The following is a 56,383-nucleotide window of genomic DNA, read 5'->3' as shown; positions in this document are numbered from 1 at the left end:
CTGGGCGCGGCCAGCTGGGATTACCTGTTCTACAGCGGCTACGTCGCCGTCGCCTACTGGTGGGCACGCTCGGTGGTCGCCGCGCAGGCTTCCAGCCACCCGGAAGCCTTCAAGCAGGCCAAGCTGGAAACCGCCCGTTTCTACTACGCCCGCATCCTGCCGCGCACCCTGAGCCACGCCGCCGGCATCGCCGCTGGTGCCGACTCGCTGATGGACATGGATTCGGTCCGCTTCGGCGACTGATCCAATAGCAAAAGCAGGGCAAAGCTCCCCTCATCCGCCCCTTCGGGGCACCTTCTCCCGCAAGCGGGAGAAGGGAGCGATCAAGCTGCCTGCGATCTGCAAGCCCTTCTCCCGCACGCGGAAGAAGGGAACCATCAGGAATGCCTGCGACCCTGAAGCCCCTCTCCCGCCCGCGGGAGAGGGGTTGGGCTGAGGGCAGCTCTTGCTTCGAGCCCCCTCCCTTGCGCCGAAGGCGGAGGGGAGGGCTGGGGAGGGGTAAGCTCTCAGGCGTCCGAGACACCCCTAGCTTCGCGGCTGACGCCGCTCCCACAAAACCGCCGGCCGCCACCCGCCTTTACACAAACTGTCACGCATCGTGTATAAGCTGTTAACCCGATGGAGACAGACACTACACCGCGTAGTCTGATCGATACCGGAGCCGGGACTTCCGCTCCGACAGACGGGTTTTCACTTCCGCCCTCCCTGCACCGCCTCGGTTCCGTGCGACTGCTGTCGCTGGATGCGCATGGCCGCGTGCTGGACTGGATCAACTGGCAGGACGCTGCCTGCCTGTATGCCCGCGGCGCCGTTGCCTGGACCATGGGTGATCCCTGCCTGCACGTACACGGCGCAATATCGCGGCTGACCGGCCTGCGCAGCGGCATGGACCTGCACCCGATCATCGCTTCGCGCGGCCACGCCCGCTCGCGCGCGATCGACCCCACGCCCAACCTCACCAATCCCGCGCTGTTCGCCCGCGATGCCCAGCTCTGCCTGTATTGCGGCCAGCACTTCAGCCGCCCGCAGCTGACCCGCGACCACGTCCTGCCGGTCTCCAAGGGCGGCAAGGACACCTGGGAGAACGTGGTCAGCGCCTGCTTCCACTGCAACTCGCGCAAGAGCAACCGCACCCCGGCGCAGGCCAACATGCCGCTGCTGGCAGTGCCGTACCGGCCCAGTTGGATCGAGCACCTGATCCTGTCCAACCGCAACATCCTCGCCGACCAGATGGCCTTCCTGAAGTCGCAGCTGCCGCGCAAAGCCCTGCAGCGCGGGCTTTGAGCTCCGCACCGCTGCCACGCGTATTCATGCGAAACTGCCATCCAGACTGAACACGGCCTTCAGCTTGGTGCCAAACCACCTCATCCGGCACTCATTGATGATGTGCTTTGCTTGCCCCACCCTCTCCGGACGGGGAAAATACCGTTTCGAGTGAAACGCGAAGACCATGATCGACTCTGCCAGCTATCCGCGCCTGTCGCGCATCAAGACTCCCGATGACCTGCGTCTGTTCGACGAGAGCGAACTGGGGGCCATCGCCGGCGAGTTGCGCGCCTACCTGATCGAATCGGTGGGCAAGAGCGGCGGTCACTTCGCAGCTGGCCTTGGTGTGATCGAGCTTACCGTCGCCCTGCACTATCTGTATGACACACCGGTCGACCAGCTGGTGTGGGACGTGGGCCACCAGACCTACCCGCACAAGATCCTCACCGGTCGTCGCGACAGCATCCACACCGTCAAGCAGAAGGACGGCGTTGCGCCGTTCCCCAAGCGCGAGGAAAGCGAGTTCGACACCTTCGGCGTCGGCCACTCCTCGACCTCGATCTCCGCCGCACTGGGCATGGCCATCGCGCGCCAGCGCCAGGGCGATGACCGCAAGGTGATCGCGGTGATCGGCGACGGCGCGATGACTGCCGGCATGGCCTTCGAAGCGCTGGCCCACGCCGGTGGCATGGACGACGAGCCGAACGTGCTGGTCATCCTCAACGACAACAACATGTCCATCTCCGAAGCCGTCGGTGGACTGACCAAGATGCTGGGCCGGGCAACCGCCAGCCGCACGCTCAACGCCCTGCGCGAGAGCGGCAAGAAGATCCTCGGCGACAAGCGCCACAGCCCGCCTGCGCGCTTCGTGAAGCGCTGGGAAGAACAGTGGAAAGGCATGTTCGTGCCCTCCACCGCCTTCGAGCAGATGGGCTTCCATTACACCGGCCCGATCGATGGCCATGACCTGCCGCTGCTGGTGTCGACCCTCAAGCACCTGAAGGATGCCAAGGGCCCGCACCTGCTGCACATCATGACCACCAAGGGCAAGGGCTACGAGCCGGCCGAGGACGACCAGATCGGCTACCACGCCGTCGGCCCGTTCGATCCCAGCAAGGGCCTGCCGGAAAAGGGCGCGCCCAAGAAGCCGACCTACACCGACATCTTCGGCAACTGGCTGTGTGATGCCGCCGCCGCCGAGCCGCAGTTGCTGGCGATCACCCCGGCCATGCGCGAAGGCTCCGGGCTGGTGCGTTTCAGCAAGGAATACCCGGAACGTTACTTCGACGTCGCCATCGCCGAACAACATGCGGTGACGCTGGCTGCCGGCATGGCCACGCAGGGCGCCAAGCCCGTGGTCGCCATCTACTCCACCTTCCTGCAGCGCGCTTATGACCAGCTGGTGCATGACGTCGCCACCCAGGATCTGGACGTGCTGTTCGCCATCGACCGTGCCGGCGTTGTCGGCCCGGACGGTGCCACCCACGCCGGCAACCTCGACCTGAGCTACCTGCGCTGTGTGCCGAACATGGTGGTGATGGCACCGGGCGATGAAGCCGAGTGCCGGCAGATGCTCAGCACCGGCCTGCAGTACAAGGGCCCGGCAGCGGTGCGCTACCCGCGCGGCACTGGCCCCGGCGCTGCCGTTGGCACCGATCTGTCCACGCTGGAAATCGGCAAGGCACAGCTGCGCTTGCAGGGCAGCCGCCTGGCCATCCTGGCCTTCGGCGCGGCCGTACCGGCGGCAGAGCAGGTTGGCCGCGAGCTGGGCCTGAGCGTGGTCAACATGCGTTTCATCAAGCCGCTGGACAAGGCGATGCTGCTGGAATTGGCACGCAGCCACGACGGCTTCGTTACCGTCGAGGACAACGTGGTTGCCGGCGGTGCCGGTTCCGGCGTGTCCGAACTGCTCAACGCCGAAGCCGTGGTGATGCCGATGCTGCACCTGGGCTTGCCGGACAGCTACCAGCACCATGCCAGCCGAGAAGACCTGCTGGCCGAAGCAGGGATTGACGCCGCCGGCATCCGCGCAGCGATCCTGAAGCGCTGGCCGAAGCTGCAGGACAGCACGGCACCGTTGAGTGCGGCTAGCTGAGCTGGATCCCAATTTGTGAGTATCCCGAAATCCGATGCCAGCCCCCTGGCATCGGATTTTTCTTTTGTGGGAGCGGCGTAAGCCGCGAAGCAAAAGCACCATCCGGCGATACGAAAACTGGCTGCTCGAACTATCCCAGCTTCGCGGCTTACGCCGCCCCCTTAAACCAGCAACATGGTAGCCCGGGTAAGCGCAGCGCACCCGGGAAAGTCATTCTCCAGCGGCCGCTTAGATCACCGCGAGCAGCCCCGGGTGCGCTCCCGCTTACCCGGGCTACTTGGTGCTCGCCGCCCTTGCATCAGCTCCGCACTGCCATTGCAGCACTGCTCCTCAGGGCGACTCAATCTCATACCCACGCGCCTGCAGTGCCGCCAGATAGCCATCCGCTTCCAGCAAGCGATCCACCGGCAGCATCGCGAACGTCTCTTCGTTGCGCTGCACGGCAGCCTCCGCAATCGACAGCCAATGCTGGCGCACTCCCGCCTTCAGATCACCGAAGCCGCGATTGCGCACGAAGCCCGACTGCGTGATCGCCTGCATGCAGGCCGCACCCGCGTCCTCATAGGGTGAGCGTCGCAACGCCTCCACATCACCCATTGCCCAGGCATTCGCACGCTCGACCAAGGTCGGCAGATCGTTCTCAACCAAGTCCACGGTCCGTTCGAGGCACACCGCATCATCCATGCCGCCCTCGCGGAACTCGCGGACCGCGGCCTTCGGGTCCTCGATCTTGATCTTCCAACTCGTTGGCGTCGGCGTGATTCCCGCCGCCTTCGCAGCAGCTTCCACCACCGGCCAGACCACAGGTTTCTGACCGAGGCCGATGGATTTCATCGCGGCCGCCTGCAGCTCAGCAGCGGCGAACATCGGCCGCTTGCGCTCGATCCCGCCGTCGCGCGGCAGGTAACGCTGCTTCATCGCATGCCAGCGCGCATACAGCGGCGGCGCCAGCACATCGACCAGCTCCGCGCCGTCTTCGTTACGCATCACCTTCCAGACCGATGGCGCCAACGCCAGCTTGCCGAAGAATCCCACGTCGGCGTCAAACACCACACCGGGTGACAGCAACACCTGCCCCGAGCGCGCAATCACCGCACGTACTTCCTCGGCGCGCCAATCAATCTGGTTGGGCAAGGGCGACACCGTGCCCAGGATCCAAAGCACATGCCCGTCCTTGCTGACCCGCCACAAGCCCGGTCCGTGCTGCACGCCATGGACGACGACCGCCTCCATATCGCGGATCGGCGCCGCTGCCGTGCCTGCTGGCGTTTCCACTTCCTGCGCCGAAACCCCTCCTGCAAGCAAGCACATCAACAGACAGCAACCACGCAAGCTGCGCACCAACGACATACCTGTCTTCCTTGGGACGATCTGGTTGGCGACATTAGCCATTTCGTTGCATCGATGCGTTAGAACATCGTTCTTCAAGTGCATTGAATTGCCAGCCAACCACGTAGTGCCGAGCCATGCTCGGCAGAGGCTTTACCGGGAACGCTCCCTGCCGAGCTTGGCTCGGCACTACCAATCCCTGGAATTCGAGTACCTCACCATCAGTTGGAACCCGCAGGCGCTCCGCCAGCCCCGCCTCCCTTGCAGCCAGCAGCAACGCCTGCCGGCTCACCGGGCAATGGCTCAGCGCCTCCAGATGGTTGGCAACAACAACGCCGTCGGCAATGCGCGCAAACGCCAACGCTTCTTCCAAGCCCATGATGATCTCGCCGCCAAGATCAAACCGCGCGCCGCCGGCGGGGATCACGCAGACATCCGGCTGCTGCGTGCGCACGAAGTCTTCGATGGCGGGTGTAAGCACGGTGTCGCCAGACAGATACAGACGAGGCTCGCCAGGCATCTCGATCAGATAACCGACGCCGTGCTCCATGAAACGTCCGATCACACCGCGACCATGCATGCAGGGCATAGTGCGAATGCTTCCACCCAGGAAAGGACTGGTGAGTTCATGCGCCTCCGGCAAGGGCTGCACGTTCAAGCCGCGCGCCGCCAGATGTACGGCATCATGCGACGTGCAGATCACCGGAATGCGCCGCTCACGTAGCCAGCGCTTGCCCGCACGGTCCAGATGATCGAAATGACCTTTCTGGCAGTGGGTGATCAGGCAATGGGTGACCGACTGCAGCGCCGGCTCGGCTTCCGCTGGCAGATCCACCAGCGGGTTGCGCCGCAGACCGGCGAGCACCCGCAGCGGCGGCAACACCGCCCTGCCCGCCAGCATCGGATCGACCAGGATCCGATGCGGACCGATTTCGACAATGATCGTGGCATTGCGGAGCTGCTGGATTTTCATGGCTTGGCCGTTGGAAGGAGGCCCCCATGGTGAGCCGACGACGCCTGATCGATAATGGCAAGAATCGCCATGTTCCACTCAATTCCGGCCATGCCAAGAACCTGCCAGATCGGCCTCCTGCTCTATCCCGGCTGCATGCCTGCCGGCCTGCTTGGCTTTGCCGATCTGCTGCACGCAGCCAATCGCCGCACAGGACAGCCACTGTTCCAAACCCGCTTCGTCGGCTTGAAAGCCGGGCCGGTCATCTGCAGCCAAGGTCTGGAAATGCAGGCCCATGGCAGCGTCGATGACCCGCTTCTCGATGCCGTGCTCGTCCCCGGGTTCTGGGCCGAATCCGCCAGCGAGGTGGAAGCCACGCTGCACAACAACGCTGCACTGATACGGGCGCTTGCGCGACTTCCCAAGCGCTCGCAGCTGTGGAGCTACTGCGTAGGCGTCAGCCTCGCTGCAGCCAGTGGGCGCCTGGACGGACAAGCCGCCACCGCCACCTGGTGGCTGCTCGACACGTTGCGCCAGCGCCATCCGAAGATACGCTGGCGGGCAGAGAGCACCTGCATCCATGCAACGCGACACGCCACCGCAAGCGGCGTCAGCGGCTACCTGCCTATTGCACAGCATCTGATCGAACAGACAGTCAGCCCCGCCATCGTGCAGGATCTGGTCAAGCTGATGGTGCTGCCAAGGCCTGCACAAACGCACGATGCATTCCAGTCGCTGAGCCTCATCCAGCAACCCAGCACCTTGCTGCGCAAACTGCATGCGTCGGTTGATGCATTGCCTGCGGACCAGTTGACCGTGGACAAGCTCGCAGACCTGCTGGACATCTCCGGCCGCACACTTGCGCGCAAGGTGAAGGACGAAACCGGCTGGGCCGCAGCAGCATATTTGCGCCGCATCAAACTGGCGCAGGTAGCCGAGCGCCTGACGCTGACCTCGGCACCGCTTTCAACAATCAGCCACGAACTTGGATTCAGCAGCGACTCGAACCTGCAGCGGATGTTCAAGGCACTGACCCAACTGACACCCCTGCAGTACCGGCAGCAGTTCTCTCGCTAGCCTTGCCTGCAGATCGGGTACGCCCCTTCCAGGCATGAGATTCACACAGCGGCTTACTGCAGGCCTAGCGCTGCGCGCTGCTGCCTATCCCTTCTGACGCCAGGCAGGCTGCCACGCGTTCACCGAGCAGTGTTACCAACACAGGATCCATGAATCGATAGTCGTCAGGAATATCCAGGCAATGCAGACGTTTATGTTCCAACAGGCGCGTGAACGTTGCGCGCATGCGGTCGCGATGCTTGGCTTCCATCACGAGAATGACATCAGCCCAGCGGATATCCGCCGGACTGATGGTTCTGCGTGCATGCGGGCTGGTGCCTGCGGAGCGCGCTTCATATCCCGCCCGCACCTTCCACACCGCTTCGGCTGTGGGACTGCGCAGCTGGTTGCGACTACAAACAAACAGCAGGCGCATCATGACTCATCCAAAAGCAGTTGCCGCCACGTCCGTACCGGATACGGAAAACCGAGCTGCTTCGCCCGCAGGCATTTCACACTGCGGATGTACATCAGCTTCCAATTCTTTTCGAACTTGAATTTTGGCGTCTGGGCGAGGCGATCGCCGCCATGATTGCGCGCCTGGAAACGCCTCCAGCCGCGTGTTCTATCAGTGTCCATCATCATCTCTCGTAAGTACCGGGTTCAGCAGCCGCGGCGGTACGAGTTGCGCGCATGATAATGAAAATTGCCGATGACAGCGATAATCCCAATAAAACATCGGACCATCGTCTGGCAGCAAGACTTGCTTCCGTACGCGGATGTCGCTGAAAAAATGATCCCGACTTGGGCTTTCTACAGGTAGCGCACCACCATCGTGCCGAACAGGCGGCACAACAGCATCGTCATGGCAAACGCAGCGGCGAAGGAAAACAGCCAGTTGGTCTCCGCCGTCAGCACAAGTTTCGCTCCAGCATCCAATAGTCCCGCATCCCGGCGCCGCATCTGTCGTGACAGCAACAGCATCGACAGCAGGCTCAACGACAGCAGCGGCAACCATGCAAACAACAACATGGACAGGCTTCCGGCCGACGCCCTGCCCGCACTGTTGCGCGCAAGAAAGCCACTGATCGCCAGCTGATTGTCGTAAGGCAGAAAGATGAACAACAGCGTTGCCATACCCGTGAGCAGGAAGCCCGCATGCCGCGCACGCAATTGCCACGGCCAGCGTATAACGGGCGGCGCATCGGTTCGCACCGCTCCGAACCTCATCATCCTGTCGTCCAAGCCAACGCCCCCATGACCGCGCCTGCGCTCGATGTGCCAGAACCAGCGATAAAGCCCGCGCTGCAGCAGCAGCAACATGACCGAAGCCATGAACACCACCAGCACGATATTGAAGGCAACGGCTCCCGCATTCCGTTCGGTCGAGCCGCGCAACAGCGCGATGCCGATCCAGCCACCAAACAGCACCGTCCAACCAACCAGGAACAAGCCAACGATCATCAGCCAACGGCGCCAGCGCGGACCACGCAACCATGCGGGCGCCTGCTGCTCGACCGCGCTGGACGAACCATTCTCTACGCTGATGGGCTGATCCGGGCGGGGTGGTAGCTTCGACATTGCCGCATCCTCGTACATGCCAGCCTGAGCTGCAAATCCAGATTGCAAGGAAGGGCAATTCTCTCGCCTGACCCGATGAGCATCGGGGTTGCGGAATGCTCTCACAGCAGCGCTAGCGGCAATCCGCCCCACGCTCGGGAACTCACGTTCGTCAGCCAGGGCGCGACCCAAGCACAAGGAAAGCACCGACGGTGGCCTGCACCTCGGGAAAGCACCGCTCCGAAAGCCCCACCAGGGTGGGGCTATCTGAAGCGGAAATCAGCCCTTGGCCGACAACGGCAATGTCGGCAGCGCAAGCGTCTGCAGAACAGGGCTCATGGCAGGCTTGGGAAGCACGGGCAAGGGCTGCATTGCCGCATTTCCCACGCACCATTGCAGGCATACGGCATAACGGACTTCACAGTCAGCGGCACCGCTTTCCACGCACCGATAGTAGCCAGGCAGGCATGTCGGGCAGTTGGGCTGCGCTTCGGCCTTCGCCGGAATCAAAGCAAGTGCCAGCATGGAAGCCGCCAGCCCGGTACCAGCCAACACAGAAGTGAACTTCATCATTCGTGTCTCCTGATCACGCTTCATCAATGAAGCCCGGCCATGGTAGGAGGGCCTCGCGACACAAAACGAGCAGTCAATGGCAGTTCCCAACGGATCACGCTTCCTCACAGCAACCCAAACCGGGGTCAGAGTGAGGTTTCCCTTGCCTCGCCTCCATCGCCACGCCGAGGCAGGCGATACGCGGCAACGCCCTGTGCATCGATCCAGTGCCGGCATTCACCCGAGTGTCGTATCGCTTCCTATACCCAACTGCCCTGCACCCGCAGCCACGCCGCGTCGTCGCTTTCTGGCGCCATCAACTCAAAGCCCGACCACACAAAGCCCGGCGCGACCATGCAACTGACCAGTGCATGCGAACCCAGCGGTCGCGCGGCCTGCCATACGCCCTTGGGTACGATCGCCAGCGACTGCCGCCCATTGCCAACAGCGCCCAGTTCGATCTGCTGCATCGGCGAGCTGCCCCCTTCCCAGAGCAACAGCTGTAGCGGCTCTCCTGCCTGCCATTGCCACACCTCCTCCGCATCGATGCGATGCCAGGCACTACCCAGCCCTGCACCGAGCAGATAGTGGATGGCCGTCAACGCCGGGCGCGCCAAACCATCAACAAGGATATGTTGCGGCGATTCATGAAAACGGCGGAAGTACCCGCCCTCCGGATGAGGCAATAGCTGCAACTGCGCCACCAATGTATCGACTTCGCTCATCACCCGCTGCCTCCTGGTCAGATGTGTTTGCGCAACACCGCAACCCCACTGCATTACCCGAACCCCAACATCATTACTTCCCCTGTGGTGGGTTGTCGCGACGAAACAGCTCCCATTCCTCGACCTGTGAGCCATCTGGCAAGTGGCACATGCCGTACTCACCACCTTCTACATTCTTTTTGATTTCAACTTTCCCGCCCTTCTTCAAACAATGCTCGGACGCCGGATTGGCCATGCCCACACGGTGCGGGGCAACCTCGTTCTTTGAGCCATCCTTCGAGGTGCAGGCAGCCAAACCTAACAAGGACACAATTGCGATGCAGCGGATCAAGGAAAAGGACATACAAGACTCCCGGGCGACTGCCCATCGTGGCGATCATCAACAGGCTAGCAAGAGGACCCGAAACCCGCGTGCATGAGCGAAACGACGCACTGACGCACTACCTATGTATGGGTTATGCAAGCCGACTTTGGCCTGTAGGCACCTGCTAGCGAGAGCGCATGGGCCAGGTTCTCCATGCGCAGTGCCACCGATTTCTTCGGGGTGCTACGATCCGCCCCATCCAATACCGATGCCATGTATGTCTGCTCTACCGCTTCTCCCAAGCCTCGCGCCTGGACGCTACCGCCATTTCAAAGGCGGCGAATACGAAGTTGTCGGCCTCGCCCGGAGCAGCGAAACATTGGAAGCAGTGGTGCTATACAAGCCCCTGTATGGCGACCAGGGCCTGTGGGTCAGGCCGTATGCCATGTTCGTTGAACAGGTCACCGTCGAAGGAGTGTCCCAGCCAAGGTTCGCTTACCAAGGCTGACGGCTCCATGCGCCACGGCGCAGGAAGCAAACCACGTGCACAACGAACAAGGGCCTGCGCAACGAAGCGCAAGCCCTTGTTCGTATTGCAGTAGTCGGCGGGACGGCCGGATTTGAACCGACGACCCTCTGCCCCCAGGCATTGGCACTGACCGAGCCAAACCTTTGGAAACACTAGCAAAATGGGGGTAGTTATCTTGCGCGAAATTGGCTAGAGCAGGCCTATGTGTATCAATGGGTTGCGCAACGATAGGGTGCAGCCTGCACAACCTCTTCAGCGTCCGATCGAGCGGCCCCGGCCTCGGACTTGGCCCTCGCCCCATCACCAAGCCGCAATGCTGGAGCGGAGCCGGGAAATGATGCTTGCGCTAAATTCAGCGAGTGCTGAAAGAAGACGTGCCTCTCCAGCACCCGCCTCACGAAAACACTTTCTCAGCGAGGCGACTAAACAGCCACCTCCGGACGCTCTTAGCACACCGTAATAGAATCTTCCGCAGGGGTCATGCCGTAAACTGGCTCATACCCGACAAGCACAGTCTGTGACGTAGATACGCCTCCTGGCATGGACACTGTCGCCGTTTTGTAAACAGGCTTATAGCCAAGCACTCCCTGCTCCAAGCCCCCTCCCATTCCCTCGCCGCACATGCCGCCACCGCCAATACCGCCGCCTACAACACTAGCCGAATGCGGCCACCTTTCGTTGGCCTCTTCTTGGAATGTCTTACCACAAGGCTTTATAAAGGGAACGCTGTACAAACCGCCAGCTAGACCAATAATCGGGAGTTTGGCCGTATATCTGACCACCCCCGAGACCTCAACATCCCTGCCATACCTACTTCCGAAATCATCTTGCAGCGCTCCACCGACATCACCTGCGACGTCCCTAATATCAATCCCCGGGTACGTTACATCGAAGTAAACCCCTTAAATTATGTTACACGCAATAGCCATTCCCGAGACCAGCCCCAGAGAAAGCAAAAGCGATTTTTTCAAGGATCTTCCAGCTCTCATCATCAACCTCCATTGTTGTTTGAAGATGCGGCTGTGGTGACGAACTTTTCGTAACCTGGGCGTACATGAGCGCTCTGAACGAGCAATTGAGTTCCGGCAAAGCTCTTCCACATTTGCTCGGCCATGAGATTTGCGACAAGCACCTGCTCGGGCTTTATCTGTTGCTGCGCGATGTAGCTCTGCACAAAACCGGCATGATCACCAGCACGAGCCTGCAACTGGTAATAGACCAGCGACATCACCGGATCACGATAATTCGGATAAGCAGAGAAAATATCGCCCCCCATCTTCAGCGAGTAGACAGACCCTGTAGCCGCACCCTGATGCAGAAGCTCTAGGATCTGCGCTCGGTTGCCTGGTTGTTTGGCCAACGTCTGAGCGTAAACACTCATGGCTGTGACATTTCCGGAATCCGCAAGTCGCCTCAGCTCCACCGGGGGAATCGAATGCAGATATTCATACACGTCAGGTCCGGGATAGCCGCGAGAATTGAACCAAGCTGCATCCTCTTCGTTCGCGGCGTCTCCGGGCCTCGCCGAATTCCATTCGTAGCCCTTTTCCAGCTTAGCTCTTACGCCGCCGGCCCCAGGAGACAAGGGGGCAGAATTTCTTCTACTAGCCGCACTCGAATCGATAGCGGCTATCTCTGCTGCTCCCGGATCTACACCTTTCCTTGCCACATCATCCTGGATTGATTCCCCTACTGACGTGCCGCCTCGATTGACGAAAAACGCTATCCCCGCGCCTACTGCGATTACCACCACAAGAAAGAACCACTTACCTACGCCACTCATTGGCCATCACCTCCCTAGAAAGTAAGTGCTGCTCCAGAATCTATATAAAACTCAACGCAAATGTCAAAACCCAAAACTCTCCCGCTTCGTAACAAATAAGTATCCATAGCATGCCGCGGTCATGTGTTCGTAGTACGGGTGCCGCTTGTCATCGACGATGGCGTACCGCGCCGGCGGGTCGCCCAGGGCCGGGTTGAGTCAAGCATGCACGTGCTAGGACTTGATGTTAATGATCGCCAAGACGCGGTCAGCAGCGGCAATCGAAGGCTGTTGGGCGTACGCGAAGGCCCAGGGCGCGGATATCTGCACGCCTAAATGGGTGCCACTCAGTTGATTCAAATCCACATCCAACAAACGCTTGCCCTCAGAAGGAGCGGACAAGGCAGAATGTGTGAAACAACTTGGAAGCGATCAATGTAACTATCGGCCCCTGCAAAGTTTGCTCAACGCCTGGCACTGTCATTGGGGGCGATCGTAACTCATACATTCCTACTGCCCGCGATGCCAGACATTACGAATGTAGCGGGATGGCAGAAATGCTGTTGGACGGCGTCAATCGGTCTTCCCGGAGAACGTTATCCGGACGTCTTCGTCGATACTGGAACGAGACGGGCCGCCCCCTTACCATTACCAAAGAGTTGATCTCCACACTGGAGAACCCAACAATGCTCAGCGTACCCGACAAGCAAAATGCACTGCTTCAGGACGTCGCTAAGAGGTCGACTTATCCTGGCGAATCTGTGGAGCTAACGGAACGTGATGGCGTAGTCTTCGATGCATCGCATCGTGACGAGCTCCGCTATCACCTAGAAACGTTGATTGAACGCGAGTTATTGAAAGCCACGCGCGGAAAGTACAATGCGTCGGCGAAAGGCTGGGACTACATGGAGCACCTAACCAATCCCACTAACGGAAATCGCTCTGACTTTTTTGTTGCCATGGCATTCAAGGACGAGCTCGCAGCCGCATGGAAGGATGGCATTCAGCCCGGTGCGATGGATGCAGGTTATGTCGCAAAGCGCGTGGACACTGACCCCCACAACGGGAGAATAGATGACCGCATCCTGGCTGGAATTCGCTCAAGCTATGGAGTGATTGCGGATGTGACAACTCAGAACGCGGGCGCTTATTTTGAAGCTGGTTTTGCCATTGGTCTCGGCCGACCAGTTGTGTGGACGGTACGCAAAGATGAGGTGACAAAACTTCACTTCGATACTAGGCAGTTCATCCATCTCGTTTGGGAAGACGAACCTGATTTACGCAACAAATTGTCGCTACATTTTCAGGCAGTCTTCGGCCGCGGCCCGGCATCGAGCACGTAACTACCCCAAACCATCGTAGCGGATCGAGCTATGCAGCGACCAGATGCTCGTCGAAGGGGTGCCTCTTGTCATCGAAGATCGCGTATAGCGCCTGCAGGTTCTCCGGGTCTGGGTTTAGCCAGGCCTCGATGTGCTCGGGCTTGATGTTGATGATCGTCCGGTCATGGCCTGCGGCAGCGACCCAGGTTCGGGCTCGCCGGTGATGGCCGCAAAGCTTAGGAGATCCGGCTCCTTCCCCTTCGGATCGGTCCAGTGCGACCACAAGCACGCCACCAGCATCAGCTCTCCGTTGCGCGGGGTGAATTGGATCACCCGGTTATGCCCGTTTTCGTTGCCGCGATAATGGACGAATAGTGGACACTTAGTGACCACAACGAAAAAGGGCTCACGACGAATGCCGTAAGCCCTTGTTCTTAAATCAGTAATTGGTCGGGACGGCCGGATTTGAACCGACGACCCTCTGCCCCCCAGGCAGATGCGCTACCAGGCTGCGCTACGCCCCGATCGTTACTGCTTTCGCCTTGCGGCGAGCCGGTGATTATACCGGTTTTCACACAAAAAAGTTCAGCGACGGAGCAGTTGCAGTACTTCTTCCAGCTCCATGCGCACCTGCTTGATGATCTGGTTGCTCAGCGCCGACTCTTCGCGGGCGCCCTCGCCTTCCAGTCGCAGGCGGGCGCCACCGATGGTGTAGCCCTGTTCGTACAGCAGGCCGCGGATCTGCCGGACCATCAGCACGTCATGGCGCTGATAGTAACGACGGTTGCCACGGCGCTTGGCCGGCTCAAGGCTGGGAAACTCGGTTTCCCAGTAGCGCAGCACGTGCGGCTTGACGTCGCACAGCTCGCTCACCTCACCAATGGTGAAGTAGCGCTTGGCCGGAATCGGCGGAAGTTCGCGGTTACTGCCCGGATCCAGCATATGCCTCCACCCGCTCCTTGAGCTTCTGGCCCGGACGGAAGGTGACTACCGTACGGGCGGAAATCGGAATTTCCTCGCCGGTCTTGGGGTTGCGACCCGGGCGCTGGTTCTTGCGCCGCAGATCGAAATTGCCGAAGCCCGACAGCTTCACCTGACGTCCCTGTTGCAATGCATCGCGCAACACATCGAAAAACGCGTCGACAAACTCCTTGGCCTCACGCTTGTTCAGACCGACTTCGTCAAACAAACGATCCGCCATCTCCGCCTTGGTCAATGCCATGCCTGCTCCCTGTATCCCGCCTCAGCCACGGATCTTTGCGCCGTGCCCGTGATCAATCGCCGCCACCACATTGGTGACTACGGCTTCCACGTCACGGTCCGTCAGGGTGCGCGACTTGTCCTGCAAAATCAAGCCCATAGCCAAACTCTTGAAGCCTGGCTCGACGCCCTGGCCGACATACCGGTCGAACAGTGCGACATCGCGCAGCAGCTCGCCGCCGGCGCCGCGGATGGTGGCGGACAGCTCGGCCCAGCTGACTGATTCAGCTACGACCACGGCCAGGTCACGGCGCACGGCCGGGAAGCGCGACAGTTCGTTGGAACGCGGCAGCGAACGCGCCGCCAGCGGTGCCAGGTCCAGCTCGAAGCCGTACACGTCCACGTCCACTTCCATGGCCTTGGTCAGGCGCGGATGCAACTGGCCGATCCAGCCGATGCACTGGCCGTCGCGCCAGATATCGGCCGAACGCGCCGGATGCGCGTAAGGACGCTGCGAGGCGCGGAACTCCAGCACCGCACCGGAGGCGGCAGCCAGCGATTCCAGGTCACCCTTGAGGTCGTGGAAATCAACCTTGCGCGCTTTTTCGCCCCACTGCAGGGTGGCGGCATCGCCACACACCGCAGCGGCAACACGCACGGTTTCCTTGGGTGCGGGCTTGCCCTCCCCGGCCTGCGCCTCGAACACGCGGCCAAGTTCGAACAGGCGCACGCGACCAGCCTGACGGGCAACGTTGCGGCCCAGCGTGGCCACCAGACCCGGCAGCAGCAACGGGCGCATCACTGCCAGCTCGGCCGACAGCGGGTTGGCCAGCGCAACCAGTCCCTCGTCCTGCTGCCACTGCTTCAACAGCTCGGCATCGACGAAGGCGAAGTTGATGGTCTCCAGCATTTCGCGGGCCACCAGCTGGCGGCGCACACTGAGGTCATCCAGACGGGTTTCGCTGGGCATGGCGATGCGTGCAGCGCCGCCCGGCAAGGTGGTCGGGATCGACTCGTAGCCATGGATACGGGCCAGTTCCTCGATCAGGTCTTCTTCGATGGCGATGTCGAAACGACGGCTCGGACCGGTAACGGTCCAGCCATCGGCAACCGCCTCGACCTGCATGCCGAGCGCGCGCAGGATGCGCTCCACTTCGGCGTCTTCAATCTGGATGCCCAGCACGCGCAGGATGCGGGCGCGGCGCAGCTGGATGTTGGCGGCGACCGGCAGGTCGGCCTCGCGCACGGCCTCGGTGACCGGCGCCGGCGTGCCGCCGGCCAGGTCCAGCACCAACTGGGTGGCGTATTCGATGGCAACGTGCGGCAGCTGCGGATCAACGCCACGCTCGAAGCGGTGGCCGGCGTCGGTGTGCAGGCCGAGCTTGCGGCCGCGGCCCATGATCGCCGCCGGGGCGAAGTGCGCGGCCTCCAGGAAGACCTTGCTGGTGGCGTCGGTAACGCGGGTATCGAAGCCGCCCATCAGGCCGGCCAGGCCGACCGGACGGTCGGCATCGGTGACCACCAGGAAGCTGTCGTCCAGCGCGGCGTCGCGGCCGTCCAGCAGCTTGAGGGCTTCACCGGCGCGCGAGCGGCGCACGGCAATCGGGCCCTTCAGCGTATCCAGGTCGTAGGCATGCATCGGCTGGCCGAGTTCCAGCATCACGTACTGGGTGATATCCACCAGCAGCGATACCGGACGCACGCCGCTGCGGCGCAGGCGCTCGGCCATCCACAGCGGCGTGGTCGCGGCGGCATTGACGCCTTCGATCACGCGGCCGAGGTAACGCGGCGCTTCGGCACCGGCGTCGAGCTGGATGGTGAGCTCGCGCGTACCCACCGCCGGCACGGCGTCGGCGGCAAACGGCTTCACTTCGCTGCGGGTAGCGGCCGCCACGTCGAAGGCGATGCCACGCACACTGAAGCAGTCGGCACGGTTCGGGGTCAGCTTGATCTCGATGCTGGCATCCGGCAGGCCGAGATACTCGACCAGGGCGGTGCCGACCGGCGCATCGTCCGGCAGTTCCAGCAGGCCCGAGGCGTCGTTGTCCAGGCCCAGTTCCTTGGCCGAGCACAGCATGCCGTTGGATTCCACGCCGCGCAGCTTGGCCGGCTTGATCTTCAGCTCGCCGATCTGCGCACCCACCATGGCCAGCGGCGCGACCAGACCCGGGCGCGCATTCGGCGCGCCGCAGACGATCTGCAGCAGTTCGGCCTGGCCGGCGTCGACCTTGCAGATCTGCAGGCGGTCGGCTTCCGGATGACGGGCAGCTTCAACGATGCGCGCCACCACCACATTGTCCAGGCCTGCGCCCAGCGCGGTGACTTCTTCGACTTCCAGGCCGATGGCGGTCAGCACGGCGCTGAGTTCGTCGCGCGAAGCAGTGGTTGGTACGTGGCTGCGCAGCCAGCTTTCAGAGAATTTCATGTGGTTACCTTGAGGGGAGGTAGGCCTCCCGTTGCGGTTTTTTGTTGATGCCCAGCGCTTTGCGCCTGGGGCGGGTCAACGTTATTGAGCGGATCAAGAGCTGCCGAGCATGGCTCGGCACTACAGCCGTTCGTTTACGCGAACTGCTTGAGGAAGCGGACGTCGTTCTCGAAGAACGCGCGCAGGTCGTTGACGCCGTAACGCAGCATCGCGAACCGCTCCACACCCAGGCCGAAGGCGAAGCCGGTGTAGCGCTCCGGGTCGATGCCGACCGACTTCAGCACGTTCGGGTGAACCATGCCGCAGCCCAGCACTTCCAGCCAGCGGGTGCTGCCATCGGGCTGCTGCCAGGCGATGTCCACTTCCGCACCCGGCTCCACGAACGGGAAGTAGCTCGGGCGGAAACGCATCTCGAAGTCGCGCTCGAAGAAGGCGCGCACGAACTCGGACAAGGTGCCCTTGAGGTCGGCGAAGGTGGAGTGCTCATCCACCAGCAGGCCTTCAACCTGATGGAACATCGGCGAGTGGGTCTGGTCGCTGTCGCTGCGGTACACCTTGCCGGCGGCGATCATGCGCAGCGGCGGCTTGTGGTCGCCCATGTAGCGCACCTGCACACCGGAGGTATGCGTGCGCAGCAGGCGGCCGTCGCCGAAGTAGAAGGTGTCGTGCATCGCGCGCGCCGGGTGGTGCGGCGGGAAGTTCAGCGCCTCGAAGTTGTGCCAGTCGTCTTCGATTTCCGGGCCTTCGGACAGCTCGTAACCCAGGCGGCCGAAGATCTCGGTGATGCGCTCCAGAGTACGCGTTACCGGGTGCAGGCCACCGCGCTCGCCATGACGGCCCGGCAGGGTGACATCGATGCTTTCAGCCGCCAGACGTGCGTCCAGCGCGGCGTTTTCCAGCAGCGCCTTGCGCTCACCCAGGGCCGAGGACACCGCGTCACGCGCGATATTGATCGCCTCACCCGCCGCCTTGCGCTCGTCGGCCGGCAAGGCGCCAAGCTGCTTGAGCTGGGCGGTGATGCTGCCGCTCTTGCCCAACAGCGAAACACGCAGGTTTTCCAGCGTTTCCGGGCTCTGCGCCGCGGCCACATCGGCCAGCGCCTGTGCGGTCAAGGATTGGATGTCACTCATGGGATCGACGAAACCTCTGGCCGGCATGCCTACGCGGTATGCGCCGGGCCGACCCCCGTCGCCACCAGTGCCTGATCGCCGCGCAAGCAAGCGCTGCGGCAACCAACACAAAAAAGAATGGGGAAGGACTTGCGCCCTTCCCCATGCATTGTCTCACCACAGCCGCTGCGCGTGAACGCCACAGCTGCTGCAGGAAGAACTTATGCCGCCAGTGCGCCCTTGGCCTTTTCTGCCAGAGCGGCAAAACCGGCTGCGTCGTGCACGGCGATATCAGCCAGAACCTTACGGTCCAGGGTGATACCAGCCTTCAGCAGGCCGTTCATGAAACGGCTGTAGCTCAGGCCGTTGATGCGGGCAGCCGCGTTGATGCGGGTGATCCACAGCGAACGGAAATTGCGCTTCTTCTGCTTACGGCCAATGTAGGCGTACTGCTGTGCCTTGATGACTGCCTGCTTGGCAACGCGGAAGACCTTGCGACGGGCGTTGTAATAGCCCTTGGCGAGATCCAATACTTTCTTGTGGCGGCGGCGCGCCTGCACACCACGCTTTACTCGTGCCATGGTTCAGTCCTCAGAGGTAGGGAAGCATACGGTCCAGACGGCCTGCGTCTTCTGCGCGGACGTGATTCGTCTGACGCAGGTTACGCTTCCGCTTGGTCGCTTTCTTCGTGAGGATGTGGCTACGGTTGGCGTGACCGCACTTGTACTTGCCGGAGGCGGTCTTGCGGAAACGCTTGGCCGCCGCCCGGTTGGTCTTGATCTTGGGCATTGCTATGTCCTTGATGGTCTCTTTACTGACTGGGCGGTGGGCTGACCCACACTTTCCATCCTTGCCCTTGTCTGTCAAAAGCCCGCGCTCCCACTGGAGGCAGGCAGGTCCTGGGGTGAAGCAAACAACAAACCCGGCGAACCGGGCCGCCCATTATGCCTTGCGCACCAGCCACTTGCAAACCGCAAGCGGGTTGGCACTCAAATTGGCTGAACAGGCATGCAAACAGGGAGGCAGCCAAAGCCCCTCCCTGTTCAGCAAAGCAGCAGACCCATGGGCCGACGGCTTACTTCTTCTTCGGCGCGATCATCATGACCATCTGCCGGCCTTCCAGGCGCGGACGGGACTCGATCACGATTTCCTCGCCCAGATCAGCCTCGATCCGGTTGGCCATCTCGCGACCCAGTTCCTGATGGCTCATTTCGCGGCCACGGAAGCGGATGTTGACCTTGATCTTGTCGCCGTCCTCGAGGAAACGACGCATGTTGCGCAGCTTGATCTGGTAGTCGCCCTCGTCCGTGACCGGACGGAACTTCACTTCCTTGATCTCGACCTGCTTGGTCTTCTTCTTGGCCTCGTTGGCCTTCTTCTGCATCTCGAACTTGAACTTGCCGAAGTCCATGATCTTGCAGACAGGCGGATCGGCCTGGGGCTGGATTTCAACCAGGTCCAGGCCTTCATCTTCGGCCATGGACAGCGCTTCGTCGCGCGACAACACGCCAATCATTTCACCGTCACTGCCGATCACGCGTACGCGCGGCACCCGGATTTCCTGATTACGGCGGTTCTGTTTGTTGTCAGGGATACTGATATTGCAATCTCCAAGTGGATTAGTACCGGCCCTGCGGAGTGTCCGCCGGGGCCGGGGCCCTACTTACTTCAATGCTTCAATTCTGCCTGCAGCCGCTCGACGAAGGCCTGAACCGACATCGAACCAAGGTCTTCACCGGACCGCGTGCGTACCGCCACGGCCCCGTTCTCCTTCTCGCGGTCGCCCACGACCAGCAGGTACGGTACGCGCTGCAGCGTATGCTCGCGAATCTTATAGCCGATCTTCTCGTTGCGCAAATCGGCGTCAACCCGGAAGCCTTGATTTGCAAGGCTTTTGCGAACTTCGTCGACGTAATCGGCCTGGGCGTCGGTGATATTGGCCACCACCACCTGCACCGGCGCCAGCCAGGTCGGGAACGCGCCGGCGTGCTGCTCGATCAGAATACCCAGGAAACGCTCCATCGAGCCCACGATCGCACGGTGCAGCATCACCGGATGACGCTTCTGGCTGTTCTCGTCCACGTATTCAGCACCGAGACGACCCGGCATCATGAAGTCGACCTGCATGGTGCCCAGCTGCCAGGTACGGCCGATGGCATCCTTCAGGTGGTACTCGATCTTCGGGCCGTAGAACGCGCCCTCGCCCGGCAGTTCCTGCCACTCGACGCCGCAGCTGGACAGCGCGGTACGCAGCGCACCCTCGGCCTTGTCCCAGGTTTCGTCGTCACCGAGGCGCGATTCCGGACGCAGCGCGATCTTGATCTGGATTTCCTCGAAGCCGAACGCCTTGTACACCGCCAGCGCCTGCTGGTGGAAGGCCGTCACTTCGGCTTCGACCTGGCTCTCGGTGCAGAAGATGTGGCCATCGTCCTGGGTGAAACCACGCACGCGCAGGATGCCGTGCAGCGCGCCGGACGGCTCGTTGCGATGGCAGGCACCGAACTCGCCGTAGCGGATCGGCAGGTCGCGATAGCTGTGCAGCCCCTGGTTGAACAGCTGCACGTGGCCCGGGCAGTTCATCGGCTTCAGCGCATAGGTGCGCTTCTCCGACTCGGTGAAGAACATGTTGTCCTGGTAGTTGTCCCAGTGACCGGACTTCTTCCACAGGCTGACGTCAAGGATCTGCGGGCAACGCACTTCGCCGTAACCACTCTGGCGGTAGACATTGCGCATGTACTGCTCGACGACCTGCCAGATCGACCAGCCCTTCGGATGCCAGAACACCAGGCCCGGCGCTTCCTCCTGCAGGTGGAACAGGTCCTGCTGCTTGCCGATGCGGCGGTGGTCGCGCATTTCAGCTTCTTCGATGCGCTTGATATAGGCCTCAAGCTGCTTCTTGTCGGCCCAGGCGGTGCCGTAGATGCGCTGCAGCTGCTCGTTCTTGGCATCACCGCGCCAGTACGCACCGGAGATGCGCATCAGCTTGAAGGACTTCAGGAAGCGCGTGTTCGGCACGTGCGGACCGCGGCACATGTCCACGTATTCCTGGTGGTAGTACATGCCCATCGCGGTGATGTCGTCGGACATGTCCTCGATCAGGCGCAGCTTGTAGTCTTCGCCGCGCGCCTTGAAGATTTCGACCACTTCCGCGCGCGGCGTGACCTTCTTGATCACGTCGTAATCCTGGGCAATCAGCTCGCCCATGCGCTTCTCGATCGCCGCCATGTCTTCCGGCGTGAACGGGCGCTCGTTGTAGATGTCGTAGTAGAAACCTTCGGCAATGACCGGGCCGATCACCATCTTGGCGTCCGGGTACAGCTGCTTCACGGCATGACCGACCAGGTGGGCGCAGGAGTGGCGGATGATCTCCACGCCCTCCTCGTCCTTTGCGGTGATGATGCGCAGCGAAGCGTCGTGATCGATCACGTCGCTGGCATCGACCTGCACGCCGTCCACGGCGCCGGCGATGGTGGCCTTGGCCAGGCCCGCACCAATGGACTGGGCAACGTCCATGACGCTGACCGGGTTTTCGAACTGACGGACGCTGCCGTCTGGGAGAGTGATGTTGATCATGGGGTTCACCAAGGGTCACGGCCCGCCGGGCGGGCTGGAAACAACGCCAACAGGCGCGATTTCACGGGATTCACGGAATTCTGGGCAATAAAAAAGCGCCACGACGGCGCCTGCATCAGGGCGGTGGCGGAGATCAGCAGTGGGCGATGGTAGTGCTCATGTCACACGCTCGGCCGGCGTTTCGCGCGGGCCACCTTGGTTGCCGGAGGGGTTGTCATGGAGATATTAAACCAATCAGGACAAACCTGCTCTGGGACTCTCCGCGCCGCATGCCACCCTCAGCGCCAGAAGCCTGAACCTCGGCCTTCGCAGCCGGACTTCACCGGAATCAAGGCACCCCAGCCACGCCGGCCAAGCCACCCCGCACCACCTCGCACCACCCCGAAAACCCGGCAAAACCCGTGAAACCGGCAACCACGAGAAGGCCGCCACAGCCACCTGCCGCCTGCAACCGACGGGCCAGCCAACCCCATCGAAGCGGCCAGACATACACGGATCCTCAGTGCCCAGCCGCATCCAGCTGGTGCTGAGCCCCGCCGAAAACCGGAAGATTCTTGCTCACGCAGTGAATGCCGCCACCACCGGCAGCGATCGGGTCGATATTGAGCTGGACGATCTCACGCCCCGGATAGAGCGACTTCAGCAGATCCCTGCAGCGCGCATCCGCCTCGGCATCACCGAACTCGGGAGCGATGACCGCAGCATTGATCGGCAGGAAATTGATATAGCCCGCTGCATAGTCAGCCTCACGCGTATACATGTTGTCGCGCGGCGCCTGCGGCGGTGAAAGGGTATGCACCTGCAGGCGGCGCCCGGCTGCATCGGTGGCTGCCTCCAGAATCTCCAGGTGACGCCGGGTAACCGCGAAATCATAGGAATCCGGGTCGTTGTCCAGGTTGGCAATGACCACGCCCGGCGAGGCAAAGCGCGCATAGAAATCAACATGGGCATCGGTGATGTCCTGCCCCTTGATCCCCGGCAACCAGATGATCTTGCGCAAGCCCAGCACCGACTTCAGTTCAGCCTCGATCTGCGCCCTGCTCATGCCCGGATTGCGGTTGTCGTTGACCCAGCAACTCTCGGTGATGATCGCCGTGCCATCACCATCCACCTCGATACCACCACCTTCGCCGATGAGGCGACTGCGTATGTAGCGTGCCTGCAGATCACCACTCAAGGTCTTCGCCACGGCAGTATCGGCCGCGAAGGCCTGCTTGCGCCCCCAGCCATTGAAGTTGAAATCAGCCAGTCCGAGCTGCGCATCAGGCCCGAGCACGAAACAGCCGCCGTAATCGCGCACCCAGATGTCATCCAGCGGCATCGGTATGTAGTGGATATTGGCAGTGCCGCAGGCGCGCCGGGCCTCCGCCTCCTGCGCCTGGCGACACAGAATGGTGACAGGCTGATAGCGCGATATCGTCCTGGCGAGCAGCGCAACCGTCCTGTTCACCGGGCCGGCCCAGTCGCGCCAGACCGCCCTGGATGCGGCATAGGCGAGGAATACACGCGCCTGCGGCGCCTCCTCCGCAGGCATGCGCCATTGCGGCTCGGCCATCGCCACCAGCGGCGCAGACATGCCGATCTTCACGGATGCCGCCACACCAACACCAACAGAAAGCTGGGCAAGAAACTGCCTACGACTAGACATCACGCCACCTCAACGAACATTCAACAGGGCAACCAGCCAGCCAACGGGACGAGGCCAACGGATAGCAGCGCACGCGGCACCCAGCCACCGCCAACACCAGTGAACCTCGCAGCGTCAGGCGAACAGATACTCCCGTGCAATGGATGAAGGCGCTGTCGCGACAGGCGTAGCGAGGGACCCACACACGACATCGCCCAGCGCGCAATCCAGCGCACTGCGAGACGCGCAGGAAGAGTGACCACAAGGGTCTTTTTGAACCAAGAGATACCCGGATCTGCCGGGATAGACGGAGTACGAGTGCGAGGCCAGAAGGCCTGATTCGTTCGTCACGTGAATCCACCGAAACCGTCGCTGGCGCGTGGTTTCAAGTGGTGGGCGGTACAGGGTTCGAACCTGTGACCCCTACCATGTCAAGGTAGTGCTCTACCGCTGAGCTAACCGCCCGTTTGAAGCTTTTCTACGTCACAAGGGCCGAATCAGCCGTACTGCAACGCATAACATCACCTGGAAACAAAAAACCCGGCCGGTGCCGGGCTTTCGTGGCCACTTCCCGAGGAAGTGGTGGGCGGTACAGGGTTCGAACCTGTGACCCCTACCATGTCAAGGTAGTGCTCTACCGCTGAGCTAACCGCCCTTCTCAACAACAATTAAGCGTTGCGAGGGCGCGTATCTTAACCCTGCTCTTCACGAAGAACAACCGTTTTCTGGAAATATTTCACACCGGGCCGCCTCAGCCCAGATTGGCTTCCTTCAGGCGATGGATCTGGTCGCGGATACGCGCGGCATCCTCGAACTCCAGGTCGCGGGCGTGCTGGTACATGGTCTGCTCCAGCTCTTTGAGGCGTGCCGCCAGCTTGGCCGGCTCCAGCGGCAGGTAATCCGCCTCGGGCTCAGCCACGCGCCGCCCCTTGCCCTTCGCATTGGACTTGGGCGAGCTTTCCTCGTGCGCGCCTTCCAGGATGTCGACGATGGGCCGCATCACCGACTGCGGCACGATGCCGTGCGCCTCGTTGTACTCCACCTGCTTCTGCCGGCGTCGATCCGTCTCATCGATCGCCGCCTGCATCGAGCGGGTGATCTTGTCGGCATACAGGATGGCCTTGCCTCGCACATTGCGGGCCGCACGGCCGATGGTCTGGATCAGCGAGCCGGTTGAACGCAGGAAGCCTTCCTTGTCGGCATCGAGGATCGCGACCAGCGACACCTCAGGCATGTCCAGGCCTTCGCGCAGCAGGTTGATGCCAACCAGCACATCGAACTTGCCCAGACGCAGATCGCGGATGATTTCCACGCGCTCGACCGTATCCACGTCCGAGTGCAGGTAGCGCACGCGGATGCCGTGTTCACCCAGATACTCGGTGAGGTTCTCGGCCATGCGCTTGGTCAAGGTGGTGACCAGCACGCGGTCGCCCATCTTGATGCGCTCGGTCGCCTGCGACATCAGATCATCGACCTGGGTACCGACCGGGCGAATCTCCACCTGCGGATCGATCAGGCCGGTCGGGCGCACCACCAGCTCGGTGATGTCATCGCCCGACTCGCGCAGCTCGTACGGACCCGGCGTCGCCGACACGTAGATCGCACGCGGCGACCGCGCCTCCCACTCTTCGAAGCGCAGCGGCCGGTTGTCCAGCGCCGAAGGCAGGCGGAAGCCGAATTCGACCAGGGTTTCCTTGCGCGACCGGTCACCCTTGTACATGGCGCCAATCTGCGGAATGGTCACGTGCGATTCGTCGATGACCAGCAACGCATCCGGCGGCAGGTAGTCGAACAGGGTCGGCGGCGGATCGCCAGCCGCCTTGCCGGTGAGGTGGCGCGAGTAGTTCTCGATGCCGTTGCAGTAGCCAACCTCGGCCATCATTTCCAGATCGTACTGGGTGCGCTGCGCCAGGCGCTGCGCTTCGACCAGCTTGTTCTGCGCGTACAACTGCTCCAGCCGCTCCTTCAGCTCGACCTTGATGGTCTCGACCGCCGCCAGCACACGCTCACGCGTGGTCGCGTAATGGGTCTTCGGATAGATGGTGTAGCGCTGCATCTTGCGCAGGCTTTCGCCGGTCAGCGGGTCGAACATGCTCAGTTGCTCGATGTCACCATCGAACAACTCGATGCGCAGCGCCTCGCTGTCCAGCTCGGCAGGGAACACATCGATCACCTCACCGCGCACCCGGAAGGTGCCGCGCTGCAGTTCGTACTCGTTGCGGGTGTATTGCAGCTGGGTCAGATGCTTGATCAGGTCACGCTGATCGATTCGCTCACCCTTGGACAGGATCAGACGCAGCGACAGATAGTCTTCCGGCGCGCCGAGGCCATAAATGGCCGACACCGTCGCCACCACGATCGCATCCGGCCGCGACAACAGGGTCTTGGTCGCAGCAAGACGCATCTGCTCGATGTGCTCGTTGATCGAGCTGTCCTTCTCGATGAAGGTGTCCGACGACGGCACATAGGCTTCGGGCTGGTAGTAATCGTAGTAGCTGACGAAGTACTCCACCGCGTTGTTCGGGAAGAACGCCTTGAACTCGCCGTACAACTGCGCCGCCAGGGTCTTGTTCGGCGCCATCACCAGCGTCGGGCGCTGCACCTGCTGTACTACATTGGCAATCGTGTAGGTCTTGCCGGAACCGGTCACACCCAGCAGGGTCTGCTTGGCGATGCCGGCCTCGAAGTTGGCCACCAGCTTTTCGATGGCGGCCGGTTGGTCGCCGGCAGGCGAATACGGCGATACGAGCTGGAAGCTGTCGTCTGACATGGTAAAGGGACCTCAAGTGACCCCTCAGTATATCCAGCGCCAGCGTGACAGCCCGCCATCCCGGCTACCTACGATTCATCCCGGGCTTGGACGATGGGCCGAAACACGCCGGCTGACGATGATGATCGCCCAGCTGCGGGCAATGAACGACCATGAAAGCGCAAATCGGCAGCCGTTCAGCCTCTGCTGGCATCAGCCTGCTGGAAATACTTATCTGCGTGGCGATCCTGATGCTGACGGCCGCCATTGCACTGCCCCACACCACACAGATGCTGACCCAGCAACGGATTCGGCAACAGATGCTGCTCCTGCATGCACAACTCGCCATGGCCCGCAGCACCGCAATAACCCGCAGCACCCCCGTCAGCCTGTGTCCAAGCCGGGATGGCGTGTTGTGCCGGACAGACAGCGACTGGAGCAGCGGCCGCCTCATGTACCTGGACGGCGGCCGCAAAGCACAGCCGGGATCACCTGCCGACGTCCTGCTCGCCACGCCCCAAGAACCCCTGCCCGCTGGCGCGACGATCAGGACAGGCACCTCGCGCAAGCGCATTCGCTTCCAAGCCGATGGTCGCAGCGCGGGTAGCAACACTACCTTCTACTTCTGCCACGCAGGCCAGTTGCAGGGAAAAGTGGTGATAAACAACCTTGGCCGCACGCGCAGTGAGCGCCCTCGCCAGCCAGAACCCTGCACATAAAAAAAGACCACGATCACTCGTGGTCTTTTCAAAAATGGCGCCCGAAGTTGGACTCGAACCAACGACCCCCTGATTAACAGTCAAGTGCTCTAACCGGCTGAGCTATTCGGGCGAGGTGCGCATTCTACAGAGTCAAACCGCGGAGGGCAACACCAGGATCACCAGCAATCCGCCGTCGACCCCTTGGTGTTGCCCTTGGCACCCGCCTGGGTGATGGAGAGATTGCCACACTTGTCCTTGGCCTGGGCCGTACTCGCCGAAACCGTTGCTACCAGCGTGATGGCATTGGCGGTTGCCGCCGGGTTGATCGCGATCGTATACCACGCTGTGCCACCTTCGCGCGGTGAACGCTGCTGATCCGCCAACAATGTGAACCCAACATAGGTGTTGTTGACCGTGTGATAGCGCTCGGCCAACTGCATGTACTCGAGGATGTCCGCCTTGGCCTGCGTACGCCGCGCCTTGCGCACGTACTCCTGATAGGACGGATAGGCGATCGCGGCAAGCACCGCGATTACCACGACCACGATCATCAGTTCGATCAGGGTGAAGCCACGGACGGCCTTCTTCAACGCGAAACCAGAATTCATTTTCATCCCCCGTTACCGGACCTGACGCCAAGACTGTCGCCCACACGGCCGCGGCATGTACAGCGGCGGCGCACCAACAGCGCGCAGGACGAAGGTGCACATTTCACTCTGGATCTGCTTGTCCAGCGTACAGGCCGGATCCGTCGGGTCGCATGGCGCAAGTTTCGGCACGAAAATACTCGAGTCCTTCACGGGTGGTGATGTCGGGTTGTCCGCGTTGTTCAGGGAAACACCACCGCAGTTCCCGGTGCACATCGGGTCACCACCGGGCGTCAAACTCAGCCCGGACAAGCCACCTGCCCCGGAAAGGATATCCAGACCGTACAGCCAGTTCACGCCGCCACCCGCCGAGCACGCCGCCTCACCCGGCGTGAAAGTCGTGAAGAACACCTTGCCGTTCTGGATGCTCGGCGTACCGATGAAGCGCTCACCGACCGCGTTGCCGGTCACAACCTTCAGGTCGACATACCAGCCACGCTTGCTGACATAACTGACCGGGTTATTGGTCACGCCTCGAATCTCGTGCCCACCGGACGCAGTAGCCGCCATCACCGCCTGTCCAACCAGTGCGTCACGACCGGTGGTGATGGCGGTTGTCGAAAGATCATCGGTAATGCCGTAGAGGCTCTGCACCGGCAATCCGGTACCGCCGGTATTGTCACCTACCGCGAAGTAGCGGCCGGTACCGAAGAACAGGCTGACGCCACCACCCGGGCCCGCCGCAACCTCGATACCGCCGGTAATCGGCTGTGCCACGCCATCCTTGGCCGCAGTGAACAACGGCGTACCCGAGAAGGCCACCGACCACGCACTCGGCGTCGGGCTGGAAAGGTTGTACTTCCAGATATTTCCCTGCATGTCGCCGGCATAAACAGTGTCCGCCAAGCCACTGCTGTTGTTCAGCGATACCGCCGCGACATTCATCACACCATTGCGCCCGGCGTATGCCGCATCGGTAGGCCTCAGCTTGGCCAGTATTTCGCCGGTCTGGATATCGACCACGAACAGCACAGCACGGCCACTGGCCGAGTTGACGCCATTGCCGAAGATCGCCACGAAGCGGACGCCAGTGGCGCTGGCTATCGGCACGATGACAGGCTTGCCCAGCGCGAAGCCCATGTCACTGTCATTCTTGCCGGTGATCTCCCAAAGCACCTTGGTCTGATCAAAGGTGGTGGGGGCCGATACATCCAGGCCGAACATCGAACCAAACCCGCCAACCGTCGCCGATGGCGCAACCGAGGCGGCGCCAGCGCCGGTGGAGCCCACCAGCACGGTCTTCCAACTGCTGCCGTAATAGACGTCCGATGTCGCGATCAGGCCGTCGACGTAGTAGCGGTGCACGTAGCTGGGATTGGCCAGCTCCGCCATATGCGACAACGCCGTGGAAGGAATGAAGCCAAACCGCTCCACACCGCCATTGGTGTCGTTGGATGCATCAAACGCATGCAGCATGCCGTCGTTGGCGCCCACATAAACCATCGGCTTTGCAGAGGACAGCTTGGAGGCAAGGAAGGTCTTGTAACTCACCCCCAACCCGTTTTTCCAGGCCAGATCGGTCTGCCCTGCCCATGCACCAAACCCATAGTCATCGCGCGGCGTGACCACTACCGGCGACGAATTCACGACATCCCCCATCAGCGAGGAGCGCGTGCGCAAACCTGCAACCGCACCGCCCTTCAGATAGCCGATAAGCGTATCGACCGTGCGCGATCCGAACCAGGTCGGGATTGTCTCCAGTCCCATTGCCGCCAGCTTCTGCTCCCGCGTTGTGCCCGGAACATTGGCGCTGGTGAATGCACCTGCGGTGACAGGCACATTCGCACCACTGCCATCGACGTTGTTGGCGGTCTTCACCATGTAAATACGGCGTGCACTCGGGTCCAGCTTGGCCGCCGCACTCCACAGCACAGCACCGTCGGTGCCGTCGGCAGCGACGCGGGTTGCAGAGACATCACCGGTCCAGTCGTTCGAGTCGATCGGCACGTTGAAACCCGCCGTGACCGTCAGCGAGTCGGTAGAGATGCGCGCACCCGCCGAGCCGCCCGAGACCTTGGAGTTGCTGCCAGCCGCGGCTTCGAAGATATCGCCCAGGCGCTTGCCCAGCTCCGCCGGGTTGCGCGCCAGGAAGTAATTGTCCGGTGACCCGGCCTTGATCGAGTCCCACTCGCCCGCGTCGGGGATACCATTCCTGTTCTTGTCATTGAAGCCGCCGTACTTGGCGGCGTACCACAACGGACTCTCCAATGCGCCGGTGGACGAGGTCCCCAACCGGAAGCGCAACACCTGCGCCTTGGTCCAGGAATTTGGGGTGGCATCGGTCGTGCTCAGCACAGAGCCATTGTTGTTGCCCGGCCGAAGCAGCAGGCGTTTGACACCGTCATTGTTCGAACCCGAAATCGAATAGCCGGTGAGCATTGCGTTGCCGGCATAGGCGGAGAGGTTCTCGATCCGGATCAGAACCTCGTTGTCACCAACATTCAACTGACCAGCGGTGCAACCACCACCGTCTGCGCGCCAGCAGATGTCCTTGGTGGTCGTTGTATTCTTGGGGTTGGTTTTCTCGTCACAGGCGGCACCGATGCAATAGGTCAGCATCGACACCACGTCGTTATCGTGGTCGTTGCCCCACAGCGAGTCTTCCCACACCAACGAGAAGCTACCCGCCTTGCCATCCGTGCGCAGCGGCCTGCCGTATACGTGGTAAGGCGACACAGTAGCCGTTTTCGCACCGACACCAACGGAACCCAGGAAGCAGCTGCGCCAGTTACTGCTGCCAGCAGTTGCCGTGCTCGAGTTGTTGGCCTGGCATAGCGGCGCCAGCGAGATCTTGCCGCCTGGCAAGGCAATATCGAACTTTGGCAGCGTCTCCGCCATCGCCACCGCATAGGTGGTCGTTGTCACCTTGTGCGTTGTGTCGTCCTTGCCCTGCAGCCCCGGTCGCAGATCAGTGGTGGCACCAGCATAGGCAAGGCCAGCCATCAGGTAACTACCCTCCATCGAGGGAATATCGGGACAGATACCTCGCGCCAAGCCCAGATCGGTAACGTTCTTGCTGGTACAAATATCTTCATGCGTATTCAGTGAGGTGTAACGCGGGGTTTCCCCGACGCGCCCTATCGAATAGGCATGACCATTGATCCCTTCCGCGGCCCCTACCGCCGTTGTTGCCGCAGCCGCACTCTGCAGACGGGGAACCGACTGCACGTTGTCGCTGTCAAACGACGGCAAGCCCGACGACATCACCAGGATGTTGCACGCGGCGCAGTAGGAGTTGCCGCCCGCCGAGGGCGCGCGATAGGGATCAAGCCAGGCCACCGACGTCGGCAGACCGGCCTGATCACCGCTTGCGCTGTAGGCTGCGGTTCGCGTCGTTCCGATGTCGCCGAAGTAGCGCAGTGCCTCGGAGTACATCTCCGCCAAGGGATTGCCCCAGGCACTGCATTTGTAGCTGCCATTGCCCGGATCGGTGAGGGTCTTGTCGCCCTGCCGATTCAAGATGCCATAGTCATTACAGCCATCCCAGTTGCTGCTGTAGTTCCAGCCTTCGAGTTTGAAACTCGAAATAGTCTGGATGACGCTGCCAACGGTATTGGTGTTCTCTGTACAGAATTGCCCGGTCGAGAGGTTGATCTCATCGCCCGAGCCCGCCGTGCAATTTCCCGTGCTGTTACCCGCCAGCTTGCCGATATTCTTGCGCAGCACGCCACCATCGCGAGGATTGGCATAGGTGCCGGAAATCAGGCCGAAGCGAAGCCGTCCACTCTCTCCATATTCCTGCAGCAGGCCCGCCGGCTTATAGGAGTCCGCACTGCCGTCACTGTACTTGCGACAGAAAGATTCGCGTCGATTTGCGGTTGCCGCCGCGGTGGCTGGATCGCAGACCTCCACCCGAACCGTCATGTTGGTTGCACTGGAGGGCGCATCGTTTTTCGCATCGCCAGAGCGCGGCGCACCGCACTGGTAGCCGGCCGTCGAAGCCCATTCGGTGTACGCCGTATTGCCCGCCGCGACCTGCATCAGTGGCGCACCACCGTTGCTTGTCGTCGCATTGCAGATGGAAACGATCTTCTCGGTCTGCGGCGTCAGCTTGCTCAGATCCGAACCGCTGTACACCTTGACCCAGGCATGCAGATCGTTGGGAATGGGCGCACGTTCAAGAACAGTCTTGTTGTTGGTATCCGTGCTGCGCTGGCCGCCGTAAAGCACCTGCCGCAGAATATCCAGACGACTCATCGTCGCCCAATTCAGGAAATTGCCCGACCAGCGGCCAGTCGCCGAGTCACAATAGTGCCCATTGGCCGGACCCGTCGCCTTGAACGTGGAAGACGACGTGGTATAGGCGTAACACAGCTTCGAATCAAAGTACCCCGCATACTCGAACGAATTCTTGTACGTGGTTTCGATGCCGTCGTTATCGTCGGGATTGAGATCGGTGTAGTCGCTGTACGCCTTGTTGAACAGCTGCTCGTCGCGCGACATCACCATCATCATCAATGGCGGCTGCGATTGCGACAGATACAGCGGCGACTGCGACAGGTTGTAATCACCCAGCGCTGCCGGCAGGTTCGACACCACCAGCAGCAAGCCACCGATGGCCCCCAGGCCACCACCGATCTTGAGCCACTTTGATCCGGCCACGGATGAGAGACGACGTTTCATGTTCATGGGATAAAGATCGTGTCGATGACCGCCGTAGCGGAGGCATTTGCAGGGTCGTCGCTGGACAACACTGTGACTTCGTAGATATTGCCGGTCTGCTCGCTCTGCTTCGCGCCGAGTTTGAGGCTGGACGCCGCAAAACATTTGTCAATCCGCCGGGTGTAGGTCGCGCTGGCAGCAGAGATGCCTTCTGCCCAGGTCAGCGGATCGAACACCGGCGAACAGATTTCCTGATTGGCGGGATAAGTGCCGCTGGCGCCGTCAATGGCGGTCTGGATGTTTGTTTCGATGACGCGTGCAGCCATCTCTGCCTGCTGAAACGCCTGATTGGTGCGCATGTAGTTGGCCGACATCCGCTCCTGCATACCAGTGACTCGCATGCCGACGATGCCGATAAGGGCAAGCAATATCAAAAGTATCAGCGCGATATAGAGCACTGCACCCTGCTGCGCGCGCCGTGGCCGGAACCCTCTCATTCTGTACATGGCTCCCTCAATTGCCATAAAGGCGATTCCGCAGTGCAATGGTGCTCTGGTACACCGAGCGGAAGCGCCTGTCCGCCGGTGCCGCAAACGTCACTCCCAGTGCGTTGAGCTTGTTTGCAGCACTTGCCTGATCAGCTGCCGCCCGATCGGGACTGGCCATCACCAAGCCAACCTGCACCGCACCCACCCGACGCCAGGCGTTCTCGATTGCTGTTGGTGAATTGGTCTCGATGACCGCGGCGGTATATTGCCGGTCGATGTAACCCGTCGGCGGATTATTCGCATTGAGCTCACGATCCTGCCCAAACAACAGCTGCATGCTCTCCACGCCTTCGACCAGCTCTTCCTTGTCGACCACGGGGTTGGCCGCGTTTGGCGCAAACAGGAAGCGTAGCCGGTACAGGGAACGCCCGCCGGTGGCATTGGTGGCCACGTAATAGATCGCGTTTTCTGCGCGGTACAAGACCGCCTGGCCAGGCGTGAATACCTTGCTCAAGGCCACCGTATTGTTGGGCGGCGCGCCCAGCGTCACCGTGCCCGCCGCCGCTCCGGTGGCCTGCGCCTGAAACACTGCCGCGCCCATGCAGTCGCCCACGCCGAAAACACCGGGATTGGCCACACCGCTCTGCAGCACGCTCCAGCGACTGCTGTCAAAATGGAACACCGGCGCCGCGGACGTACCCGTCGTCGAAGTAACCGGGACACCCTCCGGCGCCAGGTAACGCAGCACGATCACGTCACTGCCGGCCACCGCATCCGCCATCTGCGCGGAGAACTCCGCAGGCAGGGCCGGCGCAAAGTCAGCCGCACCGGTTGCCGACAAGGAAACGTCATTGCTCCCCGGCCCGGTTCCCGTCGCCTCATAGCCTTGAATGGATACGCCAAAATTGAGCGCTGGATGCGCGCCGGCGGCAAACGTCGTACTCAATGCCGGCGGGTTCTGCCGCATCATCGCCTGGTCATTGACGCAGCCGAAATGGCCGGCCATACGAATGTCGCGTTGCAGGTAATCCATTGCAAAGCGACCATTTTCCTGCACCCGCGCCAAGCCTTCGGAGAGCTGGTAAGCGGCGCGCGAACTCGCAAACACCTGCACGATGCCGAGGATGAGGATCGTGCCGATCAGCATTGCGATCATCAGCTCGATCAGTGTCAAACCACGCATGCGGTAGAGGGTAGACAGACGACTCATAGCTGCGATCTCAAAACAACCTGCCCATCATTCCCGCCAACCCGCCAGCGCTCGTCATCCCAGGTCATCGTCACAGTGACTACATCTCCGTTGACCACCACCGCCGCAGTGCCGTCAGCCCCAAGCACCTTGCCAATCCTGCATTGCAAGGCCTTGCGGAACAACGCTGGCGTCACATTGGCGCCGGTTGGCGCCACACAGTCCGCATCTGCGGTCAACGCGGCGTAGTTGCCCGCATACGCAGCCTTGGAGATGCGATTGGCGCGCACCTGATCAAGTACCTCGTAGGCCAGATTGGTCGCCTGGGTACGGTAATTGGCACTCTGCACGAAGCGAACGTTCATCGTCTGCAACAGCGCCAGACCCAACAGGCCAACGCCAAGCACAAGAACTGCAATCATCACTTCGATCAGGGTGAAGCCAACCTGCCCCTGCCTGCCGATGGTGCGGCGCATGTGGCGAACTTTGTTCATGGGCAAGCACCCTTGGCAACCTTGGTCTGCCCGGTCTGGTTGATGGACACCGTGCGCAGCAAGGCCTGCCCGCCGCAATCGGCAGGCTGCAGGGCAATGGCCTGCGCGGCCTGCGAACGGCGACGCCCACGCGAATCGAAGGCGATTACCAGGTCGGCGTTGTCGGCGACAACCTTGGGACTGCCAGGGGAAACACGCACTACGGCTTCACCGGCGTCGAACGCACCGTTGCCATTGGCATCCGTCCAAACCATCCAGCCGTCGCCCCAGGTAGCGCCATCACAGGCTGCTCCCGCGGTACTGGCGCAAACACCCGCGCCGCGGGCGCTCTTGATCGCCTCGGCACGGGCCAAGGACAAGGACGCCAATAATTCGTTGGTGGTTGTCGCAACCTGATTCGAGCGCATCACGCCCTGAAAGTTAGGAAACGCGACGGCCGCAAGAATAGCCAAGACCACCAAGGTGATCATCAGTTCGACCAGGCTGAAACCTGCTCCCCGTTTACCGCTCATGCAATACGCTCCCCAGCGTGCTGTCCGCAGCATGCCACCACGCCTCTTGCGAGGCAAGGAAAAGACAGAACGAAGAATTAATTAATGTGAAGAGGACATGAAAAGTCCTCTTCCATCACAAATTCAGGCCACCACCTGCGGACAGGCGGTGGCGTTCGTTCACGCCACCACTTGATAACAGGGATGGTACTCGCCTGAGATCTTCATGCGGCGCTGCTCGACGAAAGCCCGCAACAGTTCATCCAGGGCCTGCATCATTTCGGCATCGCCATGGATCTTGAACGGGCCGAACTCCTCGATCCTGGCCATGCTCTCTTCCTTGACGTTGCCGGCGACGATGCCGGAGAACGCGCGGCGGAGGTCGGCCGCCAGGTCCGGCGCCGGACGCCCCTTGTGCAGGTCCAGGCCAGCCATCGCTTCATGGGTAGGCACGAAGGGCTGCTGGTAGGCCAACGGAATGTCGACCTGCCAGTTGTAGAAGAAGGAATCGCGCTGCGCCAGGCGGAATTCGCGCACCCGCTTGATGCCCTGCGACATCTTGCGGGCCACGCCGACCGGGTCACCGACGATGATCTCGTAGCGTTCGGCCGCCTTGTCCCCCAAGGTCAGGCGGATGAATCGGTCGATCTGCTGGAAGTAAGGCGCCGCGATGGCCGGGCCACTGAGGATCAACGGGAACGGCAGGTCCTTGTTCTCCTCGCGCAGCAGGATGCCCAGCAGGTAGAGGATCTCCTCCGCCGTGCCGACGCCGCCGGGGAACACGATGATGCCGTGGCCGAGCCGCACGAAGGCTTCCAGGCGCTTCTCGATGTCCGGCATGATCACCAGGTGGTTGACGATCGGGTTCGGCGACTCGGCCGCAATGATGCCCGGCTCGGTGATGCCGATGTAGCGCGTATTCGTCTTGCGCTGCTTGGCGTGGGCAATGGTGGCGCCCTTCATCGGTCCCTTCATCGCACCCGGGCCGCAGCCGGTGCAGATATCCAGGCTGCGCAGGCCCAGCTCATACCCCACCTGCTTGGTGTACAGGTATTCATCACGCGAGATCGAGTGACCGCCCCAGCATACGACCAGGTTCGGGTCACTGGGCTGCAGGATGCGCGCATTGCGCAGCACGCCGAACACCGCATTGGTGATGCCGTCCGAGGTCTCCAGGTCCGAGGCGTACTCCGGCCCCAGTTCGATGGCCATATAGGCCAGGTCGCGAACCACCGAGAACAACAACTCGGCAATACCGCGGATGATTTCACCATCGACGAATGCAGCCGCCGGCGCATTGCTCAGATCGATGCGAACGCCGCGATCCTGCTGGGTCACCTGGACATCGAAGTCCGGATACAGATCGCGCGCAGCGCGCGGGTCATCGGAGGCACTGCCACTGGTCAACACCGCCAGCGCACACCGGCGCAACAGCTCATGCATGCCGCCACTGGAAGCGTCGCGTAACCGCGCCACTTCCGCCCGCGACAACACGTCCAGACCACCACGCGGATAGATGCGTGCGTCCTGCACCGGCAGCGCCCTCGCTGCCACGTCATTCTTGCTCATTTCCACAACTGCTCCTTCCTCTATGGCGATCGACTTTAGCGCTCCCCCCATTAAAAAGAAAACGGCCGGGTTGCCCCGGCCGTTTTCGGTTTACATCCGATCAGTCAAACGATCAGAACTTGTAGCGGAAGCCGACCTGCATCGACCAGCGCGATTCCCAATCGGTCAGGTTGACCTTGGTGACCTTGCTCGGATCGAAGTCGTAGATGTACTTGCCGGTTGCCTGGTCGATGCCCTTGAAGGTTGCAGCACCGCGGTCGCTGAACGGCGAGGCGTAGCTGACCTGTCCCCAGTCCTTATTCAGCAGGTTGCCGACGTTCATGATGTCCAACCAGATCTCAGCCTTGTGACCCTTGAAGAAGGTCGGCAGTTCCTGGCTGATGCGCACGTCGAAGGTGTTGACCCAGGCATTGCGCTGGCTGTTGCGCGGCGCAATCTTGCCGCCGTAACCAGCCAGGCCTTCCTGGCCATCCAGCCATGCGAAGAACGCGTCTTCCATCGAAGCGCCACCAACGAACTTCACGTCACCACGGCCAGCCGGCACGTAGAACAGGTCGTTGCTGTAGCCGTCGCCGTTGGCGTCGTTCAGGAAGCGCCAGCTGTACGGCAGGCCCGAACGGCCTTCGTAGAACATCGAGAAGGTCGTGTAGTTGTCACCGAAGAACGCCTTGCGGAACTGCAGGCTGCCGGTGAAGCGATTCTTGACCTCGTAGTTGGAGGTCGAAGCAACCACGTCGTTCGGATTCACGCCGGCGATGTTGTTCCAGTTGGAGATCGCACGCGACGAGGTCAGCGGGCTGACTTCGGTAGCGTCGGTGTAGGTGTAACCCAGCGACCAGCCCCAGACGTCGGTCAGCGGCTTGCTCAGGCTGGCGGTGAACTGGTAGCTGCGACCCTTGTCGGTATTCTTCAGCAGGATCACGCCATCGTTGTGCCAGCCGCTCACGTTCTCGTAGCCCGGGATGGTGTCAGCGATAGCGCCGACGCCGGTATTGCTGCCGGCGCGCACGCCGCTCGCGGTGTACGGGTTCACCCAGTACATGTCACGGCCGTCCTGACCGCGCACGGCATTGACGTTGCCCAGATCCAGGCGCTGGAATGCAATCGCATCCTTGACCTTGGTGTACAGCAGCTCAACCGAGCCCACGACGCCGTACCACGGCAGTTCGTGATCGAACGCCAGGTTGGCCTTCCACACCGACGGCTGTGCGATGTCCTTTTCCATAAGGTTGACCATCATGGTGTAGCCCCCCGCTGCCGGCGACGGCACGGTCGGGTTGTTCGGATCCAGCGAGACCGGCAGGTTCGCCCAGATCGCTTCGCGCTGCGCCTGGGTCATGTTGGCGGTGATGCGCTGGTTATAGCCGATCAGACCGAAACCGCTGTTCTGGTAGGAGTTACCCACCCACACATTGGCCGCTGCACCCTGGAACAGGCCCAGGCCACCACGCAGCTGCGTCGGACGGTCGTAGTCGAAGGTGTAGTTGAAGCCGAAGCGCGGCTGCACCAATGCCTTGTCCAGGGTCTGACGGTTGTCATAACCGTAGATCTCCTGCACCAGCAGGTTGTGCACCGGCACGTCGTCCAGATCCGGAATGTCGACGCGCAGGCCGAACATCAGGTTCAGGTTGTAGTTGACCGCCCAGGTGTCCTGCACGAACAGGCCGGTGTTGCGATGCTTGTATTCCATCGCCACCGAATCCATGCCCTTGCCCGGAACCGGCGCATTCAGGTCATACACCCAGTAGTGGCCATTGCGGAAATCATCCAGGTTGGCAAAGCCATAGGTGCCCCAGATGTTCTGCGCGTACAGGTTGTAGATTTCGTTGGATTCCCAATCGAAACCGAACTTCAGGGTGTGATCACCCAGGTACCAGTTGGCGGCGCCATAGGCATTGGTGGTCTTGGTGCTGATGTCGTTGCCGTGACGGAATTCGTCGGCACCGGCATTGAGGTACGGCGGAGCAACTGCAGTGTTGCCCGGGCCACCGCCGATGATGATCTGCGGCAGCTTGGAGTAGACGTTGCTCAACGAGTCATAGGTACGGCGGCCGACCTTGAACTCGGTGGAGAAGTTCTCGTTCCAGTCGCTGAACAGCTGGATGACGTTGGTCTTCACTTCCTTGTTGATGTCGTACCAACGGCTGCTCAGGCCCAGCGCCGGACCGGCAGTGGACATGTTGTGACCGCCGTAGGAAGTGGAGCGGCTGCTGCCGACCAGGTTCGGGTCAACCTGCTCCAGCTTGGAGAAACGTGCCGAGACGCGGTGGTCGTCGTTGATGTTCCAGTCCAGCTTGACGGCGTACTCTTCGACTTCCTGCTTGGTTTCAGCCGGAGCGTCCAGGGTACCGATGTCGACGCCGTAGACGTCCTTGGCGATCTTCTGTGCTTCAGCGATGAAGGCCGGATCGATGTCGACCACGTTGGTGGCGTTGGAGCCACGCGGGCCGTAGGACTGGGCGGCGCGGCTGCGCTCGTACTTCTCGTAGTTTGCGAAGAAGAACAGCTTGTCCTTGATGATCGGGCCGCCGAAGGTGGCACCCCAGGTCTTCTCGTCTTCAAAGCCGGTGAACTTGGCGTCGGTGACCGGGTGATCACCCACCATGTCCTTGTCACGGTAGGTGCCGTAGACCGAGCCATGGAATTCGTTGGTACCCGACTTGGTCACTGCGTCGACCACGGCACCGGTTGCGCCGGTGATGGTGGTGTCGTAGTTGGACACGTCGATGTTGATGGCTTCGATGGCATCCATCGAAACCGGCTGACGCATGGTCGGGAAGCCGTTGGATTCCAGGCCAAAGGTGTCGCTGGTGTTGATGCCGTCGATGCGGATGGCGTTGAAGCGCGGGTTCTGGCCACCAACGGTCAGTTCGCCACGCGACTTGTCGCTCTGGCTGATGCGCGGATCAAGACGCACGTAGTCCTGGATGTTGCGGTTGATCGACGGCAGCGCTTCGATCTGCTGCTGCGACACCGAGGTACCGGCACCCATCTTGTTCGCGCTGAACACGTCCGAACCACCGGCCACGGCCATCACCTGCACGGCTTCCAGGTTGGTAGCGGCAAGATCGCCACCCAGGGTGCCGTTGACGGTGTTGGTCTGGCTCAGGCTCAGGTAGACGCCTTCTTCGGTCTTGGTGCCTTCACCGGACTTGATGATGGTGATGGTGTACGGGCCACCCACGCGCAGGCCGCGTGCGTTGTAACGACCCGACGCATCGGTGGTCGCGCGGCTGACCGTGCCCGACTCAACGTGGGTGATGGTGACTTCAGCACCAGCAACCGGCTGGCCGCCGTTGTTGGTGACCTGGCCGCCGACGCCGGCGGAGGTGTTCTGGGCGAAAGCCGGAGCAGCCGCAAGTGCGGCGACAAGACCAAGGGTGAGCTTGGACATCCGGATGCGAGGGTGATTCATTATGGGTAGCCTCGATACGAGTTGGCGATTGAGAAAAAACGCGATCCATCAGCCCCGGGGTCAACCGAGCGCCTGATCGTCTTGAATCTTGGGGGTCCCTTCCGAGGCGGTTTCAGCCGCAACGGTTAAGATAAGGTTAACACGGTAATGACAATTTATGACTGCAATAAGACAACGATGTTGCGTTGCGGCAGTTTTCCCCGCGTACGATCAAGCAGTTAGCGCACTGACGCCAGATAGGTGCCCAGGCCATCCAGCAGCATCTGCACCGAGATTGCGACCAACAACATGCCCATGAGCCGCTCCAGCGCGGTCAGCGCGCGGGCGCCCAGCAGCTTGTAAAGCAGGGTTGCCGACATCAGGATCGCGGCGGTTGCCCCCCAGGCCAGCAGCAGGGCCAGGCTCCAGTCAGCCAACCGCTCCGGTTCATTGCTCCCCATCAACATCACCGCCGCCATGCCCGAGGGGCCGGCCACCAGCGGGATCGCCATCGGCACGATGAAGGGCTCACCATCCGGCACCGCCCCCATCAGCCCTTCCGGGCGCGGGAAGATCATGCGGATGCCGATCAGGAACAGCACGATGCCGCCCGCGATGGCCACCGACTCCTGGCGCAGATGCATCAGCTCCAAGGCGTATTTTCCACCCCAAAGAAACGCCATCAGCACTGCCAGCGCAATCAACAGCTCGCGCACCAGCACTATCCGCTGGCGCTTCGGCGCCAACGGCTTGAGCAGGCTCAGGAACACCGGAATATTGCCCAGCGGGTCCAGGATCAGGAACAACAGCAGGGCTGCTGAAAGGATCGTCACGGAGCCAGGTCCAACACCTTTCCTCGCCACGGCGTACCGGAGGCGGCAAGCAACTGCACGCAGGCGGCAGCGTAGTTGGCTGGATCCACCGGCGCCGCGTCTTCTTCATGGGTAAACGCACGCGCCCGCAGCCCGGTACGCATCGGCCCCGGCTGCATGCCACAGACCCGGACCGGACCATTGCGCAGCTCATGGTGCAGGCTCTCGACCAGCCCGCGCAGCCCGTACTGGGCTACCCCGTAACCGCCCCAATAGGCCTGCCCCACCCGTTGCGGATCATCCAGCGCGAACACCACCGCTGCGTCCTCACGCTGCCGCAGCAAGGGCAGGCAGGCCTGGGTCAACCAGGCACGGGCGGTCAGGTTTACGTGGATGGCCCGGGCAAAAGCGGCCGGATCACCGGAAGCAAACGGGGTCAGCCCGGCGAAATCGGCGGCGCAATGCAGCACGCCGTCCAGTCGCCCGAGCTCGGACTCCAGCCGTTCGGCCAGGGCCGCGTAGTCATCGGGGCTGGCCCCCTCCAGATCCAGCGGGTACAGCATCGGCTCTGGGCCAAGCTGTGCGGCACTGTCGTAGACCCGATTGAGCTTGGCGACCTTGCGGCCCAGCATCACTACCGTCGCGCCGGCCTCCGTGCAGGCCCGGGTCGCCGCCGCACCCAGACCGCCCGCAGCACCCGCTATCAGAATTACCCGACCAGCCAGGTCGGCGCCCACGTCCCCCCGGGGCTGGGCACTCACGCTTGCCCGGCCTCGGCAACGATACGCTTGAGTTCACCGGACTCGAGCAGCTCCAGGATGATGTCGCAGCCGCCAATCAGCTCGCCGTGCATGAAAAACTGCGGGAAGGTAGCCAGATTCGAATAGCGCGGCAGGTTGGCGCGCACCTCCGGGAACTCCAGCAGATTGACCGTGCGCAGATTGATCGCACCGGCGGCCAACAGCGCCTGCACGGCACGACTGGAAAAGCCGCACATCGGGTACTGCGGCGTACCCTTCATGAACAGGACGAGGGGGTGTCGCTCCACCTCAGCCTGGATTTGCTCCATCACCGGCATTCGAATTCTCCCTACTGCGAAAGAACGGCCCGTCCTGGTCGGATAGACTTTCCCGTGGTTGACCATTGTAAGCCGAGCCGGCCGACTCCCGGCGCCCTGCCCCGAAAAGAATGCCCGATGCCCGTCCAACTGCCTGAACTACCCTACTCCCGAACCGCGCTGCAGCCACACATCTCTGCCGAAACATTGGATCTGCATCACGGTCGGCACCACCGTGGCTATGTGGAGACGGTCAATGCACGCATCGCCGGCACCGAGCTGGATGCACAGTCGCTGGAGGAAATCGTACGCAACAGCCAGGGCAGCCTGTTCCAGGCGGCAGCGCAGGCGTGGAACCACGACTTTTTCTGGCAGTGCCTGCATCCGCGCGCAGGCGGCGACCCGCACGGCGTATTGGCCGAGCACATCAATCGCCAGTTCGGCGACGTGCAGAAGCTGCGCGAGGAATTCAATCGGGCGGCCCTGGGCGTGTTCGGCTCGGGCTGGACCTGGCTGGTGCAGCACCCGGACGGCAAGCTGGCCATCGTCAGCACCCGCAACGCCAACACCCCATTGACCGGCGACAGCACGCCACTATTGGTCTGTGATGTATGGGAGCACGCGTATTACAGCGACTACCAGAATGATCGCGCGCGTTTTCTACAGGCGTTCTGGAAGCTGGTGAACTGGGATTTTGTAGCCGCGCAGCTTCGCTGAACTTGTTTGGAGCCAGCAGGTTCGCGTTCCGCATTTCGCGACCAAATCCGCTACTCGTCATTCCCGCGCAGGCTGGAATGACGAGTTGAAAGTTCCCTGAGTGAGCCAAAAGCACCACCCGCCTCACTCGTGCGCAGCCACCGCGTCCAGCACGCGCGCCGAATAGACCAGCGCCGCACCGGCATTGAGCGCCACCGCCACGCCGAGCGCTTCGGCGATCTCCTCGCGACTGGCACCCTGCTTCAAGGCCGCGTCCACATGGGTGGTGATGCAGCCATCGCAGCGCGTGGTCACCGCCACCGCCAGCGCGATCAACTCGCGGGTCTTGCCGTCCAGGTGATTGGTCTGCGCACCCGCCCCGCTCAAGGTGATATAGCCCTTGAGCGTATCCGGCGAGAGCTTGCCCAGCTCACCGATGCGGCCCTTCAACTCACGGCGGTAATCGTTCCAGTCGAGCATGGCAGGTTCTCCAGTTGGGACGGGAGAACCTTACGCCGGCAATGATTAGCTCGCCGTCATGGCGCCGCGACGCAGGACATCAACCACCGGTGCGACCTGCGCCTGCCGGCCCAAGGCCTCACCGACGCGCGCCAAAGCATCCGCCAAAGCCGCCGGCGCGTCATCCCGCAGGTTGGCGTGGCCGACCTTGCGACCTTCGCGGGCCTGCTTGCCGTAGTCATGCCAGTGACCGGCAGCCTCGCCCAGCACGGCCTTGGCGTCGGGCATCTGCCCCAGCCAGTTCAGCATGCAGGCGTGGCCGAGCATGCGGGTATCGCCCAAGGGCAGGCCAAGTACGGCGCGGATGTGGTTCTCGAACTGCGAGGTTTCAGCGCCGTCGCTGGTCCAATGGCCCGAGTTGTGTACGCGCGGCGCCATTTCGTTGGCCAACAACGCATCGCCACGACAGAACAGCTCCAGCGCGAATACGCCTACATAATCCAGGCGCTCGGCAACGCGGCGTGCATAGGCGATCGCAGTGGCCTGCTGATCGGCAGACAGCGCCGCCGGCGCCAGGCTGGCCGACAACACACCATCCACGTGCCAGTTGGCGGTCAGCGGCCAGGCACGGAACTCACCGTCGCGGCCACGCACGGCGACCACGCTGATTTCGCGGTCAAACGCCACGAAACCCTCGAGTATCAGCCCGGTCTTGTCGACCTGCGTGCCCAGCGTCTGCCAGGCTGCATCGATATCCGCCGCTTCGCGGATGCGAAACTGGCCCTTGCCGTCATAGCCCAGCCGACGGGTCTTGAGGATGCAGGGCATGCCGAACTCGGCGACCTTGGCCGCCAGTTCATCCCGGCTGCGGATGTCGGCAAATGCCGGCAGCGCGATGCCCAGTTCCTGGAACAAGGTCTTTTCGCTGAGCCGGTCCTGCGCCACCGCCAATGCGGCCGGATTCGGGAACACCGGCTTGCGCTCGGCCAGCCAGCGCGCGCTCGCCGCAGGCACATTTTCGAAGTCGAAGGTGATCACGTCGACCTTGGCAGCGAACTCAGCCAGCGCCTGGGTGTCATCGAAGTTGCCCACCTGCAACGGCGCCACCTGCCCCGCGCAGGCATCGGCCGCCGGATCGAACACCATGAAGCGCAGTCCCAGCGGAGCTCCCGCCAGCGCCATCATCCGGGCCAGTTGCCCGCCACCGAGAATGCCAACCGTAATCATTGGCGCGGATCGTCCGCAGCCATCACATCTTCGGTCTGGCGCGTGCGGAAGGCGTCCAGCGCAGCGCCAATCTGCGGCTGCTCGGCCGCCAGCATGGCCGCGGCGAACAGGGCCGCATTGGATGCGCCAGCGTTGCCAATGGCAAAGGTCGCCACCGGGATACCGGCCGGCATCTGCACGATCGACAGCAACGAATCCATGCCATTGAGTGCCTTGGACTGCACCGGCACGCCCAGCACCGGCACCGCAGTCTTGGCAGCCAGCATGCCCGGCAGGTGCGCTGCACCACCAGCCCCACCGATGATCGCGCGCAGACCACGCGGGCCCGCCTGCTCGGCGTAGCTGAACAGCACATCCGGGGTACGGTGCGCGGAAACTACCTTCACTTCGTAGGGAACGCCCAAAGCATCAAGCTTCTGGGCGGCGTGCTGCATGGTTTCCCAGTCTGAGCGGGAACCCATCACGATGCCGACTAGCGGCGCGGGGTGGTCGAGGGTCATTGGCCGTCACCTGCTGCAAAGACGTATTCTAGCCGTCTTCCCAGCAAGACCACGACCTGATGGACCGCAAACTGCTCGACCTGCTCGTTTCCCCCGATACCCGCCAGCCGCTGTTCGTGCTGGAAAACGCCGGCCTGGAAGCCCTCAACCGTGCCATCAGCGCCGGCAGCGTGACCCGCGCCGACGGCAGCGCTCAGGCCCAGCCCCTGCGCGAAGCCCTGGTTACCGGCGACCGCAAGCAGGTTTTCCGCGTCGATGACGGCATCCCGGTGCTGCTGGCCGACGAAGCCATCGCCACCGCCCAGATCACCGACTTCCCGGCCAAATAATGCTGCCGCACCCGCCGCTGGCCCCGCCACAGGAACAGATTGACGCCGATGTCGCCCGCGCCCTGGCCGAGGACATCGGCAGCGGCGACGTCACTGCCGCGCTGCTGCCCGATGTCGCCGATATCGCCTACCTGCTGTGCAAGCAGGATGCGGTGATCGCCGGCCGCCCCTGGTTCGACGCCACCCATCGTGCGCTGGACCCGCAGGTACGGATCGACTGGCGGGTACTGGAAGGTGACCGCGTCAGCGCCGGCACGGTGCTGGCAACCCTGAGTGGACGCAGCCGCAGCCTGGTCAGCGCCGAACGGACCTCGCTCAACTTCCTGCAGACCCTGTCCGGCACCGCCACCATCACCGCCGGCTACGTCGCGGCGGTAGCCGGCACCAGGGCACGCATCCTCGACACCCGCAAGACCCTGCCCGGCCTGCGCCTGGCGCAGAAGTACGCGGTGCGCTGCGGTGGCGGCGACAACCATCGCATCGGCCTGTTCGATACGGTGATGCTGAAGGAAAACCACATTCGCGCCGCCGGCTCGTTGACCGCTGCCGTGCACGCCGCACGCGCGCAACAACCCAAACTGCCGCTGGTGGTCGAAGTCGAGGACCTGCAACAGTTGCAGGAAGCCTTGGCCGCCGGTTGCGAGCGCATCCTGATCGACGACTTCAGCGCGGCGATGCGGCGCGATGCCGTGCGCATCACGGCCGGGCGGATTCCTCTGGAAGTCTCCGGCAGCGTCGACATGACCACGCTGCGCGCCATTGCCGAAGATGGCGTGGACTGCATTTCCATTGGCGGGCTGACCAAGCACGTGCAGGCCATCGATCTGTCGCTGAAGCTGGGCCCGCCCCCGGGCTGACTCACGGCACGCACACGTCCCCCGCTGCGACACTCCCCCAATATCCCTCGCGGAGCCTGCTGTGGCATATCGATTTCTGTTGTGCGGCCTGACCCTGCTGCTGCCCGCCCTGCCGGCGATGGCGGCCGAAGCCTGTGATGTGCCGCCGCGCTATGGCCTGAGCGAAACCGCCAAAGCCGTCGTCGCGACGGCCTGCGGTGAACACCGGTTGTGGTATCGCCCCTTCATCGACCGTGAGGGCCGCATCGCCAGCCTCGGCGTTACGGAAGCCGAGAACGAGCATCTGGCCGACAATGGCCTGATCGCCTGGCAGCGCGTTGTCGGCTATTGGCGCGATAGCGGCACGCTTGGCCCGATGGGTGCCATCGCCGGCGCCAGCAGCTGTGCGCAGCCGGCAGGCAACCGGTATACCGACAGCGATTGCCGCGCCTTCCTGATCGACAACCCATGGTCGGCCGCCTTCATCTCCTGGGTGATGACGCGCGCCGCCGTGCCGGGCTTCACCCGCTCACCCCGACATATCGACTACATCCGCGCTGCCTACCAGAGCGGCAGCAATGGCACGCCCTATCGGCTGGCCGACCCGGCAAGCGAGAAGCCCGCCCCCGGCGACATGCTGTGCTTCCTGCGCGACCGCAGCAGTACCTTGAACTACGCAGGACTGATCCAGGCACTGGGCAGTGGCCGCGCTGGCAACTGGAAATCGCATTGCGAGATCGTGGTCAGCGCCAACATGGGCGGGGACCGCACGCTTTACCTGGTCGGCGGCAACGTCGCCAACTCGGTGGTCATGCGCAAGCTCATGCTTGACCGTACCGGCCTGCTCGAACTGCCCAAAGCCAACGCCGCGCAGGCATCCGGTTATCCGGTCGAGACCAGCTGCTCGCCGGGGCAGGAGGAAGAATGCAACCTCAACCGACAGGACTGGGCAGCGCTGCTGAAGCTGACCGCGACCACCCCAACGCCGACGTTCAACTCCACCGCACCCTTGCCGCCACCACCAGACGAACCCATCCCGGCACCGGTCACCCACTGAAGCCCGCGCACGCGTTCGCGGCCAACGAAATAGCTGCGCAGGCGTGAGCGGATCGCCTAAAGTGCGTGCATGCCTACCCTTCTCATCCTGATGATTGTCGGCGCGATTGGTTTTGCTTTCTGGGACCGCTCCCGCGCCGCTGCCGACCGCGCCACCGAACTGGGCCGCAACGCCTGCCGCGCCGCCGACGTGCAATGGCTGGACCAGAGCGTGCACAGCACCGGCCTGCGCCTGTGTCGCCTGCCCAATGGCTGGGTTGGCTTCGAGCGCAGCTTCCGTTTCGACTATTCCTATGATGGCCAGGATCGTCACACCGGCCGCATGGTCCTGCGCGGCCGCGAATTGATTTCCTTCAGCGGCCCTGCCGCCGCGCAGATCGGCCGCCTGCGCAAAAGCACCGAAGAAGCCGAAGACATCTGATCCAACCGGTAGTGCCGAGCCATGCTCGGCAGAGGCCTTACCAGCACACCCGAACCGTAGTGCCGAGCCATGCTCGGCAGTGGCTTTACCGAAACATCTGGCGGACTGCATGCACCTTTGCAGGAGCGGCGTCAGCCGCGAAGCTGATGCACTGGAAGTTGCGGACATGCCAACGACCTGACAGAACCTTGGCTTCGCGGCTGACGCCGCTCCCGCAAGCAGCTGCTGGCCTCGCGTGGAAAGCCCCAGCCGAGCGTGGCTCGGCACTACACAGAGCCCAAACAAAACCGCCGCCTTGCGGCGGCGGTGGAATCATTTGACGACCCGCAGGAACGGGCGCTTTGCGGCTGGCTGCGGACGCTCAGGCGGATCGGTCGGCGGCGTATCGTCATCGTCAGGACTGGTGTCAGTACCGGGGATATCGTCCGGCAACGCCATGCCCTGCCCCGTCTCGCGTGCGTAGACCGCCAGCACCGCGGCAATGGGTACGTATACCGGGAAACTGGTTCCGGAAAAACGCGCCGTGAAACTCACCGCATCATTGTCGATATGCAGGCCAACAACGGCGCGCTCGGCGATATTGAGCACCACCCGCTCCTCCTTGACCGCGCTGCTCGGCACCTGCACGCCAGGGACTCCAGCATCGACCATCACGTGCGGCGTCATGCCATTGTCGTTGATCCACTCCACCAGCGCCCGCAACAGATACGGGCGGTGGCTGCTCATCCGGAAAGTTTCTTCAGTCATGGCACAAGTGTACGCGTCATTGACGCACGATCACCGACTGCCGGCGGTGATCGATTAGTTCGGATACAGCCGACAGCAGCTCAGCCCGGCAGTTCGCGCAACTTCTTTTCCTGGTCGGTCAGGCTGCGGACGAAACCCGGATGCCGGAAGATACGGTTGCCATAGTCCTCGATCGCCTTCCCATCCTTGGGCAGTGCCACCCCCAGTGACTCCAGGCGCCAGATGATGGGCGCGATCGCGCAATCGGCCAGGCTCATTTCCGGGTTGAGGAAGAACTTCGAGGCCTTGAACAGCGGCACCGACTGTGCCACCAGCTCCTTCAAACGCTTGCGACCCGCCTCGGCCTGGGTCTTGTTGCCCATCTGAATGGCCTGCACCTGCGGCACCCAATCATGCTCGATGCGCAGCATCGCCAGCCGCAACCGCGCCCGCGACAGCGGGTCGACCGGCATCAACGGCGGGTGCGGATAGCGCTCATCCAGATATTCGCTGACCACCGAAGCCGCATACAGCACCAACTCACGCTCAACCAGGGTCGGCACGGAGTGATACGGGTTCAGGTCGATCAGGTCTTCCGGCGGGTTCTGCGCGTCGACCGGCACCAGATCGTAAGTCACGCCCTTGGCCGCCAGCACCAACCGCACCCGATGACACAGGGCATCGTCGTTTGCAGAGAACAAGGTCAGGGTATTACGCATACGCACACTCGCCGCCATCAAAGGCTCTCCATCGGTCGGATTCCGCCAACCTTACGGCCCCGCCAGCACATTGCCGACGGTGACCACGGTTACCCGAGTGTGCCAAGCCACAGGCGCAGTTGCCAAGGGCCTCTGCGCACAGTCCCCGGCCTGCACCCACCTCAATGCACGTCTTTCCAGTACTCGGTCTTGACCAGATAGGCCAGGAACGTGAGCAGGGCCAGGAACAACACCACCCACACACCCAGGCTCTGCCGCTTCAATGCCGCCGGCTCGCCGGCGTATTCGAGAAAATTGGTGATGTCGCGGACCGTCTGGTCATACGCCCGCGGATCAACCTTGCCCGGTGATGCAAGCTTGAAACCCACGACCGGCGGATCAATGCCTTCCTGCTCGGCCTTGCCATGGATCGCATGCTGCATGCCTTGCAACTCCCACAACGGGTTGGGCATGGAGGCATTCGGAAACACGCTGTTGTTCCAGCCCAGCGGTCGCGATTCATCGACATAGAACGATTTCAGGTAGCTGTATATCCAGTCACTGCCACGTACCCGCGAGATCAGGCTCAGGTCCGGCGGCATCTTGCCGAACCACTTGGTCGCCTCATCGTGCGGCATCGCCACCTGGATCTGCTCGCCGTAGGCGGCGCCGGTGAAGTTCAGGTTGTCCATCACCTGCTGTTCGGTCAACTCCAGGTCCTCACCCATGCGGGAGTAACGCAGGTACTTGAGCGAATGACAGCCCGAGCAATAGCTCATATAGGCCTGGGCACCACGCTGCAGCGACGCACGATCGCCCAGATCGTTGCCGGCCTGCATCAGCTTGCCACCACCTGCGGCCAGTGCCGGGACACAGAACAACATCGCGGCAGCCATGGCCAACCGCACAATCCATTTGTCAGTCATGCGTCGTCACCCGGTCCGGTACCTGCTTGGTGCTGTCGATCTTGGTCCACAGCGGCATGGTGATGAAGAAGGCGAAGTACAGGAAGGTCAGCACGCGACCCACCCAGGTCTCCCAGATCGCCGTGCCCGGACCGGAGCCAATCACCCCCAGCCAGACGAAGCACACCACCAGAATGCCCAGCATCACCTTGGAAATCGGGCCACGGTAACGCACCGACTTGACCTTGGCCTTGTCCAGCCAGGGCACCAGGAACAGGATGGCGATGGCCGAGAACATCACCATCACACCACCGAGCTTGTTCGGCACCACCCGCAACATGGCGTAGTACGGCGTGTAGTACCAGACCGGCTTGATGTGCTCCGGCGTCACCAGCCGGTTGGCCTCGGTGAAGTTGTCATGCTCAAGGAACAGGCCGCCGAACACCGGCGCGAAGAAGATGATGAAGGCCGCCAGGGTCAGCAGGAAGCCGACACCCACCAGGTCCTTGACCGTGTAATACGGATGGAACGGGATGCCATCGGCCGGCGCGGTCGGCGACCAGCGATTGCCCTTGGGACCCTTCTTGATTTCCACACCATCGGGATTGTTTGAACCCACTTCGTGCAATGCGCCGAGGTGCAGCACCACCAGCAGCAACAGCACCAGCGGCATGGCGATGACGTGCAGGGCGAAGAAGCGGTTGAGGGTGGCATCACCGGGCAGGTAATCACCCATGATCCATTCGGTCAGGCCATTGCCGATCACCGGGATGGCACCGAACAGCGAGATGATCACCTTGGCACCCCAGAACGACATCTGGCCCCAGGGCAGCACATAACCCATGAAGGCTTCGGCCATCAGCACCAGGTAGATCAGCATGCCCAGGATCCACACCAGCTCACGCGGCTTCTTGTAACTGCCGTACATCAAGCCGCGGAACATGTGCAGGTAAACCACGATGAAGAACAGCGAGGCACCGGTGCTGTGCATGTAGCGGATCAGCCAGCCCCACTCCACGTCACGCATGATGTACTCGACCGACGCGAACGCCTCGGCCGCGCTGGGCTTGAAGTGCATCGTCAGGAAGATGCCGGTGACGATCTGGTTGACCAGGATCACCATCGCCAACGAGCCGAAGTAATACCAGAAGTTGAAGTTCTTCGGCGCGTAGTACTCGCTGACGTGCTTGCGGTAGACCGGCATCAGCCCAGGCGCACGCTCGTTGACCCAGTTGGCCACGCCAGTGGCGGTACGGCTAAGGATATTGTCGGCCATGATCAGGCTGCCCCCTGCGGATCGACGCCAATGACGATGGTGTTGTCATCCACATAGTGATGCGGCGGCACCAGCAGGTTGATCGGCGCGGGCACGTCCTGGAACACGCGTCCGGACATGTCGAAGCGCGATTTGTGGCAGGGGCAGAAATAGCCCCCCTTCCACTGTGCGTCATAAGGCTCGGGGCGGATCTCGGCCACCATCTCCGGTGAACAGCCCAGGTGGGTACACAGACCTACCAGCACGGAGATATCCGGCTTGATCGAGCGGAACTCGGGATTGGCCTTCAGCACGTAATCCGGTTGCTGGTCCTTGTTGCCGGATTCCGGATCCTTGAGCCGCGCATCCAGGGTAGGCAATGCCTGCAGGATGGCCTTGGAACGCTTGACGATCCAGATAGGCTGGCCGCGCCACTCCAGGATCAGCCGCTGGCCTTCCTGCAACGCGCTGATATCGGCCGTCACCGGGGCACCGGCCAGTTTGGCGCGGGCGCTGGGATTCCACGACTTGATGAAAGGAACTGCTGCGAAACCAACGCCGACTGCCCCGACCACTGCTGTGGTCGCTGTCAAAAACCGCCGACGTCCGGTGTTGACTGGATCATTTACCCCATCGTTTGCCATCCGGCACTCCGATATTGATTAGGTAGCTAGAGGCTGCCAGCGGTCTGGTGGGGGCCATCCCGCTCTGAATCGAATCGTTCCCGAGTGTAGCGGAACGCTTAACGGTCACACAACGCGATCAAACACCAGTCCGCGAAATTTGTCACGGCCTGCTGCAACAGAAACGTCGAGGGTCTACTTACTGGCGCGTGGCCAGCTCGCCACGGTAGCGATCGGCCAACTGCGCGACACGCTGCACGTAGTACTGGGTTTCCTTGTAAGGGGGGACACCGCCATGACGGTCCACGGCACCTTCACCGGCGTTGTAACCGGCCGCAGCCAGGGTGAGGTTGCCATTGAAACGACGCAGCAACCACGACAGGTATTGAACGCCCCCGCGGATGTTCTGGCCCGCGTCATAGGAATCGGACACGCCAAAGCGTCGCGCCGTGGGAGGCATCAACTGCATCAGGCCCTGGGCACCGGCACGGCTGAGCGCCGTCGGATTGAACGCCGATTCGGCATGGATGATGGCCCGCACCACCGCTTCCTCAACACCGAATTCGCGTGCGGCCGAGGCGATCTCGGTGCTGTAGGCCTGGGTGTTCAGGCGCACCGAGCCGAAGTTGACCCGGGAGTTCACGCCGCAGGCAAAACAGCGCTCGATATAGCTGTACTGGATGGTACGCACCGCGCCGATGTTGGCCACCTGAGCCGGCCGGCTGCTGGTGTAGTGGCGCACCCCATCCTTCATATAGGAGTAGACCTGACCACTGATCACCCGCTGCACCCGTCCTGCCGTTGTTGGCGCTGGTGTGGGTGGCACTGCGGTGGGGGCAGCCTGTGCAGCCACCGCCGTCGAACTGTCATTGGCTTGGCTCGCCGGAGCCGCAGCAGCAGCTACCGGGGTGGCGACGGGCGCCGGGGTCGGCGGCACATAACGCGGCACGTCGCGGGTCGGCCGATAACTGCTGACCACGCTGCAGCTCGCGCCACTGACGCGTTTGCTGACGTAATTGGGCACCCCATCGCTGCCGACACACTTGTACAGCGTGCCGGCACTGGCCGGCGAGGCGACCAATGCTGCAGCGAGAATGCCGGTGATCCCCAAAATCCCCTTCATGGGCGGGAGTCTCCCAGCTTCGCCGGGGCTTGCCAAGTATTTGACGCAGCGGCTTTCGTGCTCGGGCCCGCGGGCCGATACAATAGGCGGCTACGAATGCAGCCCCAGTGGCTGCGTGCCCGCCCACCCGTCTGGAATAAGCGCCATGCCCGGGACGCCAGCAACTCCCCTGCCGATCACGGCCGGCTCCGCCGTGCCTACTGTTGAAATGACCACACCCGAACTGATTCCCCTGCCCGGCCAGCGGCCGACGGTTGCCGGCGGCGCGCGCGGCAAGCCCAGCGATGGCTCGCCATCGCGCGGAAAGCTCTATATCAAGACCCACGGTTGCCAGATGAACGAGTACGACTCGACCAAGATGGCCGACGTACTCGCCGCCGCCGAGGGCCTGGAGCTGACCGACAACCCCGAAGAAGCCGACGTGGTGCTGGTCAACACCTGCTCCATCCGCGAGAAGGCACAGGAAAAGGTATTCAGCCAGCTCGGCCGCTGGAAGGCGCTCAAGGCCAATGGCCGCGACGTCATCATCGGCGTCGGCGGCTGCGTGGCCTCGCAGGAAGGCGAAGCCATCGTCAAGCGCGCGCCCTACGTGGACCTTGTGTTTGGCCCGCAGACCCTGCATCGCCTGCCGGAGCTGATCCGCGCCCGCCGCGAGCAGAACAAGCCGCAGGTCGACATCAGCTTCCCGGAGATCGAGAAGTTCGACCGCATGCCCGAACCGCGCGCCGAGGGCCCCTCGGCCTTCGTCTCGATCATGGAAGGCTGCTCCAAGTACTGCTCGTTCTGTGTGGTGCCCTACACCCGCGGCACCGAGGTCAGCCGCCCGTTCGAGGACGTGGTGGTGGAATGCGCACAGTTGGCCGAGCAAGGCGTGCGCGAGATCAACCTGCTCGGCCAGAACGTCAACGCCTACCGCGGCCCCTACGGCGACGGTGAGATTGCCGACCTCGGCCTCCTGATCCGCACCCTTGCCGAAATCGACGGCATCGGCCGCATCCGCTTCACCACCTCGCACCCGCTGGAGTTCAGTGATTCGCTGGTGGACGCCTACCGCGACGTGCCGAAACTGGCCAACTACCTGCACCTGCCGGTACAGGCCGGCAGCGACCGCGTGCTCAGCGCGATGAAGCGCGGCTACACCGCGCTGGAGTTCAAGGCCAAGATCCGCAAGCTGCGCGCGGTCCGCCCGGACATCTCGATCAGCTCGGACTTCATCGTTGGCTTCCCCGGTGAAACCGATGCCGATTTCGAGAAGACCATGAAGCTGATCGAGGACGTGGGCTTCGACCAGAGCTTCTCCTTCATCTATTCGCGTCGCCCCGGCACCCCGGCGGCCGACCTGGAAGACACCACCAGCGACGCCGACAAGCACGCCCGGCTGTCGCGTTTGCAGGCACATATCAACGAGCACGCAGCCGGCATCTCCGCGCGCATGGTCGGCACGGTACAGAACGTGCTGGTCGAGGGCCCTTCGCGCAAGGACCCGAATGAGCTGACCGGCAAGACCGAGAACATGCGTTCGGTGAACTTCCCGGCCAGTTCGCGTCTGATAGGCCAGTTTGTGGATGTGTTGATCACCGAAGCCTTCAGTAATTCGTTGCGCGGGCGGGTGGTTACGCAGGACTGAGGCCGACTGGCTCCGGATTGTCGGGTCTGGTTGGCGGGCCTGCTTCCTGCGGACCATGGCCCGCGAGGGTTGGGGCCGAAGTTCACCGATCCAAAGCAGGAGCGCCTTCACCCCTGCCCCCGCTCCGCCACAGACCTTGCGCTTGGCGCAAGGTCGTTCGCTGGGCCGCGAATCCGTGGCCCGCAAGCCACCCCTCTCACCCCGCCAGCGGGAGAGGGGAGCAGCTGTCGTTGTTCGCTTCTGCTTTGAAAAGCCGGTACGGCCCGTTCTCACCTCTTGCCGTTCGCCTTTGCCCCGGCACAGCGGTCATTTATTCGCCACACCGACCCGGAGCCCGCCGTTATTGGGCTGCGCGCGGTTATCCACATGTTCATCCCGAATCGATCCACACAAATTGTGGACAACTTGTTACCTGCAAACCATCGAATGTGGCAGTTTTTTAACCAACGCGCCAAGAGGCTTATGCCGCAAGGGCCGGACAGGGATATCCACAGCTTGGCCCACGCCACATCCACATCGACTGTGGAGAACACTGAGAACCGCGACCCCGCTGGTGGTCGACGGGCCGCAGGGGTACCCTTCTCGGGTCCAAGGCACGGCTTCGCCGGCCAGTAACCGTTAGTAAAAATGACCACCACGACGCATCGCGACTTCACTCTTGACCCCGTTGACAACGAACGGCTGGCCAACCTGGCCGGACCCTTCGACGAACATCTGCGCCAGGTCGAACTCAAACTGGGCGTGGAGGTTGCCAACCGCGGCCATGTCTTCCGCGTCAGCGGCCCGGGCAAGACCGCGCTGGAAGCGGAAAAACTGCTCAAGGCGCTGTACGCCGAGGCGGCCGACACCGTCTTCGACAGCCACGCCATCCATCTGCGCCTGAACCGCGCCAATGTCGATCACGTGACCGAGCAGGCCTATGAAGCACAGGAAGTAGCAGTCAAGGTCAAGCGCGGCACGGTGCGCGGGCGCGGTGCAAACCAGTCCAAGTACCTGCACCAGATCGCCACCCACGACATCAGCTTCGGCATCGGCCCGGCCGGTACTGGCAAGACCTTCCTGGCGGTGGCGATGGCGGTCGACGCACTGAACGAATCACGCGTGCAGCGGCTGATCCTGGTGCGCCCGGCAGTTGAAGCCGGCGAGAAACTGGGCTTCCTGCCCGGCGACCTGACCCAGAAGGTCGACCCTTACCTGCGCCCGCTGTACGACGCCCTGTACGAAATGCTGGGCGTGGAAAAGGTGGCCAAGCTGCTGGAGAAGAATGTCATCGAGATCGCGCCGCTGGCCTATATGCGCGGCCGCACCCTCAATGACGCCTTCGTGATCCTCGACGAGGCCCAGAACACCACCATCGAGCAGATGAAGATGTTCCTGACCCGCCTCGGCTTTGGCTCGACCGCGGTTGTCACCGGCGACCTGACCCAGACCGACCTGCCCAAGCACGTCAAATCCGGCCTGCGCGATGCCATCGAGGTACTGCGCGGCGTGGACGGCGTCAGCTTCACCTTCTTTGAATCGCGCGACGTGGTACGCCACCCCCTGGTGGCCCGTATCGTCAGCGCCTATGACCGTCGCGATCTGCAACAGGTCAAACCCGGAGCAAGTGAATGACCAAGGGTCCTGTGCGTCTTGATGTCGCGGTCAGCTACGCCCTGCCCCGCGCCGGCCTGCCGGCAGCGGTGAGCTTCCGCCGCTGGGTGGCAGCCGCCTTGAAAGGCCGCATCCGCGAAGCGGATCTGGCCATCCGCGTGGTCGACGCCAAGGAAGGCCAGTCACTGAACCGCCACTACCGGGGTAAGGACTACGCCACCAACGTACTCAGCTTTCCGGCCGAGCTGCCCGAAGGCCTGCCCAAGGGGGTGAAGTTCCCGTTGCTGGGTGACCTTGTGATCTGCGCGCCGGTGGTCGCCCGCGAGGCCGAGGAACAGGACAAGGCGCTCAACGCCCACTACGCCCACCTCACCGTCCATGGTGTGTTGCACCTGCTCGGCTGGGATCACGAGGACGACAAGGAAGCCGAGGCCATGGAACAGCTGGAGCGCGAGATCCTGGCCGACCTGGGCATCGCCGACCCCTACGCCAACGAGCAATAGGCACAGGTAGTGCCGAGCCATGCTCGGCAGAAGCTTTCCTGGCAATGCCCGGTAGTGCCGAGCCATGCTCGGCAGAGGTCTTCCCAGCAAAGCCATGTAGTGCCGAGCCATGCTCGGCAGAGGCATTGCCAGCAATGCCCGGTAGTGCCCGGCCATGCTCGGCAGAAGCTCTACCGGTAAAGCCCCAGCCGACCATGGCTCGGCACTACCCACGCTTGCTCCTGCAA

At 62.3% G+C, this 56,383-nt stretch carries 54 protein-coding genes, 4 tRNA genes and 1 pseudogene (1 of these 59 cut by a window edge); 15 read left to right on the top strand and 44 right to left on the bottom strand.

The features are described 5' to 3' along the window. From AC1VXC_RS00295 to dxs, 3 genes are all read left to right on the top strand, one after another. Window positions 1-243, top strand: partial view of an acyl-CoA dehydrogenase C-terminal domain-containing protein gene (locus AC1VXC_RS00295; RefSeq protein ID WP_313169574.1) — the final stretch only. The gene continues 1,548 nt to the left of window position 1, outside the view; the window shows 243 of its 1,791 coding nt (coding positions 1,549-1,791); the start codon falls outside the window, past its left edge; it ends in the stop codon at window positions 241-243. A 375-nt stretch (window positions 244-618) separates the two neighbouring features. After that, a complete protein-coding gene (locus AC1VXC_RS00290) occupies window positions 619-1,284 on the top strand; it encodes an HNH endonuclease (RefSeq protein WP_282266789.1) in 666 nt (221 codons plus the stop codon). A gap of 166 nt (window positions 1,285-1,450) precedes the next feature. Next, on the top strand, window positions 1,451-3,361 hold the full coding sequence (gene dxs, locus AC1VXC_RS00285; RefSeq protein WP_481538359.1) for a 1-deoxy-D-xylulose-5-phosphate synthase: 1,911 nt from the start codon (window positions 1,451-1,453) through the stop codon (window positions 3,359-3,361). A 330-nt stretch (window positions 3,362-3,691) separates the two neighbouring features. Here dxs and AC1VXC_RS00280 read toward each other — a convergent pair whose 3' ends face one another. Together AC1VXC_RS00280 and AC1VXC_RS00275 are read right to left on the bottom strand one after the other, a co-directional pair. Further along, complete coding sequence (locus AC1VXC_RS00280) at window positions 3,692-4,705, bottom strand: TraB/GumN family protein (protein WP_481538361.1); 1,014 nt, start codon at window positions 4,703-4,705, stop codon at window positions 3,692-3,694. Window positions 4,706-4,745: 40 nt separating this feature from the next. Next, on the bottom strand, window positions 4,746-5,741 hold the full coding sequence (locus AC1VXC_RS00275; protein ID WP_482994985.1) for an MBL fold metallo-hydrolase: 996 nt from the start codon (window positions 5,739-5,741) through the stop codon (window positions 4,746-4,748). Here AC1VXC_RS00275 and AC1VXC_RS00270 point away from each other — a divergent pair. Continuing rightward, window positions 5,733-6,719: a GlxA family transcriptional regulator gene (locus AC1VXC_RS00270; protein ID WP_481538863.1), complete on the top strand. Its 987-nt coding sequence runs from the start codon at window positions 5,733-5,735 to the stop codon at window positions 6,717-6,719. The genes AC1VXC_RS00275 and AC1VXC_RS00270 overlap by 9 nt on opposite strands. Before the next feature lie 64 nt (window positions 6,720-6,783). On the opposite strand, the gene AC1VXC_RS00265 is transcribed toward AC1VXC_RS00270, so the two are convergent. The 6 genes from AC1VXC_RS00265 to AC1VXC_RS00240 form a co-directional block, all read right to left on the bottom strand. Then, window positions 6,784-7,137, bottom strand: a complete 354-nt coding sequence (locus AC1VXC_RS00265; protein ID WP_313169566.1) for a low molecular weight protein tyrosine phosphatase family protein — start codon at window positions 7,135-7,137, stop codon at window positions 6,784-6,786. Further along, window positions 7,134-7,340, bottom strand: a complete 207-nt coding sequence (locus AC1VXC_RS00260; RefSeq protein WP_481538864.1) for a hypothetical protein — start codon at window positions 7,338-7,340, stop codon at window positions 7,134-7,136. The genes AC1VXC_RS00265 and AC1VXC_RS00260 overlap by 4 nt, the downstream gene beginning before the upstream one ends. Before the next feature lie 171 nt (window positions 7,341-7,511). Beyond that, entirely contained in the window at window positions 7,512-8,297 is a 786-nt protein-coding gene (locus tag AC1VXC_RS00255; protein ID WP_481538865.1) for a hypothetical protein, read from the bottom strand. Between the two features lie 240 nt (window positions 8,298-8,537). After that, window positions 8,538-8,831: a hypothetical protein gene (locus AC1VXC_RS00250; protein ID WP_313169560.1), complete on the bottom strand. Its 294-nt coding sequence runs from the start codon at window positions 8,829-8,831 to the stop codon at window positions 8,538-8,540. A 239-nt stretch (window positions 8,832-9,070) separates the two neighbouring features. Beyond that, window positions 9,071-9,535 (bottom strand): cupin domain-containing protein, encoded by a 465-nt coding sequence (locus AC1VXC_RS00245; RefSeq protein WP_481538866.1) that lies wholly within the window; start codon window positions 9,533-9,535, stop codon window positions 9,071-9,073. Window positions 9,536-9,608: 73 nt separating this feature from the next. Continuing rightward, window positions 9,609-9,878 carry a putative hemolysin gene (locus AC1VXC_RS00240; RefSeq protein ID WP_481538867.1) on the bottom strand — a complete coding sequence of 90 codons (270 nt, stop codon included), beginning with the start codon at window positions 9,876-9,878 and terminating at the stop codon, window positions 9,609-9,611. Window positions 9,879-10,116: 238 nt separating this feature from the next. On the opposite strand from AC1VXC_RS00240, the gene AC1VXC_RS00235 reads away from it, so the two are divergent. Continuing rightward, the gene (locus AC1VXC_RS00235; RefSeq protein WP_481538868.1) at window positions 10,117-10,347 is read left to right on the top strand and encodes a DUF1653 domain-containing protein; all 231 of its coding nucleotides are present in this window, start codon (window positions 10,117-10,119) and stop codon (window positions 10,345-10,347) included. Window positions 10,348-11,359: 1,012 nt separating this feature from the next. On the opposite strand, the gene AC1VXC_RS00230 is transcribed toward AC1VXC_RS00235, so the two are convergent. Continuing rightward, window positions 11,360-12,151 carry a hypothetical protein gene (locus AC1VXC_RS00230; RefSeq protein ID WP_481538869.1) on the bottom strand — a complete coding sequence of 264 codons (792 nt, stop codon included), beginning with the start codon at window positions 12,149-12,151 and terminating at the stop codon, window positions 11,360-11,362. 527 nt (window positions 12,152-12,678) lie between these two features. Here AC1VXC_RS00230 and AC1VXC_RS00225 point away from each other — a divergent pair. After that, window positions 12,679-13,473: a hypothetical protein gene (locus AC1VXC_RS00225; RefSeq protein WP_481538870.1), complete on the top strand. Its 795-nt coding sequence runs from the start codon at window positions 12,679-12,681 to the stop codon at window positions 13,471-13,473. A 28-nt stretch (window positions 13,474-13,501) separates the two neighbouring features. On the opposite strand, the pseudogene AC1VXC_RS00220 reads toward AC1VXC_RS00225, so the two are convergent. The 14 genes and pseudogenes from AC1VXC_RS00220 to uvrB form a co-directional block, all read right to left on the bottom strand. Continuing rightward, window positions 13,502-13,800: pseudogene (locus AC1VXC_RS00220) on the bottom strand (SOS response-associated peptidase family protein); the annotation flags it as partial. A 99-nt stretch (window positions 13,801-13,899) separates the two neighbouring features. After that, a tRNA-Pro gene (locus tag AC1VXC_RS00215) sits at window positions 13,900-13,976 on the bottom strand. A gap of 61 nt (window positions 13,977-14,037) precedes the next feature. Next, window positions 14,038-14,394, bottom strand: a complete 357-nt coding sequence (locus tag AC1VXC_RS00210; RefSeq protein ID WP_057629341.1) for a MerR family transcriptional regulator — start codon at window positions 14,392-14,394, stop codon at window positions 14,038-14,040. Beyond that, window positions 14,375-14,674: an integration host factor subunit alpha gene (locus AC1VXC_RS00205; protein ID WP_232147785.1), complete on the bottom strand. Its 300-nt coding sequence runs from the start codon at window positions 14,672-14,674 to the stop codon at window positions 14,375-14,377. Before AC1VXC_RS00205 ends, AC1VXC_RS00210 begins: the two co-directional genes overlap by 20 nt. Window positions 14,675-14,695: 21 nt before the next feature. After that, entirely contained in the window at window positions 14,696-17,077 is a 2,382-nt protein-coding gene (gene pheT, locus AC1VXC_RS00200) for a phenylalanine--tRNA ligase subunit beta (protein WP_481538871.1), read from the bottom strand. A gap of 134 nt (window positions 17,078-17,211) precedes the next feature. Further along, the gene (gene pheS / locus AC1VXC_RS00195) at window positions 17,212-18,207 is read right to left on the bottom strand and encodes a phenylalanine--tRNA ligase subunit alpha (protein WP_293712521.1); all 996 of its coding nucleotides are present in this window, start codon (window positions 18,205-18,207) and stop codon (window positions 17,212-17,214) included. Between the two features lie 200 nt (window positions 18,208-18,407). Next, a complete protein-coding gene (gene rplT, locus AC1VXC_RS00190; RefSeq protein ID WP_054657697.1) occupies window positions 18,408-18,767 on the bottom strand; it encodes a 50S ribosomal protein L20 in 360 nt (119 codons plus the stop codon). Window positions 18,768-18,777: 10 nt separating this feature from the next. Continuing rightward, a complete protein-coding gene (rpmI, locus tag AC1VXC_RS00185) occupies window positions 18,778-18,975 on the bottom strand; it encodes a 50S ribosomal protein L35 (RefSeq protein WP_002811096.1) in 198 nt (65 codons plus the stop codon). A gap of 286 nt (window positions 18,976-19,261) precedes the next feature. Then, a complete protein-coding gene (gene infC / locus AC1VXC_RS00180) occupies window positions 19,262-19,786 on the bottom strand; it encodes a translation initiation factor IF-3 (protein ID WP_282265677.1) in 525 nt (174 codons plus the stop codon). A gap of 68 nt (window positions 19,787-19,854) precedes the next feature. Beyond that, window positions 19,855-21,759 (bottom strand): threonine--tRNA ligase, encoded by a 1,905-nt coding sequence (gene thrS / locus AC1VXC_RS00175; protein WP_313169548.1) that lies wholly within the window; start codon window positions 21,757-21,759, stop codon window positions 19,855-19,857. Between the two features lie 499 nt (window positions 21,760-22,258). Then, a complete protein-coding gene (locus AC1VXC_RS00170) occupies window positions 22,259-23,407 on the bottom strand; it encodes an agmatine deiminase family protein (protein WP_481538872.1) in 1,149 nt (382 codons plus the stop codon). A gap of 369 nt (window positions 23,408-23,776) precedes the next feature. Next, a tRNA-Val gene (locus tag AC1VXC_RS00165) sits at window positions 23,777-23,851 on the bottom strand. 115 nt (window positions 23,852-23,966) lie between these two features. Next, window positions 23,967-24,041 (bottom strand) — tRNA-Val (locus tag AC1VXC_RS00160). 96 nt (window positions 24,042-24,137) lie between these two features. Then, entirely contained in the window at window positions 24,138-26,156 is a 2,019-nt protein-coding gene (uvrB, locus tag AC1VXC_RS00155; protein ID WP_313169544.1) for an excinuclease ABC subunit UvrB, read from the bottom strand. 152 nt (window positions 26,157-26,308) lie between these two features. Here uvrB and AC1VXC_RS00150 point away from each other — a divergent pair, with 152 nt between their 5' ends. After that, on the top strand, window positions 26,309-26,854 hold the full coding sequence (locus tag AC1VXC_RS00150; RefSeq protein WP_313493680.1) for a GspH/FimT family pseudopilin: 546 nt from the start codon (window positions 26,309-26,311) through the stop codon (window positions 26,852-26,854). A 35-nt stretch (window positions 26,855-26,889) separates the two neighbouring features. On the opposite strand, the gene AC1VXC_RS00145 is transcribed toward AC1VXC_RS00150, so the two are convergent. The 12 genes from AC1VXC_RS00145 to grxD all read right to left on the bottom strand — a co-directional run bounded on the left by AC1VXC_RS00145 (window position 26,890) and on the right by grxD (window position 41,600). Beyond that, window positions 26,890-26,966 (bottom strand) — tRNA-Asn (locus AC1VXC_RS00145). A 46-nt stretch (window positions 26,967-27,012) separates the two neighbouring features. Further along, a complete protein-coding gene (locus tag AC1VXC_RS00140) occupies window positions 27,013-27,444 on the bottom strand; it encodes a type IV pilin protein (protein ID WP_481528444.1) in 432 nt (143 codons plus the stop codon). A gap of 12 nt (window positions 27,445-27,456) precedes the next feature. After that, window positions 27,457-32,112, bottom strand: coding sequence for a pilus assembly protein (locus AC1VXC_RS00135; protein ID WP_481538873.1), 4,656 nt, complete (start codon window positions 32,110-32,112; stop codon window positions 27,457-27,459). Further along, complete coding sequence (locus tag AC1VXC_RS00130) at window positions 32,109-32,543, bottom strand: pilus assembly PilX family protein (protein ID WP_313169536.1); 435 nt, start codon at window positions 32,541-32,543, stop codon at window positions 32,109-32,111. The genes AC1VXC_RS00135 and AC1VXC_RS00130 overlap by 4 nt, the downstream gene beginning before the upstream one ends. Window positions 32,544-32,598: 55 nt before the next feature. Continuing rightward, window positions 32,599-33,783, bottom strand: coding sequence for a PilW family protein (locus AC1VXC_RS00125; protein WP_313169534.1), 1,185 nt, complete (start codon window positions 33,781-33,783; stop codon window positions 32,599-32,601). After that, entirely contained in the window at window positions 33,780-34,256 is a 477-nt protein-coding gene (gene pilV, locus AC1VXC_RS00120) for a type IV pilus modification protein PilV (RefSeq protein WP_481538874.1), read from the bottom strand. Before pilV ends, AC1VXC_RS00125 begins: the two co-directional genes overlap by 4 nt. Further along, entirely contained in the window at window positions 34,253-34,768 is a 516-nt protein-coding gene (locus AC1VXC_RS00115; protein WP_481538875.1) for a GspH/FimT family pseudopilin, read from the bottom strand. The genes pilV and AC1VXC_RS00115 overlap by 4 nt, the downstream gene beginning before the upstream one ends. A 159-nt stretch (window positions 34,769-34,927) precedes the next feature. Continuing rightward, window positions 34,928-36,316: a nucleotide 5'-monophosphate nucleosidase PpnN gene (gene ppnN, locus AC1VXC_RS00110; RefSeq protein WP_313169528.1), complete on the bottom strand. Its 1,389-nt coding sequence runs from the start codon at window positions 36,314-36,316 to the stop codon at window positions 34,928-34,930. A 112-nt stretch (window positions 36,317-36,428) separates the two neighbouring features. Continuing rightward, window positions 36,429-39,731, bottom strand: a complete 3,303-nt coding sequence (locus AC1VXC_RS00105; protein ID WP_482994984.1) for a TonB-dependent receptor — start codon at window positions 39,729-39,731, stop codon at window positions 36,429-36,431. A gap of 218 nt (window positions 39,732-39,949) precedes the next feature. Continuing rightward, on the bottom strand, window positions 39,950-40,543 hold the full coding sequence (locus AC1VXC_RS00100; protein WP_313169524.1) for a YhgN family NAAT transporter: 594 nt from the start codon (window positions 40,541-40,543) through the stop codon (window positions 39,950-39,952). Continuing rightward, complete coding sequence (locus AC1VXC_RS00095; protein WP_313169522.1) at window positions 40,540-41,283, bottom strand: SDR family NAD(P)-dependent oxidoreductase; 744 nt, start codon at window positions 41,281-41,283, stop codon at window positions 40,540-40,542. The genes AC1VXC_RS00100 and AC1VXC_RS00095 overlap by 4 nt, the downstream gene beginning before the upstream one ends. Further along, on the bottom strand, window positions 41,280-41,600 hold the full coding sequence (grxD, locus tag AC1VXC_RS00090) for a Grx4 family monothiol glutaredoxin (protein ID WP_481538878.1): 321 nt from the start codon (window positions 41,598-41,600) through the stop codon (window positions 41,280-41,282). The genes AC1VXC_RS00095 and grxD overlap by 4 nt, the downstream gene beginning before the upstream one ends. Before the next feature lie 117 nt (window positions 41,601-41,717). Between grxD and AC1VXC_RS00085 the strand changes: the two genes are divergently transcribed. Then, the gene (locus tag AC1VXC_RS00085) at window positions 41,718-42,296 is read left to right on the top strand and encodes a superoxide dismutase (RefSeq protein WP_313169519.1); all 579 of its coding nucleotides are present in this window, start codon (window positions 41,718-41,720) and stop codon (window positions 42,294-42,296) included. Window positions 42,297-42,419: 123 nt separating this feature from the next. Here AC1VXC_RS00085 and AC1VXC_RS00080 read toward each other — a convergent pair whose 3' ends face one another. The 3 genes from AC1VXC_RS00080 to purE are packed head-to-tail and all read right to left on the bottom strand — an operon-like array spanning window position 42,420 to window position 44,461. Then, the gene (locus AC1VXC_RS00080; RefSeq protein WP_282267792.1) at window positions 42,420-42,755 is read right to left on the bottom strand and encodes a carboxymuconolactone decarboxylase family protein; all 336 of its coding nucleotides are present in this window, start codon (window positions 42,753-42,755) and stop codon (window positions 42,420-42,422) included. A 45-nt stretch (window positions 42,756-42,800) separates the two neighbouring features. Beyond that, window positions 42,801-43,961 carry a 5-(carboxyamino)imidazole ribonucleotide synthase gene (locus AC1VXC_RS00075; RefSeq protein ID WP_481538879.1) on the bottom strand — a complete coding sequence of 387 codons (1,161 nt, stop codon included), beginning with the start codon at window positions 43,959-43,961 and terminating at the stop codon, window positions 42,801-42,803. After that, a complete protein-coding gene (gene purE / locus AC1VXC_RS00070; protein WP_313169514.1) occupies window positions 43,958-44,461 on the bottom strand; it encodes a 5-(carboxyamino)imidazole ribonucleotide mutase in 504 nt (167 codons plus the stop codon). The genes AC1VXC_RS00075 and purE overlap by 4 nt, the downstream gene beginning before the upstream one ends. A 59-nt stretch (window positions 44,462-44,520) precedes the next feature. Between purE and AC1VXC_RS00065 the strand changes: the two genes are divergently transcribed. The 4 genes from AC1VXC_RS00065 (at window position 44,521) to AC1VXC_RS00050 (ending at window position 47,103) form a co-directional block, all read left to right on the top strand. Continuing rightward, entirely contained in the window at window positions 44,521-44,790 is a 270-nt protein-coding gene (locus tag AC1VXC_RS00065; protein ID WP_313169512.1) for a Trm112 family protein, read from the top strand. Continuing rightward, the gene (gene nadC / locus AC1VXC_RS00060) at window positions 44,790-45,647 is read left to right on the top strand and encodes a carboxylating nicotinate-nucleotide diphosphorylase (RefSeq protein WP_313169510.1); all 858 of its coding nucleotides are present in this window, start codon (window positions 44,790-44,792) and stop codon (window positions 45,645-45,647) included. The genes AC1VXC_RS00065 and nadC overlap by 1 nt, the downstream gene beginning before the upstream one ends. A gap of 118 nt (window positions 45,648-45,765) precedes the next feature. Next, the gene (locus AC1VXC_RS00055) at window positions 45,766-46,683 is read left to right on the top strand and encodes a DUF2272 domain-containing protein (RefSeq protein WP_481538880.1); all 918 of its coding nucleotides are present in this window, start codon (window positions 45,766-45,768) and stop codon (window positions 46,681-46,683) included. A 69-nt stretch (window positions 46,684-46,752) separates the two neighbouring features. Next, window positions 46,753-47,103 carry a DUF3301 domain-containing protein gene (locus AC1VXC_RS00050; protein WP_313169509.1) on the top strand — a complete coding sequence of 117 codons (351 nt, stop codon included), beginning with the start codon at window positions 46,753-46,755 and terminating at the stop codon, window positions 47,101-47,103. A gap of 312 nt (window positions 47,104-47,415) precedes the next feature. Here AC1VXC_RS00050 and AC1VXC_RS00045 read toward each other — a convergent pair whose 3' ends face one another. From AC1VXC_RS00045 to AC1VXC_RS00020, 6 genes are all read right to left on the bottom strand, one after another. After that, window positions 47,416-47,850 (bottom strand): ClpXP protease specificity-enhancing factor, encoded by a 435-nt coding sequence (locus tag AC1VXC_RS00045; protein ID WP_313169507.1) that lies wholly within the window; start codon window positions 47,848-47,850, stop codon window positions 47,416-47,418. Between the two features lie 80 nt (window positions 47,851-47,930). Then, entirely contained in the window at window positions 47,931-48,566 is a 636-nt protein-coding gene (locus AC1VXC_RS00040) for a glutathione S-transferase N-terminal domain-containing protein (protein WP_313169506.1), read from the bottom strand. 143 nt (window positions 48,567-48,709) lie between these two features. Then, window positions 48,710-49,453: a cytochrome c1 gene (locus AC1VXC_RS00035; protein WP_313493670.1), complete on the bottom strand. Its 744-nt coding sequence runs from the start codon at window positions 49,451-49,453 to the stop codon at window positions 48,710-48,712. Continuing rightward, window positions 49,446-50,708, bottom strand: a complete 1,263-nt coding sequence (locus tag AC1VXC_RS00030) for a cytochrome b (protein WP_313169502.1) — start codon at window positions 50,706-50,708, stop codon at window positions 49,446-49,448. Before AC1VXC_RS00030 ends, AC1VXC_RS00035 begins: the two co-directional genes overlap by 8 nt. A gap of 2 nt (window positions 50,709-50,710) precedes the next feature. Beyond that, a complete protein-coding gene (gene petA / locus AC1VXC_RS00025) occupies window positions 50,711-51,331 on the bottom strand; it encodes a ubiquinol-cytochrome c reductase iron-sulfur subunit (RefSeq protein ID WP_313169500.1) in 621 nt (206 codons plus the stop codon). A 178-nt stretch (window positions 51,332-51,509) separates the two neighbouring features. Further along, complete coding sequence (locus AC1VXC_RS00020) at window positions 51,510-52,433, bottom strand: lytic transglycosylase domain-containing protein (RefSeq protein ID WP_481539677.1); 924 nt, start codon at window positions 52,431-52,433, stop codon at window positions 51,510-51,512. 145 nt (window positions 52,434-52,578) lie between these two features. Here AC1VXC_RS00020 and miaB point away from each other — a divergent pair, with 145 nt between their 5' ends. From miaB to ybeY, 3 genes are all read left to right on the top strand, one after another. Next, the gene (miaB, locus tag AC1VXC_RS00015) at window positions 52,579-54,060 is read left to right on the top strand and encodes a tRNA (N6-isopentenyl adenosine(37)-C2)-methylthiotransferase MiaB (RefSeq protein WP_481539678.1); all 1,482 of its coding nucleotides are present in this window, start codon (window positions 52,579-52,581) and stop codon (window positions 54,058-54,060) included. 627 nt (window positions 54,061-54,687) lie between these two features. After that, a complete protein-coding gene (locus tag AC1VXC_RS00010) occupies window positions 54,688-55,674 on the top strand; it encodes a PhoH family protein (protein ID WP_313169495.1) in 987 nt (328 codons plus the stop codon). Then, the gene (gene ybeY, locus AC1VXC_RS00005) at window positions 55,671-56,156 is read left to right on the top strand and encodes an rRNA maturation RNase YbeY (RefSeq protein ID WP_313493664.1); all 486 of its coding nucleotides are present in this window, start codon (window positions 55,671-55,673) and stop codon (window positions 56,154-56,156) included. Before AC1VXC_RS00010 ends, ybeY begins: the two co-directional genes overlap by 4 nt. The last annotated feature ends 227 nt before the right edge of the window (window positions 56,157-56,383 follow it).

The organism is Stenotrophomonas sp. STEN033 (genome assembly GCF_056856655.1).
This window is presented reverse-complemented; position numbering and strand designations above follow the sequence as displayed.

Excerpts from the sequence above, each read along its gene's own strand:
- nadC (WP_313169510.1), top strand. The coding sequence starts at position 44,790 with ATGCTGCCGCACCCGCCGCTGGCCCCGCCACAGGAACAGATTGACGCC.
- AC1VXC_RS00250 (WP_313169560.1), bottom strand. The coding sequence starts at position 8,831 with ATGATGAAGTTCACTTCTGTGTTGGCTGGTACCGGGCTGGCGGCTTCC.
- AC1VXC_RS00045 (WP_313169507.1), bottom strand. The coding sequence starts at position 47,850 with ATGACTGAAGAAACTTTCCGGATGAGCAGCCACCGCCCGTATCTGTTG.
- AC1VXC_RS00080 (WP_282267792.1), bottom strand. The coding sequence starts at position 42,755 with ATGCTCGACTGGAACGATTACCGCCGTGAGTTGAAGGGCCGCATCGGT.
- AC1VXC_RS00135 (WP_481538873.1), bottom strand. The coding sequence starts at position 32,112 with ATGAACATGAAACGTCGTCTCTCATCCGTGGCCGGATCAAAGTGGCTC.
- AC1VXC_RS00105 (WP_482994984.1), bottom strand. The coding sequence starts at position 39,731 with ATGAATCACCCTCGCATCCGGATGTCCAAGCTCACCCTTGGTCTTGTC.
- AC1VXC_RS00290 (WP_282266789.1), top strand. The coding sequence starts at position 619 with ATGGAGACAGACACTACACCGCGTAGTCTGATCGATACCGGAGCCGGG.
- AC1VXC_RS00270 (WP_481538863.1), top strand. The coding sequence starts at position 5,733 with ATGTTCCACTCAATTCCGGCCATGCCAAGAACCTGCCAGATCGGCCTC.
- thrS (WP_313169548.1), bottom strand. The coding sequence starts at position 21,759 with ATGATCAACATCACTCTCCCAGACGGCAGCGTCCGTCAGTTCGAAAAC.
- AC1VXC_RS00140 (WP_481528444.1), bottom strand. The coding sequence starts at position 27,444 with ATGAATTCTGGTTTCGCGTTGAAGAAGGCCGTCCGTGGCTTCACCCTG.
- pilV (WP_481538874.1), bottom strand. The coding sequence starts at position 34,256 with ATGAACAAAGTTCGCCACATGCGCCGCACCATCGGCAGGCAGGGGCAG.
- AC1VXC_RS00055 (WP_481538880.1), top strand. The coding sequence starts at position 45,766 with ATGGCGGCCGAAGCCTGTGATGTGCCGCCGCGCTATGGCCTGAGCGAA.
- AC1VXC_RS00065 (WP_313169512.1), top strand. The coding sequence starts at position 44,521 with ATGGACCGCAAACTGCTCGACCTGCTCGTTTCCCCCGATACCCGCCAG.
- AC1VXC_RS00230 (WP_481538869.1), bottom strand. The coding sequence starts at position 12,151 with ATGAGTGGCGTAGGTAAGTGGTTCTTTCTTGTGGTGGTAATCGCAGTA.
- AC1VXC_RS00075 (WP_481538879.1), bottom strand. The coding sequence starts at position 43,961 with ATGATTACGGTTGGCATTCTCGGTGGCGGGCAACTGGCCCGGATGATG.
- AC1VXC_RS00020 (WP_481539677.1), bottom strand. The coding sequence starts at position 52,433 with ATGAAGGGGATTTTGGGGATCACCGGCATTCTCGCTGCAGCATTGGTC.
- AC1VXC_RS00040 (WP_313169506.1), bottom strand. The coding sequence starts at position 48,566 with ATGGCGGCGAGTGTGCGTATGCGTAATACCCTGACCTTGTTCTCTGCA.
- AC1VXC_RS00010 (WP_313169495.1), top strand. The coding sequence starts at position 54,688 with ATGACCACCACGACGCATCGCGACTTCACTCTTGACCCCGTTGACAAC.
- AC1VXC_RS00085 (WP_313169519.1), top strand. The coding sequence starts at position 41,718 with ATGCCCGTCCAACTGCCTGAACTACCCTACTCCCGAACCGCGCTGCAG.
- AC1VXC_RS00235 (WP_481538868.1), top strand. The coding sequence starts at position 10,117 with ATGTCTGCTCTACCGCTTCTCCCAAGCCTCGCGCCTGGACGCTACCGC.
- grxD (WP_481538878.1), bottom strand. The coding sequence starts at position 41,600 with ATGCCGGTGATGGAGCAAATCCAGGCTGAGGTGGAGCGACACCCCCTC.
- AC1VXC_RS00115 (WP_481538875.1), bottom strand. The coding sequence starts at position 34,768 with ATGAGCGGTAAACGGGGAGCAGGTTTCAGCCTGGTCGAACTGATGATC.
- AC1VXC_RS00150 (WP_313493680.1), top strand. The coding sequence starts at position 26,309 with ATGAAAGCGCAAATCGGCAGCCGTTCAGCCTCTGCTGGCATCAGCCTG.
- AC1VXC_RS00035 (WP_313493670.1), bottom strand. The coding sequence starts at position 49,453 with ATGACTGACAAATGGATTGTGCGGTTGGCCATGGCTGCCGCGATGTTG.
- rplT (WP_054657697.1), bottom strand. The coding sequence starts at position 18,767 with ATGGCACGAGTAAAGCGTGGTGTGCAGGCGCGCCGCCGCCACAAGAAA.
- AC1VXC_RS00255 (WP_481538865.1), bottom strand. The coding sequence starts at position 8,297 with ATGTACGAGGATGCGGCAATGTCGAAGCTACCACCCCGCCCGGATCAG.
- purE (WP_313169514.1), bottom strand. The coding sequence starts at position 44,461 with ATGACCCTCGACCACCCCGCGCCGCTAGTCGGCATCGTGATGGGTTCC.
- AC1VXC_RS00170 (WP_481538872.1), bottom strand. The coding sequence starts at position 23,407 with ATGTCTAGTCGTAGGCAGTTTCTTGCCCAGCTTTCTGTTGGTGTTGGT.
- AC1VXC_RS00225 (WP_481538870.1), top strand. The coding sequence starts at position 12,679 with ATGGCAGAAATGCTGTTGGACGGCGTCAATCGGTCTTCCCGGAGAACG.
- uvrB (WP_313169544.1), bottom strand. The coding sequence starts at position 26,156 with ATGTCAGACGACAGCTTCCAGCTCGTATCGCCGTATTCGCCTGCCGGC.
- rpmI (WP_002811096.1), bottom strand. The coding sequence starts at position 18,975 with ATGCCCAAGATCAAGACCAACCGGGCGGCGGCCAAGCGTTTCCGCAAG.
- ybeY (WP_313493664.1), top strand. The coding sequence starts at position 55,671 with ATGACCAAGGGTCCTGTGCGTCTTGATGTCGCGGTCAGCTACGCCCTG.
- pheS (WP_293712521.1), bottom strand. The coding sequence starts at position 18,207 with ATGAGTGACATCCAATCCTTGACCGCACAGGCGCTGGCCGATGTGGCC.
- AC1VXC_RS00265 (WP_313169566.1), bottom strand. The coding sequence starts at position 7,137 with ATGATGCGCCTGCTGTTTGTTTGTAGTCGCAACCAGCTGCGCAGTCCC.
- AC1VXC_RS00245 (WP_481538866.1), bottom strand. The coding sequence starts at position 9,535 with ATGAGCGAAGTCGATACATTGGTGGCGCAGTTGCAGCTATTGCCTCAT.
- AC1VXC_RS00240 (WP_481538867.1), bottom strand. The coding sequence starts at position 9,878 with ATGTCCTTTTCCTTGATCCGCTGCATCGCAATTGTGTCCTTGTTAGGT.
- AC1VXC_RS00050 (WP_313169509.1), top strand. The coding sequence starts at position 46,753 with ATGCCTACCCTTCTCATCCTGATGATTGTCGGCGCGATTGGTTTTGCT.
- AC1VXC_RS00125 (WP_313169534.1), bottom strand. The coding sequence starts at position 33,783 with ATGAGTCGTCTGTCTACCCTCTACCGCATGCGTGGTTTGACACTGATC.
- dxs (WP_481538359.1), top strand. The coding sequence starts at position 1,451 with ATGATCGACTCTGCCAGCTATCCGCGCCTGTCGCGCATCAAGACTCCC.
- ppnN (WP_313169528.1), bottom strand. The coding sequence starts at position 36,316 with ATGAGCAAGAATGACGTGGCAGCGAGGGCGCTGCCGGTGCAGGACGCA.
- AC1VXC_RS00030 (WP_313169502.1), bottom strand. The coding sequence starts at position 50,708 with ATGGCCGACAATATCCTTAGCCGTACCGCCACTGGCGTGGCCAACTGG.
- AC1VXC_RS00260 (WP_481538864.1), bottom strand. The coding sequence starts at position 7,340 with ATGATGGACACTGATAGAACACGCGGCTGGAGGCGTTTCCAGGCGCGC.
- miaB (WP_481539678.1), top strand. The coding sequence starts at position 52,579 with ATGCCCGGGACGCCAGCAACTCCCCTGCCGATCACGGCCGGCTCCGCC.
- pheT (WP_481538871.1), bottom strand. The coding sequence starts at position 17,077 with ATGAAATTCTCTGAAAGCTGGCTGCGCAGCCACGTACCAACCACTGCT.
- AC1VXC_RS00210 (WP_057629341.1), bottom strand. The coding sequence starts at position 14,394 with ATGCTGGATCCGGGCAGTAACCGCGAACTTCCGCCGATTCCGGCCAAG.
- petA (WP_313169500.1), bottom strand. The coding sequence starts at position 51,331 with ATGGCAAACGATGGGGTAAATGATCCAGTCAACACCGGACGTCGGCGG.
- AC1VXC_RS00205 (WP_232147785.1), bottom strand. The coding sequence starts at position 14,674 with ATGGCATTGACCAAGGCGGAGATGGCGGATCGTTTGTTTGACGAAGTC.